The following is a 57,671-nucleotide window of genomic DNA, read 5'->3' on the forward strand; positions in this document are numbered from 1 at the left end:
GACATGATTCCCAGCCGTAAGGTTGAAGACGTCGTCCAGTGGCTCAAGACATATCCGAATTTAAAGTTTGTTGTTAGAGATGGGGCAAGCTTTTATCGCAAAGCAATCAAGATAAGCCATCCAGAAGCAATACAAGTATCTGATCGGTTTCATTATACTGTCACCGTAACCAAGTATTTTCACCAAGCAATTATTGACGCATTACCAAGCCGTATCAAATTAAATAATGAGGATCTAGATGCACTGAATATACAGAATTTTGGAATCCACCAAACTGAATCTAAGGCAAAACAGCAGCATACCAAGTTGCGTCAGACTGTTTGCCAGCTCGTGGCTAAGGGCATGACGCGAGCGGCTGTGGCTAAACATTTTTCAATCTCCAGACGAACTGTACAACACTATTTATCATCCGATTGGTCATGGCATACGCATCCTACACATAATGCGCTTAAGCCATATTTAAGCGAAATCGTGGAAATGTATCAGGCTGGCAAAAACAAGAAAGAAATATATAAGCACATCGTAGCGAAGGGTTATCAGCGTACTTACAGTACCTTCCTACAATACATCAAGGTAAGCAGGATAATCAAGTCACTGCGACTCAAATTGCAAGCCTAGTATATCGTCGTAAGGGCAATTGTAGCTATACACCTGTGGTTCGCCTTACGATGCTTCAATATCCGGAAATCAAGAAGCTTCTTTCATTACTCATGGACTTTATCGATATAACCACAGGTCGTTCTGAAGAATCACTCGATGATTGGATCAGAGGCGTTAAAGCGAATGGGAATGAGCATTTAAGCAAAGTTTGCGACGTAATTAAGCCTGATAAAGTAGCCATCAACAACTCAGTCAAGTATCCTCACTATAGCAATGGGCCAGTAGAAGGACTGAATAACCGCACGAAAACAATCAAACGCGCTGTTTATGGGCGCTGTAGTTTTTTATCATTAAAAGAGAGAATCCTACTTATCGAGAAATATGGTGCGGCATAAGCCTTAATCGCCAAACGTTAGAAAGAACCGAATAATCTCACCGCTGAGCCACACGTCCTGAGGCGGTTGCTAGGCAGCATTGAGCCGATCTGCAATCGAAGCGAAGGATTTGACGAAGTTTTTTTTGCGAGCTAGAGGTCAAAATAATCGTCCAAATCAGTTTGTGGTACGGCAATGTCAACTGATTTGGATCCGAAGGTCAGGACATTTTTCATCGGTTGAACATCTCTACTCGTCTCCTCAACAATCCTTGGGGGAAATCAACCAATTCAGCTGATCCATCAAGAACTTGCCTCAGTTCATCAAGCAGACTGTACTGATGTCGCCAATTTTAAAACTTGTACCCGCTCGCCAGACAATCTTTGAGTGGAGCGCGATCGATCTAGCTGATTCATCAAGAACTTGCCTCAGTTTATCAGACCGACTGTACTGGTGTCACCAATTCAAGGATTGTAACCACTAACCACGGTCGTCAATGGCGTGGTGCCCCATCAATTGACAATAGCTTGCCAGTCGGCGTGAGTGTTCAAACGGCTGTTAAAACGTTGAGCGGCTGGAGCGGAGAAATTCGGGGTGAGATCGCCGTGAAATTGGTCTTAGTGGCTTTGCCACTTAGACCAAGGCTCAGCTTTGAGATTCGCGGGTTTTGCGAAGCTCAAAGTGACGCCCACAGCGAGCTCACCCCGAATTTCGCAGCGCAAGCTGCGGCCAAGCTACTTTTGCCTGCACGTTACCGAAAATCAGAACAGCGAGAGTTGATTCTCATCTGGCAAGTCATTCAAGACACCATTGGCGCTCAGGTAATCGATCAATGTTTTGGAAACTTTCCCCCGGGTCGCTAAATCTTCTTTCGATAGGAAGGGACGTTCGGCGCGAGCGGCAACGATTTGCTTCGCCACGTTGCCGCCTAAACCAGGAATCGCTTTGAAAGGCGCCAAAATTGTTCGTTCATCAAGAATCAGGAAATTCTCCGAATCAGATTTTTCAATATCAACCATTTTGATCTCATAACCGCGTTCCAAACATTCATTGGCCAGCTCTAAAACAGTTAACAAATTGGCTTGCTTGACCGCGCGACTCTTGCCCTTCTCATTGATTTCATCGTTCAACTCTTTCATCCGCGCTTTAACGGCTTCTTTGCCATGACTCATGGCGACCAGATCATAATCATCAGCGCGCACTGAGAAATAAGTGGCGTAATAAATGATCGGGAAATAAACCTTGAAGTAAGCAATTCGTAGCGCCATCAAAATATAAGCCGTCGCATGTGCCTTCGGGAACATATATTTTATTTTCAGGCAAGAATCAATGTACCAGGCCGGCACGTGCTCATTTTCCCGCAACGTTTCTTGCCACTCTTCCTTCATCCCTTTCCCCTTCCGGACGCTTTCCATGATCTGGAAGCTTAACTGCGAGTCAACACCCCAGTGGATCAAGTCCATCATGATGTTGTCCCGGCAGCCGATCACATCCTTCAAGGTGACGACCCCCTGATTGATCAATTCTTCGGCATTGCCCAGCCAAACGTCGGTCCCGTGGGACAAGCCAGAAATTTGCAGCAGTTCCGCAAAGGTGCTGGGATGAGTTTCCTCCAACATCCCCCGGACAAAAGCGGTCCCGAATTCAGGGACACCCAGGGTGCCGGTTTTGGAATTGATTTGTTCTGGGGTCACACCCAGCGCCTGGGTTCCGGAGAACAGGGACAAAACTCCGGGATCATCGGTGGGAATCGTGACCGGATCAATCCCGGACAAGTCTTGCAACATCCGAATCATGGTCGGGTCATCATGACCAAGAATATCTAATTTCAAAATATTATCGTGGATCGAGTGGAAATCAAAGTGGGTCGTCCGCCAAGCGGCATCGGTTTTGTCGGCAGGGAATTGGATCGGTGTAAAATCATAAATATCCATATAATCGGGCACAACGATGATCCCAGCCGGATGTTGGCCAGTCGTGCGCTTAACGCCAGTGGCGCCAGCGGCCAAGCGATCCAACTCCGCCCCGCGTAAATGTAAATCATTGACCTCTTCATAATGTTTCACATAACCGTAAGCGGTTCGATCGGCGACCGTTCCAATCGTGCCCGCGCGGAAAACATATTTTTCACCGAAGAGGACCTTGGTATAATTATGGGCAATTGGCTGATAATCCCCAGAAAAGTTCAAATCGATATCCGGAACCTTGTCGCCACGGAAGCCCAAGAAGGTTTCAAAGGGAATATCGTGACCATCTTTGATCAGCGGTGTCCCACAGTTGGGGCAATCTTTGTCCGGCAAGTCAAAACCGGAGCCATATTCCCCCTTGGTAAAAAACTCGCTGTACTTGCACTTGGCACAACGGTAATGCGGCGGCAAAGGATTGACCTCGGTGATCCCGGTCATGGTCGCCACTAAACTGGATCCCACCGAACCCCGTGAACCAACCAAATAGCCATCTTTATTACTTTTGAACACTAATTTCTGGGAAATCAAGTAAATAACCGAGAAACCATTGCCGATGATCGACTTCAACTCTTTCTTGACCCGAGCGTCGACGATTTCTGGCAACGGGTCGCCGTAAAGTTGATGAGCCTTCGTCATCGCCAAGTCGCGAATTTCATCTTCCGCGCCAGGCATTTTCGGCGTGTACAGCTTGTCTTTGACCGGGGTGATCCCGTCATCAACGAGATCCGCCACTTTGTTAGTATTGGTAATGACGATTTCTTTGGCCTTTTCTGGTCCGAGGAAGTCAAACGCCGCCAACATTTCCGCCGTGGACAGGAAATGCACATCCGGCAAAAGTTGCCGACTTAGCGGGTTACTTTTATCCGCTCGAATTAGGATCTCCCGATAAATCGCGTCCCGCGGGTCCAGATAATGGACATCGCCGGTGGCCACGACTGGTTTACCTAAATCATCGCCTAGCTTGACAATGTTCTTCAGAATATCTTCCAGCGCCGTGTCATCATTGATCAACTCCCGCTGGATCAGCGGCTGATAAACGGCCTTAGGCATCACTTCTAAATAATCGTAGTACATCGCCTTTTGCCGCGCTTCTTCGTAACCTTTTTGCATCATGCTGGTGAAAACTTCGCCGGCATCGCAGGCCGAGCCCACCATGATTCCCTCACGATATCGATTCAGCAACGATCGGGGAACGCGGGCCACCCGGTAAAAGTAGTTGACCATGGCGCCGGAAATGATCTTGAACAAGTTCTTCAATCCGGCCTGGGTTTGGGCGATCAAAATAGCGTGGTGCGGCCGCGCCATCCGCCAACCGGTCCCATCGCCAATGTGCTCATTCAGCTGATTGAGATTGGTGGTGGCAAAGCGCTGATTCATTTCTTTCAGCAACGCGAAATACAACAATCCGGTAGCTTCAGCGTCAGAATCCGCTCGGTGATGGTGCTCCAGCACGATGTTGTACCGCTTCGACAAGGTATCCAATTTATGATTGGCGTTTTCCGGATGGAGCGTCCGCGACATTTCCAAGGTATCCACCACCGGATTATGAATCGAGGTCCGCTTCAGTCGATGCAAAGCCGCGTTCAAAAAGCCGATATCAAAGGTGACGTTATGCCCAACAACCACCGCGTCACCAATGAAATCCATGAACTCGCCGATAACCTCGGCTTCGGATCCACCAGCTTTGACCATTTCATCAGTGATGTTGGTCAAATTGATGGTCGTCGCCGATAACGGATGGCCCGGATCAATAAAGCGGTCATAGCGTTCCAAAACTTGGCCATTTTGCATTCGAACCGCGCCAATTTCGATGATCGTATCATAAACCGCCGATAAGCCGGTGGTTTCCACGTCAAAGATCACGTAGGTCGCATCGGCAGCGACTTCATCTCGCAAGTTGTACGCGACGGTATTACCATCATCGACTAAATTTATTTCCACCCCGTACATCAACTTTAGACCATATTTTTGACTGGCCGCATGGGCATCGGGAAAGGATTGGGCGCCGACATGATCGGTCAATGCCAACGCCGTTTGACCCCAAGCTTTGGCGCGTTTCGCGAAATCACCAATACTGTTGGTCGCGTCCATTTGACTCATATTCGTGTGCAAATGTAATTCGACCCGCTTCTGTTCACCGGTGTAGGCCTCTTGTGGTTCTGGATGTTGGAAGATCTCCATCTCATTGGCGTTGAGCACCAACTCATGGGTGAATTGATCGTTCTGGACACTCCCCTGGGCTCGGACCCAAACCCCTTTCTTGAACTGCTCGAAAATGGCCAAATCATTCCCACGTTTGCGGGAGAAACACTTGATCATGATCGAATCAGTATAGTCGGTAATTTCCAGTGTCAACAAAGAACGCCCCGAGTTAAAGGTGCGGATCTCACTGGCAAAAGCATACCCTTGGACATAAACATTGCGTTCTTCTTGTTCGATTTGATTTAGGGTGATCATTGGTGACTTGGGTTCCACCCCGCTCCCGATCACCGCCGGCACGTCGGAACTGGCAGCTGTTGGCGCTTGTTGGCGCTGCTGTTGCTGGGCGGCGGCTTTTTGCGCGGCCTGCTGGGCGAACTCGCGATCAGCCACCGCCTGTTTCGCCTTCAATTCTTCGATTTTAGCTTGAGCCTGGGAATCGTCTAATTGGATCTGAAAGCGCAACAAAGGAAAGCCCACTTGTTGATAGGCTGTTTGGATCGGGCCCAGGGCTTGCTTTTCCATGAAGCTCTTGACGATTTCGTTGTCAACTTGTAGATACAGACGTTGATCTTGCAATTCGGGTAATTGGTTTTGACAAACCTCGGTGATCATTGGCGAATCGATCCCCGTTTGGCCGATTACATATTGCCAGTAAGCGCCCAAGTTCGTCTGGGTCACCACGGGCGCGGTCGTTGTCACCGCTAACTCCACCTGGGCAATATCTTGAAACGCCGTCCGCAGTTGCGTTTGGAATTGCTGGAAAACCGCAAAGGGCAGAATATCGGGCAACTGCAACTTGAAGGTCCAGCGTCCTGAGATCTCATGAACCACCACTTCAGTAAGTTGTGCCGCCGTGAAGCTATCCTGCTGGTCCGCCGGCCAATTGATCTGTTCCAATAATTTGCCCATCAAATTTTCTTGCGTCAAATGATTTCTCCTTTTCTTGCTTGACTCAGTCGCCACGGTTCCTAACCTCGTTCAGCGAGAGCATCGGCGCGCTAAGACCCCAGTTTCACACCTGACAAAAATGAGACCAAGTGACCCAGCTGACCGCCGCCCCTTCGTCTCATTTTCAGATTACTAACAGTTTAGGAAGCCGAGCGGGTCAGGAAGATCTGCAAGACATTGATCAGATCGTCCTTCTTGACCTCCACGTTCTCACCGGTTTCGCGCAATTGCACTTCGACTACACCTTCACTGGCCTTCTTGCCCACCGTGATCCGGATCGGCAAACCGATCAATTCGGATTCCGCGAACTTCACGCCAGGACGTTCCTTGCGGTCATCAATTAAATAGGTCAGCCCCGCTTGACGCAAAATCCCTTCGATTTCACTGGTCAAGGCCGCCTGTTCTTCGTTCTTCAAATTGATCGGAATCAAATGAATATCAAAAGGCGCCACCGCCCGCGGCCAAACAATGCCCTGCTCGTCAGAGTGTTGTTCAACGATCGCGGACAACAACCGGGAAACACCGATTCCATAGCAGCCCATGATCAATGGTTGTTCGCGCCCATTTTCGTCTAAGAAATTGGCATGGAACGTCTCAGTATAACGGGTGCCCAGTTTGAAGATATGCGCGATTTCGATGCCGCGGGTGAAATGCAAGGTGCTAGTGCCATCCATCGCCGTATCCCCTTCACGCACAAAGCGCAGATCCGTGACACTCTCTGGTGTTAACGGGAAGTCGCGACCGGGATTAACGTTGGTCAAATGGTGGCCGGCCTCATTGGCGCCAACTACAGCGTTGATCATTTTCGTGACGGTTTCATCGGCCACGACCCGAATTTCTTCAGCGATTCCAACTGGTCCCACTGAACCGACCGGTGCTTGGAGCCACTGTTTGACCTCATCATCTGAAGCCATTTCTAAGAAATCGGCTTTCAAGAAGTTTTTCAATTTAACATCGTTGATGTCATAATCGCCCCGAATCAGAGCTAACACCGGTTGGCCGTCCGCCATGAACAAGACACTCTTGATCAATTTCTTGGCGTCGATCTGCAGGAACGCGGCTACTTCGGCAATCGTTCCAGCATCAGGAGTCGCCACTTTCGTCATGGCCAGCTCCGGTTCCTGGGTCGGAATATACTTGTCCACGTTGCGCGCCATTTCCAAGTTCGCCGCGTAGTCATTATTATCCGTATAAACGATGGTGTCTTCACCAATTTCAGCGATGGCGGAGAATTCCCGCGAATCACTGCCACCCATGGCGCCGGCGTCCCCGATAATGACCCGATAGTTCAAGCCCACGCGGTCAAAGATCGCGCGATATGCTTTCTCTGTGGCGTGAAAAACATCATCCAACTGCTTTTCGTTGGCTGAAAATGAATAGCCATCTTTCATGACGAATTCGCGACCGCGAAGTAAGCCATAACGCGGCCGATCTTCATCGCGGAATTTTGTCTTGATTTGATAGAGGGTCAATGGCAGTTTCTTGTATGAACGAATTTCGTTTCGAACGAGATCAGTCACCGTTTCCTCGTGGGTCGGTCCTAAGACGAAATCACGTTGATGACGGTCCTTCAGCTTGAACAAGTTGTCGCCATAAGTGTCATAGCGCCCGCTTTCATGCCACAGATCCGCGGGAATCAACTCCGGCATTGAGACCTCAACCGCGCCCGTTTCCTCGATTTCTTGGCGAATGATTGCCTCGATTTTGTGCAGGACTTTCACCGCCAAGGGCAAGTAAGTATAGACCCCAGCAGAAGTTTGGCGAATATACCCCGCCCGCAACATCAACTGATGACTACGCGCTTCTGCATCCGCCGGATTTTCCTTCAACGTCGGAATAAACATTTGTGACTGTTTCATGCCAAAACTCCTCCAAAAAACTTTTTTACTTAATGAAATAGCGGACGATATCATTCCAGGTCACCGCGACCATTAAAATCAACAAAAAGCCCGCGCCGATCAATGTGATGATGCCCTCTTTTTCCACAGGAATCGGTTTGCGGCGAATGGCCTCGATCAGGTTCAACAGGATCTTACCGCCATCCAGCCCAGGAATCGGAACCAAATTGACCAAACCTAAGTTGATCGATAACATCGCCAAGAAATAAACAATATTAACTAAACCGCCACTAACAACTTGGGCGGTACTGTTGTAAATGCCCACGGGACCAGACAATTTATTCAGACTGAACCCACCAGTGAAGAACGACCCCAGCACCTGCAAAATCCGGCCCGCTAGATCCCAAGTCGCGGTAAAGCCATACTTCAACTTCGCGCCCAGACTGCGATCAACCGCGTTCGTGATCCCGATTTGCCCATATTTGGTTTTACTGCTGGCATCGGTCACAGTTTTCGGTGTCAAGGTTGTGGTTGCCGTCGCCTTGTCCCGTTGATAAGTAATCTTGGTCTTTTGACCATAACGCTTCTGGATCGCGGTCACCAATTCAGTCCAATTCGCGGTCGCTTGACCATTGACTTGAGTGATCTGGTCGCCCGCTTTCAAGCCAGCTTGGGCGGCGACTGAATCACTGGTCACGGTGCCGATTGCATTACTGCTACTGACGACTCCACCTTGCAGGAAAGCCACGATCATGAAGCCGACGATCGCCAACAAGAAATTGTTGAACGGCCCGGCAAAATTCGTCAAGATCCGCCGACCAACCGTCGCTGATTGGAATTGCACATCGCGCGGGGCAATTTGGACCTCGGTACCATCTTTTTCAATGATCAAGGCGTCATGATCCACCTGATAAGTCCGCGGTTGATCGGGATCCGCGTTCTCGTTGCCACTGATCGTCAACGCATCCACCAAATCAGCTTTCCCGATTTGCAGCGGGATCCCGGACAAGTTGCCACTTTCCTCGCTAATGTCGATCACCGTGACCACGCCGGCGTCATTGAGTTGCACGGTGCCACTGGTGCCAGGTTCAATCGCCGAATCATCATCTTCAGCGCCTGCCATTCGCACGTAGCCGCCAATCGGCAACCAACGAATGGTGAAGGTCGTATGATTCCGGCGCCAACTGACCATTTTCGGGCCAAAACCAATAGAAAATTCCCGCACCAAAATACCCGAACGGCGCGCCACATAATAGTGACCGAATTCGTGGAAGACGACCAAAATACTGAAAATGATCAGGAAAATCAATATCGTTTTTAACACTATCTCAAACTCCCTTACGTTGCGGCCAAAAACGATCGCTTCTGAACGCTGACACTAGGTGATCAACAACTGCTGGGTAACGCTTAAGTCGCTTAAAACATGCCGAACCAATGTAACATTGGTAAGACAAACAACAAACTGTCAAAGCGGTCTAAGATCCCGCCGTGTCCCGGCAAAATCTTGCCTGAGTCTTTAACACCATAATACCGCTTGTAAGCCGACTCCACCAAGTCGCCCATCTGCCCGAAAATGGAGAAAATCAGGGTAAGCACCATCATGCCCCAGAAATTGTGATAACCAACGGGGAAGAAGTGCAAGTAAATCGCCCCAATGACCAACGCGCAGACCGTGCCGGCAATACTGCCTTCCCATGTTTTGTTGGGACTGATTGCGGGCCACAATTTGTGTTTGCCAATTTTACGACCGAAGGAATACGCGCCAATATCAGTAGACCAAATCACCACTAAAATAAAGCAAAGCATCGCTAAGCCATCGCCATGGACACCGCGGACAGCGACCAATGAATGGAAGCCATTCCCGATGTAAACAATGGCCAGGGTGTTGATGCCAATATCATCAATATTGGTGCGATTCTTCGTCAGCACCGTCACGATCAGCAGCAAAGCGATCGTGATCGCGAAAATATCGAAGCGCGACAAATATTTCGGCAAATTAACAAAGGCGCCATCTGGCAAGACCAAAGTGATGATCCCCAAGGCGGAAATAAAGAAATCCGGTGAGATGATGATCCGCTTACGCATAATAAACATCTCAGACAAGCCAATCAAGGCCAACGCGATCGCCGCCACGTCGATCCAAACACCACCTAAAATGATGATGGGAATGAAAATAATCAAGGCGACCACCGCCGTAATAACCCGTTGCTTCATATCAAATGAACTCCTGTCTTTTACAATCTCAATAAACTAAGCCAAACCGCCGTAACGACGCTGACGCTGTTGATAGGCGGCCACCGCCTGGGCCAAGTCTTGTTGACTGAAGTCCGGCCAATGAACGTCGACGAAATAAAACTCACTGTAAGCCAGTTGCCACAACAAAAAATTCGACAAACGCAACTCACCGCTAGTCCGAATCAACAGGTCTGGATCCGCGTAACGACCAAGATCGCTGGTCATCAAATGCTGACCGATCTGCTGCTCGTCGATCTGTTCCGGTGCCAACCGTCCAGCCGCGACTTCTTGAGCCAGCTCCTGGACCGCCACCGTGATCTCGGCACGACTGCCATAGTTTAACGCAAAATTCAAAATCATGCCAGTGTTGGCCGCTGTCTGTGCCATGGCGTCATAAGTGACCTGCCGTGTTTTCTCGGGCAGTTGATCAAGAAAGCCCATCACCTTAACTTGCACATTTTCCGCCATTAATTCCGGCAGAAATGTATTAAAGAAGTCGATCGGCAGCTGCATCAAATAATTGACTTCATCTGTCGGTCGCCGCCAATTTTCCGTTGAAAAAGCATAGAGGGTCAAGACTTTGACCCCCATCTGACTAGCCGCTTTGGTGATTGTTTTGACATTATCCATGCCGGCCTTATGACCGAAAGCGCGGGGACGGTGATGCGCCTTGGCCCAGCGCCCATTGCCATCCATAATGATCGCCACATGTTCCGGGATCTTTTCGATATCAGACACCTGCACTCGCCTCCTGGACAATTCGCCGCCGCTTAAACTTCAGTGATCTCGTCTTCCTTCAATTTAGCGATCGCGTCAACGCCTTTGACCGCCTCATCGGTAACCTTCTGCAAATCTTTCTCCAAGCCATGAAGATCATCTTCTGAAATTTCGCTATTTTTTTCTTGTTTCCGTAACGCTTCCAGGGCTTCCCGGCGGACATTACGAATCGCGATCTTGGCGTTTTCAGCGTCTTTGCCGACCTCTTTCGCCAATTCACGCCGCCGTTCCCCCGTTAATTGTGGGATCACCAAGCGGATCACGTCGCCATCATTGGCGGGATTCAAGCCCAAATCAGAGGCCAAAATCGCCTTTTCAATGTCATTCAAAGAAGTCTTGTCATAAGGCTTGATCATCAAAACCCGAGCTTCTGGCACATTGATCGCCGCCATTTGGTTCAACGGTGTCGGCGCGCCATAATAATCAACATTGATCCGGTTCAGCAAGCTAGCATTGGCCCGGCCGGCCCGGATGCTTTGGAGATCACGTTGCAGTGACTCTTGGGACTTCTTCATGTTTTCTTGCGCTTTGTCAATAATTGGATTCGCCATTATTTCTTACCTCCACTGATTTTCGTTCCGATCGTTTCACCTTCAACGACCCGTTTGATGTTGCCTGGCACAGTCATGTTGAAAACAACAAAAGGAATGTCATTGTCCATTGATAAACTGCTGGCCGTTGAATCCATGACCCGCAAGCCTTTATTAATAATATCCAATTGCGTCAACTCGTCAAATTTAACGGCTTTCGGATCAACATTCGGATCCGCGTTGTAGACCCCATCGACATTATTCTTCGCCATCAAAATCACATCGGCGTCGATTTCCGCCGCCCGTAAAGCCGCCGCGGAATCCGTTGAGAAATAAGGATTCCCCGTGCCGCCAGCGAAAATCACGATCCGACCTTTTTCCAAATTCCGAATCGCGCGCCGCCGAATATAAGGCTCAGCAACTTGGCGCATTTCAATCGCGGTTTGCACCCGAACTTCTTCGCCCAGATTCTCCAGCCCATCTTGCAACGCTAAGGCGTTCATGACTGTCGCTAGCATGCCCATGGAGTCGGCCTGCGCACGATCCATGCCCATCTCCGCGCCAGTTTCACCGCGCCAAATATTACCGCCACCAACAACGATCCCGATCTCAACACCCAAATCGTGGACTTCCTTGATTTCTTGAGCGATTTTTTTGATCACTGGTGGATGGATGCCAAAGCCTTTTTCACCGGCTAACGCTTCCCCACTTAATTTCAAGACGATTCGTTTATATTTGATTTTTGTCATCATTATGCCTCCGTTATCTGCTAAATAACATTCTACCATATGTTGCCAGAAGTCCGAATTCTTTTTACAAAAAAGTTAGCTTAATGGGGGTTTGGTTGTCGTTTGGCGGTGGTGGTGCACTTCGCTGATAAAAGTAGGTTGGCCGCGGCTTGCGCTGCGAAATTCGGGGTGAGCTCGCTGTGGGCATCACTTTGAGCTTTTCGGAAGGGCACCGAAAATCTCAAAGCTGAGCCTTATTCTAAGCGGCAAAGCCGCTAAGAATAACGACACGGCGATCTCACCCCGAATTTCTCCGCTCCAGCCGCTCAACGTTATAACAGCCGCTTGAGCACTCACGCCAGCCGGCAAGCTATGGGCAATCGATGGGGATCCACGCAATTGACGGCCGTGGTTAGTGGGTACCAGCCTTAAATTGGTGATACCAGTGCAGTCTGTCTGATGAACAAAGCTAGTTCTTAGCAAATCAACCAAATCGATCGGTGGCTACCCAAGAATTGTTAAGGGAACGAGCAGAGATGTTCAACCGACGCAAAATATACCGATCTCCTAATCCAAATCCGTTGGCATTGCCGTACCACCAAAAAGTGGGCAATTGTTTGACCTCTACCTTGCAAAACCACTTTTCCAGATACCCAACTCCGATTGCAGATGAGCTCAATTCTGCCTAGCAACCGGGTCGGGCCATGCGGCTCAGCGGTGAAATTATTCTTTGCGGCTTTGCCGCTTAGAATAAGGATCGATTTTGAGACAAGCCGCGGGTTTCGGATTGGCTCAAAACGACGCCCACTGCGTTCCAGCCGCACAAATGGCCCGACCCGGTTGCGTCACCACCAACCCCACCAAAACTTACAATCAAGCAAAAGGCTCAGGACCCAGGCCAGCAAGCTAATGAAAGAAATAGCGTAAGGTAAAGACTGAACCGACACCAACAGCTGAACGGACCGCAATATCGCCATGATCATGCTCGACGATTGCTTTGGCCAAGGCCAACCCGATCCCGACGCTATTTTGATCAGCGGGCTGGCCGTTTGCGCGTGGTGCGCGATAAAATCGTTCAAAAATGTGCGGGAGATCGACCGGCGCGATTCCGCCGCCTTGATCGGTGACCGTGATCGTGGTGAATAATTTATTGCTCGTTAACGCAATTGAAATCGTCGTTTCCGGATCTGAATGTTCAATACAGTTTTTGAGAATATTACTGAGTGCTTCGCTCTGCCACTTGGGATCACACATAATTGGTTGGCCGACGCCGGTGGATTCTAGGCTCACACCGCGCAAATCGGCCAAGACACTGACGCGATCACAAGCATCCTGGACAATGTTTTGCGGCGCGGTGGTCTGCGGGTGAAATTGGACGGTGGCCGCATCAAATTTGGATAATTTAAGTAAAGCGGCCACGAGGAAATTAATGCTGGTGGTCTCATGTTTGATTCGCTGGAGGAAATCGGTGCGGACCGCGGGCGCCATCTCGGGATCATCCAAAATGTTATCGACCATCACCAAAATCGAAGTTAGCGGCGTCTTGATTTGATGAGAAATATCGGAAAGCGCGTCCTTGAGCAGCCGCTTATCTCGCAGCGAATTGGCGGCAGCCTCCCGCAAAACGATGGTAGTTTTATGCAACTCATTGCGCAGGATCGACAACTCATCTTCACTATAATCCGCCAGATTCAATTGATATTCGCGCCGATTGATTGCCGCCACGTCAGCCACGATTTGTTGCAGGTCCGCATCTTTGCGGCGATTGTAGCGCAAGAAAATAACTAAAATCCCACCGACCAATAAACAAATCAACCCTAGATCCAAGCCCACGAAAACCCAGCGTTGCCGGTTCAAGCCGCCAATTACCTGATCAACTTGGAAATCGAGACCGTATGCCCGCAGACTAGGCGACGCGGAGGTTGGCGGTTGCGCCAAAATCGCGACCAACTCGCCTTGAGTCACTTGCGGATACTTGCTGGCCACCATAGCGATAATCGTTGCTAAAGCTTGATTGACACGAACGTTAACAAGATGATCCTGCCACCAAATCAAGCCCAACAATAAAACCAAGCCACCACAAGTCAGTCCGCTGACCTGGCGCAGCAGCCGTTTCAATTCCACTTTATTTTGCATCACGACCGGTCTCCTTGAGGCGTGCGGTCGATCCGATAGCCCTGCCCCTTCACCGTTTTGATCAAGTCAGCGCCGACTTTCTCGCGGATTCGTTTCAGATACACGGTGACCGCATTATCACTAATATCGTTGCCAGTCCATTCCCAAACCTTGTCAATAATCGTTGTCCGCCGCACGACCTGATTCAGATTTTCCAACAACAAGATCAAGATTTTCAACTCAAGACTGGTTAAACTGACCAGTTGGCCCGCTACCGTCACCGTCAACTTACTCTGGTCAAAAACCAACGCTCCCACCTCGATTTGCCGATTTTCCGGACGCAAATATTTAGCGACCCGCGCCAGCAACTCCTTGGTCGAAAAGGGCTTGGTCATGTAGTCCGCCGCCCCTAAATCCAACCCGTGGACCACATCATCTTCATCATCACGAGCCGTTAAGAAAATTGTGGGTAATTGCGTGGCCGCCACTTCTTCTTGATAAAAGGTAAAACCGTCACCATCTGGTAAGGCCACATCCAAAATCAGCAATCGCGGCCGCGTCTGGGTCAAAAAAGCCCGGGCTGCCGCTAAGGTTGTGCAAGTTTGTAAGTCGTAGCCTTTTTGTCGAAACGAATAAGTTAAGCCCAAGGCAATATTGGGATTGTCTTCCACTAATAACAATGTCATGCTGTCTTCCTCCTCTTTCATTATAACCGACTCCAGGCGGCTTCACTAGCCTGAACTGCCCTTGCTTGGTGCGCTTCGTCAAGCGCAGAAGCCAGTTGTGTGCAACACGTTTTAATGTTGGCCGCAGCTTGCGCTGCGAAATTCGGGGTGAGCTCGCTGTGGGCGCTGTTTTGAGCCAATCCGCAAAGTACGCGGCTTGTCTCAAAATCAGGCCTTGGTCTAAGTGGCATAGCCACTAAGACCAATTTCACGGCGATCTCACCCCGAATTTCTCCGCTCCAGCCGCTCAACGTTATAACAGCCGTCTGAGCACTCACGCCATTTTGCAAGCTATCGCCAATTGATGGGGAACCACGCAAATGACGACCGTGGTTAGTGGTCACCAGCTTTAAATTGGTGACACCAGTACAGTCTGCCTGATGAACTAGGGCAAGTTCTAGATGAATCAACTGAATCAGTCGATTGCGAACTCAAACTCGCTTAGGTAAGTGAGATAAAGTTGGTGGCACTACCCGAAATGTATCGACCTACAAATCCGAATCTGTTGGTGTTACCGTCCCATTCCCCAAAAAACGCGATTGTTTAACCTCTCGCTGGCAAAAGCACTTCATCAGATACCCAGCTTCAATTACAGATAGGCTCAATGCTGCCCAGCAACCGCCTCAGGACGTGTGGCTCTATTAAGAGTGAGAGCCGACCTGGGCAGCTTCTGAGCATTAGCCTAGCAAGGATTTTGGAAGCTGAACTTTGCTTCCAGAAGCCTTGCGTAGCTAAGCGGAAGAAGCTAGGTCGGCGAACACGTTTCAGCAGTGAGATTATTCTTAGCGATTTATCGCTTAGGATAAGGCTCGATTTGAAGACAAGCCGCGCACTTTGCGGATTGGCTTCAAACGATGCCCACTGCGTTCCAGCCACAACAAACGTCCTGAGGCGGTTGCGTCCACACCAAACCCACCAAACCTGCAATTGGATGAGAAACTCCGATCAGCGGTAACGCTTTTGGAATTAGTTTCAAACGATGCCCACCGCGTTCCAGTCCGCAACAGCAGTCCCAGCCGGTTGCGTCACCACACAAACCCACCCACTTCTGCAATCAAGCCAAAAATCAAGAATCGAAATCATCCTTTTTCAACTCGGTTCAAACTATCCCCAGCAACAGACAAAAAGAGCCGCACGAAGCGACTCCTTTTTGCGGACAAATGAACCAACGTCATCACAACTCTGATAACCTAAACGTTCTCTTTGCGGATCGTCTCGATGATATTCTGCCGGTTGAACTTACGGAGTGAATAGCGCATGATCCAAAAGACCAGCAAGAAGACGAAGACGATGGCGAGGCCGATCGCCAGCCAAGGGAGTTGGTAATGGACCTGTTCGGCTTGACCACGATTGAAGCCCCAGTAGATTAGCAGCGCGACCCCGATCCCACTGACAATACCGATCAGCAATGACTTCAAGGAATAGAACAAGGTTTCTAGATTGACCATATGATCAAATTCTTTCTTCGTCATCCCGACAGATTTCAAAACGGCGAATTCCCGCTGCCGCAGGGCCATATTGGCGGTGATCGTGTTAAAGATGTTGGTGACGCCAATCAAGGTGATCACGATAATGAAGCCGTACAAGAAAATGCTGATCAATAAACGCATCGTTTTCTCTTCGCGGATCTGGGCGTCAAGGTTCCAACTGCTTAACTGCAAAGTAATCTTGCGGACCTCGCGAATGGTGTCTTCTGGTTTACTCGCGTCCATGACGATCGATTGCAGCACCAGCGGCAATTGCTGCTGGGCCACTTGTTGATCGGCGATCAGGATACTCGGCATGGTCCAATAGAAGCTGACCATCTCTGGCAGTTTCCGCGTCACCCCACTAAGGCGGAATTTGGCCTGATACTTCTTATGAGGACTACTCGAATTATCCCGATAGCTTCCACTAATCAAATCGCCGGCTTGATACCGATAATTATGCACATTGATTTGCTTGCCATCGACGGTCTGGGTGTCATTGTCGAACAGAATCAGTCCCGAAGCCAATTGTTGCTCGGTCAACCCATTGGCCCGACCGTACTTGCGAAAAGCAGTCCGATCCAAGGCAAGCAACTGGAGCTCCTGATGATCTCTGGCCGCAAGACCCGGTGCCAAGTGGTTTTCAACCCCAGCCAATTTCAAGTTGCCGTTTTCCGCTAAGGCGGTCATCACTTGAACGTGCTTAGTGTCAGGCAGCTTGGTGATGGCTTGGATCTGGGCCTGAGTTTTATCCGATTTAAGCGCCATTCCCTCATAATTCGGCGAGAAAGACAAGTTGAAATCAAGACTATGAAACCGCTGATAGGAAAAATTAAACGCCGCGGTCACAAACGCGCTCATTGCGATAAAAGTAAAGACACTGACCGCTAACGAAATCACGGTGGTCCGATATTTCTTCCGACTGCGCCGCAGATTTTTATACGCCAGGACGCCGCCGGACTTGAAGACATGCTGGATCCACTTCGGAACGCGCAAATTCTTGCTGGTCAGTTTTACATCTTGCTCATTGCGGATCTGGGCGATCGGACTGACCTTGCTGGCACGCCGGGCTGAACTTGAGGCGGAAAAATAAATCGTTGCCCAGCCTAAGACCACGGCGATCAGTAACCCGATCCATGAGAATTTCAGTTGAAAACTGTTGGCGCGGCCAAATAAAAATTGACTGCCGATGTGATTGACCGCAAAGCCCAGAATGTAAGACGCCAAGACACCCAATCCCAACCCTAGCGGAATCCCGATCAGCCCCAACTGACCACTTTGCAGTAAAACGATCCGTTTGATCTGCTTTTTAGTGGCGCCAACACTGGCCAGCATCCCATAGGTTTTCGTTTTCTCAGTGATCGAGATGGCAAAGGAATTACGAATGCAGAAAATACTCGTCAACATGATCACCGCGATCACAATGGTCGCAACGGTAACCAACATCAACAGGGTCTGATCAGAAAATTGTAAAACTTCCCAGTGCAACAAACCATCATTGAGATTATATCGATAACGTGCTTTTTTACCCTCACGCATTTGTTGATAATTGCTGAGACCTAGCAATTCCGGAAGATCGCGGCGAAAATGTTGCGGATGTTTCAAGGCAAGATAGACCGTATAATCTTTAACTTTCGCTGCGCTTGTTAGCCCTTGATAGCCATAATTATCAGCGTTTAAAACCCCTGTGATCCGAAAATCCTGATTCTTGCCCTTGACGACCGTCGCTTGCTCGATCAGCGCATCGCTATCTGGTAATTTTCTTTTCTTGACCGTAGATTTACCGATTTTCAACTGGAGCTGATCACCGATCTTCAAACCACTGGCCAGCAAAGTCGATTCGGAAACCACGATTTCCCGATCCGTTTGGGGCCAAGTTCCCGAGCTGAGATGATAGCCTAAAGTCGTCGGTTTAGTCTGGTTCAGTGATGCCACCGTCATCAACGGGAATTGTTCAATCGCGGCATCCGCATGATCGAAGGCGGCCACGCCTAAATCACTGGTTGTCTTGATTTGCTTAAAATCGCGGTTCTGGCGAATTTTCTTGAGTTGTTGCGGCGTCACATCATACAGTTTGATATGATAATAACCACTCGTGTCAATCTCACGTTGAATCAACGTTTGCCGCAGACTGGTCAGCATCGTTGCCACCGCCATGATCAAGGCCACCGACAGGGTGATCCCAACGATCGTGCCGATACTGCGCTTGCGATTGAGTTTAAAATCCCGCCGAGCGATTTTATGAAGGATCGTCATTTTACATCACCTACCAAATGCCCGTCTTCGATCTCGATCACCCGATCAGCTTGGGCGGCGATCTCCAAATCATGGGTGATCATCACGATCGTTTGTTGGTAATCGCGATTGGCTTGGCGCAATAAGGCCAAGATTTCCGCGCTGGCCGCAGAGTCCAGATTGCCAGTGGGTTCATCGGCCAACAACAACGCTGGTTCGGTGATCAACGCTCGCCCGATCGAGACCCGCTGTTGCTGGCCTCCCGATAATTCGTTGGGCAGATGATCCTGACGCTGTGTCAAACCCAAGCGCGCCAACAACTGTTTCAGTTTTTCCGGATCCGCCGAGCGATTATCCAGATCCAGTGGCAAGGTAATATTCTCGGTCACGTTTAAAATCGGAATCAGATTATAGAATTGATAAATCAAACCAACCTGACGCCGGCGAAAAATCGCCAATTGGTCATCATTGAAGGAATAAATGTTCTGACCATCGAGAAAAACGGTGCCTTCCGTCGGCCGATCCACGCCGCCGATCAAATGAAGCAAGGTCGACTTGCCACTGCCAGAAGCGCCAACGATCGCCACAAATTCGCCCCGGGCCACCGTAAAACTGACATTGTCTAGCGCTACCACTTTCGTACTGTCTTGTCCGTAAATCTTGCTTAGATTCGCTACTCGCAATAATTCCATCGCTACTGGTCCCCTTTTCTTGGCTCCTTGATTATCTTTAGTTTACCAAGCCAAAGTGACAACCAAGTGACTAAGAGCGTGCGAGTCAACGGTTTGACTTCGAAAATAGCCTAGCCAAAAGTAGGTTGGCCGCAGCTTGCGCTGCGAAATTCGGGGTGAGCTCGCTGTGGGCGTCACTTTGAGCTTTTCGGAAGGGCGCCGAAAATCTCAAAGCTGAGCCTTGGTCTAAGTGGCAAAGCCACTAAGACCAATTTCACGGCGATCTCACCCCGAATTTCTCCGCTCCAGCCGCTCAACGTTTTAACAGCCGGTTGAGCACTCACGTCATTTGGCAAGCTATCGTCAATTGATGGGGATCCACGCCATTGACGACCGTGGTTGGTGATCACAATCCTTGAATTGGTGACACCAGAATAGTTTGACAGATAAGCCGAGACAAGTTCTGGATGAATCAACCAAATCAGTCAACCTTCGCCCAATTGGAGTCCTCCGGAAGTGGGTTTCGCTTCCGGAGGTCTGGTGTAGCTAAACGCGGGAGCTGGGCGGCGAACAGGTTTCAAAAAAGAGTGTGAACCGATCCGGGTAGCTCCGGAGCATTAGCCTAACCAAAATAGGTTGGCCGCAGCTTGCGCTGCGAAATTCGGGGTGAGCTCGCTGTGGGCGCTGTTTTGAGCCAATCCGCAAAGACCGCGGTTTGTCTCAAAATCAGGCCTTGTCCTAAGCGGCAAAGCCGCCAAGGACAATTTCACGGCGATCTCACCCCGAATTTCTCCGCTCCAGCCGCTCAACGTTTTAACAGCCGTTTGAGCACTCACGCCATCTGGCAAGCTATGGTCAATTGATGAGGGGCCACGCAACTGACGGCCGTGGTTAGTAATCAACGGCGTGATATTGGTAACACCAGAATAGTTTGTCAGATAAACCAAGACAGGTTCTAGATGAATCAACTAAATCAGGCGGCCTTCACCAAATGATTGTCTTAAGAAAGTGGGTTTCGCTTGCGGAACAATTGCGTAGCTAAGCGCAGGGAGCTGGGTCGGCGAACACGTTTCCAAAAAGAGTGCGAACCGACCCGGGTAGCTCCTGAGCATTAGCCTAGCAATTGTTTTGGAAGCCGCATTTTGCTTCCGGAACAATCGCGTAGCTAAGCGCAGGGAGCTGGGTCGGTGAACACGTTTCAATCGCTGACCACAAAAAATCCGCCGGCAGCAGACGCTGTCGACGGATTTTTTTCAGTTCAATTTCAAGAGTAACAATTTCAGAAATTAGTCCTTGATTTGGCTCATAACTTCTTCCGCGAAATTGTCGACTTTCTTTTCGATACCTTCGCCAACTTCGAAACGAACGAAGCTAACCAACTTGCCGCCTTTGCTTTCAACAAACTTAGCGACGGTCAAATCAGGATCCTTCACGAATTCTTGGTCAGCCAAGCTGATCTCAGATAAGAATTTGTTCAAACGGCCTTCAACGATCTTGCCGATGATTTTCTCTGGTTTGCCTTCGTTACGAGTTTCTTCAGTCAAGACTTCGCGTTCGTGCGCCAATACTTCCGCAGGCACATCATCGCGGGAAACATATTTTGGATTGATCGCCGCCACATGCATGGCAACGTCGCGAGCAGTTTCTTCGTCCGCGCCTTCCACAACGACTAAAGCAGCGATTTGGCCACCGTTGTGCAAGTATGAACCGAAGTTTTGGGAAGCGGTTTTCTCAACTAAAGCGAAACGACGGAAGCTGATTTTCTCGCCAATAACCGCGGTCAAAGCCGTGATCTTGTCGGAAATCTTCTCGCCAGCAATCGTCAAGTTTAAGGCAGCTTCATTGTCAGCTGGCTTGCCAGCAGCGATTGCTTCGGCGATTTGGTCAACCAAGCCAGTAAACTTGTCGTTTGAAGCCACGAAGTCAGTTTCTGAGTTAACTTCAATGACCGCGGCAGCGTCACCCGCAACAGCGATTTGCGCCAGCCCTTCAGCAGCGACCCGATCACTCTTCTTAGCGGCTTTAGCCATTCCTTTTTCACGTAAAAGATCGACAGCCTTTTCCATGTCGCCATCAGCTTCAACTAAAGCTTTCTTGGCGTCCATCATCCCAACACTGGTTTTTTCACGCAATTCTTTAACTTGAGCTGCAGTAATTTTTGCCATTTCAATAGGCCCCCTATTAAGAATTTGATTTAAAAGTACCTTAATTTACAAAGAAAGAGTTTGGTGACAAAACCAGGTTTTGCGGCAAACTCTCCTTTTTTGTCAATAAGTGCTTGACGAAAAACTATTCAGCGTCATCAGAAGTCGATTCTTCAACTTGATTAGCAATATCTTCGATCGATTCTTCGCCTTCAGCTGCTGCAGGAGCTTGTTGTTCTTCTTCAGCAACTTCATCTTGGCCTTGACGACCTTCGATAACAGCGTCAGCCATCTTAGCAGTGATCAAACGAACGGCACGAATGGCATCATCGTTTGAAGGAATGATGACATCGATATCGTCAGGATCAGTGTTGGTATCAACCATCGCTACGATCGGAATATTCAACTTTTGCGCTTCTTTAACGGCGATCCGTTCCTTGCGAGGATCAACGATGAACATTACATCAGGGATCCGAGGCATATCTTCGATACCGCCCAGGAATTTCTCTAATTTTTCTTGTTCTTTCTTAAGTAAGGAAACTTCCTTCTTAGGTAAGACATCAAAAGTGCCATCAATGGCCATCTTCTTGATGTTCTTTAAGCGTTGGATCCGGCTTTGGATCGTGTTCCAGTTAGTCAAAGTCCCACCTAACCAACGATGGTTAACGTAGAATTGACCCGCACGAGTTGCTTCTTCAGCGATCGCGTCTTGAGCTTGCTTCTTAGTCCCTACGAATAAGAAAACGCCACCGTCAGCGGCAACAGCCTTCACGTAGTTATAAGCATCGTCAACCATTTTAACGGTCTTTTGCAAGTCGATGATGTAGATCCCGTTACGTTCTGTAAAGATGTATGGTTTCATCTTTGGATTCCAACGACGAGTCTGGTGACCAAAGTGAACCCCTGCTTCAAGCAATTGTTTCATTGATAATACTGCCATGATAAAGCCTCCTATGTTTTTTCCCGCCACATTGCTCTCCTCACGTCTGCACCTCGCGGCAACACAAGCGTAATCACAATGTGTGTGAATTTGGTGATAACACCGTTTAAAATTATACCAGAACTCATGCAAGTTGCAAGTCCTAACGCCAATTTATCAGATGTTTTTCTTCAGTAAAAATAATTCTCGTTGACGATATGCTGTGGATGAGATTTGTTGGCAAAAATCGCTTGGCCGTGGCTTGCGCTGCGAAATTCGGGGTGAGCTCGCTGTGGGCGCTGTTTTGAGCCAATCCGCAAAGTGCGCGGCTTGTCTCAAAATCAGGCCTTGGTCTAAGTGGCAAAGCCACTAAGACCAATTTCACGGCGATCTCACCCCGAATTTCTCCGCTCCAGCCGCTCAACGTTTTAGCAGCCGTTTGAGCGCTCACGCCGACTGGCAAGATATCGCCAATTGATAGGGAGCCACGTGAATAACAACCGTGGTTAGTGGTCACAATTTTTAAATTGGCGACCCCAGTACAATTTTTCTGATGAACTCGGCAGTTTCTTGATGAATCAGCCAAATCGATCGATTTCAAACCAAGAAATATGTAGATGACCGAGTCCAGTTGTACGGAGCACGTTTCCAGTTCGCGATAGCTAGTTGTGACTAGTGCCTAATTCTGATTGCCAACTTATCTGATGTGCTCTCAGGAAAGCTTCTTTTTCTTGACGACGATGGCGCTTGAATTTGGCCTCGAAGCTCAAGGCCAATGACTTGCTGGCGAATTCTTGTTGATAGAGCAAGCGAACTGGGCGGCGATTGCGAGTGTACTTGGCGCCTTTGCCTGCATTGTGCGTGGCGACGCGTTTGGCCACGTCATTAGTTGACCCCGTATAAAAGGTCCCATCGGCGCATAATAAAATATAGCAATAGTAAATAATCGTGCGCCTCCCTTTCGTTTAGTCAAAATCACGACCAATGTGATATTGGGCTCCAAATCGGATTGAGAGCCACACAACTGCCAACATAGGCTGACAGTCTCAATTTCTCTTGTGGGCGACAACAGAATAATCCTCTCGATGAACTCGAGTAGAATCCTGTTGAATCAACCAAATCATTCTATTTTCAGAAAAAATTCTGTTCAAACGAGCGAGATCCACTGTCGGTACCACCCAAAATCTGCTGGCCTATTACTCAGTATTCGTTAGCATTGCTGTACCACCCAAAAAAGGTGAACGATTATTTTGACATCTCGCTTGCAAAAGCACCTCGTCAAATCCTTCACTTCGACTGCAGATAGGCTCAATTCTGTTCAGCAACCGGCTGGGACTGCGCGGCTCAGTGGTGAAATTGTCCTTGGCGGCTTTGCCGCTTAGGACAAGGCTCGATTTGAAGACAAGCCGCGCACTTTGCGGATTGGCTTCAAACGATGCCCACCACGTTCCAGTCCGCAACAGCAGTCCCAGCCGGTTGCGCTTACGCACAATACCCACCAAAACCTGCAATCAAGCGAAGAACAAAAAGCAGAACGCCAAATTTCACCAATCCACTCAACCAATTGCCCACCAAAAATTTATTTCGTTAAATCATCGCCATGCAAAATGGTTTTGACTTGGGGCGTATATTCGTCCTGTTCGGTATAAGCAACGATCGGCGGCAGGATCCGCACCCCATTAGGTCGCCCGTCCTTGATGGCGTCCACCAAAACCATGTTGGCTTCGCGATCTGCCTTGGGATAAACGAATTGCAAGCGCTTAACGGCCAACCGCGCCGCGTCGCATTTAGCCATGATTTCGTCCAAGCGTTCCGGCCGATGAACCATGTAAAAATGCCCATTGGTTTTCAGCAAGCGGGCGCTGGTTGTCAAGACCGCCGCCAAATTGGTTTTCAATTCATGCCGCGCGATCGCGTAATAGGGATTTGGATTCTTCGTGCTTTGCGGTTGATCAACGAAATACGGCGGATTACAAGTCACCGCGTCCGCAAAGTCCGTGCCCAAGAATTCCGGCGCGTCCGCCAAATCAATCGGTAAAACATTGATCTGATTTTCTAAGTGATTCAGTCGAACTGACCGGTGAGCCATTTCCGCCAGTTTCTCTTGAAGCTCGATCATCGTGATCGTCTCGTTGGTTTTCTGGCTCAAAAACAGACCAACGGCGCCATTGCCGGCGCAAAGATCGACCACTTGATCGGCTTTTTTGACTTGGGCGAAATCCGCCAGCAAAACCGCATCCAGTGAAAACGAGAACACCTCGTCGCTTTGAATGATTTTGATACCGCCGTTGACCAATTGATCGACCCGTTCTGTCATTTGAAGACCTCCACATTGACCGGCCAAGAATATCATTGCGAAAAATATCCTTTGACCGCTTTTTCTGCTATAATTTTCTATGAACTCAATTTTAGCATAAAAGGTGACGTCATGTTCTACAAAATCATCCGACCGATTGCCCGCTTCATCGTGTGGCTACTCAACGGTCACACCAAAACCGTTAATAAGCAAAACTTACCTGAAGGCAGCTACATTCTCGTCGCGCCTCACCGAACTTGGTGGGAACCGATTATTTTCGCGCTGGCGGCCAGTCCGAAAGAATTCAGCTTCATGGCCAAGAAGGAACTCTTCCGCAATCCGATCCTGCGCTGGATTTTGGTTCATGCCCATGCTTTTCCGGTAGATCGGTTCAACCCCGGCCCCTCAGTTATCAAAATTCCGGTGCGCACGTTAAAGGCTGGTAAACTGGCCTTGATCATGTTCCCGTCTGGCACCCGCTATTCCAGTGAGCTCAAAGGCGGCGCCGCTTTGATCGCCAAGTTGGCCAATGTGCCGCTGTTGCCCGCCGTCTACCAAGGCCCGGTCACGTTCAAGGACTTTCTCAAACACAAGCGGGTCACCGTGGGCTTTGGCGAGCCGATCCCCATCGACCGCCGTTTGAAGTTGGACGAAGCCGGGTCAGAAATGATCAATCAACAGATGACCGCTGCCTGGGCCGCGCTGGATCAAGAAATCAACCCCGATTTCCATTACGTGCCCGATGAGAAACATTTAGCCGCCGAGAAAGCAAAAAATCAATTAAAATAGCCCATTGCCAACCAGCACCGCGTTAGGAGCGCTCCTCAGAGCCAGCTCGCACGCGGTGTTTTTTTAATTTTAGCTTGGTCAGCTCGGATTGAAGGTCAGATGGAATTATTTGGAAAAAATATCTGCCGCGAGTTTTAGCCGGGATTATTTGGAGTGCTATGGAGTGCTATTTGGAGCAATTTATTTAACCAAATCATCTGAGAAGATCATTTCCCAGAATTATTTGCGAAAATCAGTTGCGAGAATCATTTGCGAGAAACCTGGGAGAAACGATTTAGGAAAAAGTTGAAATTTTCGCCATCTTTTTAAAATAAAATCGGCCATCTTAGCGTATTTACTTCTAGTGGCGTTCATCAGTTCCCCCCCACCAAAAGCAATCAGTGGCCGCCGCGGACCAAAAAAAGTCGAGCCCCAGTTGGACTCGACTCTCCTTAACTTGTTAATGTGTCTCCTTTGATTGACGCTAGATCTCACCGGCTACAGCTGACCTCATGACTTGATTTTGTCAGCCGGACTCTTGAGCGGCGGGCAAGCTTAAGATTCAGCCAAACGACCTAACCCCCCCAAAAAGTACGAGGCTAGATAGGTGAACCCGCAAAAAAGCACGGTGGTGGCACATGGCTGTTAAGCAGTTGGTTCCGCGGTCGCGTCGACCCCATGTTGCAATTGGTACAACTGATAGTAACGCCCTTTTTGCGCCAATAATTGGTCGTGGGTCCCGTGCTCAACAATGCGGCCGGCGTCAAGGACAATGATTTGTTCAGCGTCTTTGATAGTCGACAAACGGTGGGCAATGGCGATCGTGGTCCGACCACGGCGGAGGCGCCGCAGCCCTTCTTGGATCATGCTTTCCGTTTCCGTGTCAATATTGGCGGTGGCTTCATCCAGCACCAAGATCTTCGGATCAGTAACCACTGTGCGCGCGAAGGAAATCAATTGCCGCTCACCACTGGAGAACTGCGCACCCCCTTCAATCACGCGAGCGTGGTAGCCCCGGGATAGTTTATTAATGAAGCGATCCGCCTGAACGAATTCAGCGGCTTCTTCGATTTGTCGATCAGTGATGTCTTGATTGAACAGGCGAATATTGGAGGCCACATCACCATAGAACATGAAGGAATCCTGCAAGACCAAGCCCATTTTCCGCCGTAATTCGGTCATCGGATAGTCTTTGATATCCTTGCCATCGATCAAGATCTGACCTTCGTAAAACTCATAAAAGCGCATCATGATATTAATGATCGAGCTTTTACCGGAACCGGTATGACCAACGATGCCAATGGTCTGCCCGGGCTCAGCGATAAAGGAAATGTCATTCAGGACTTTGTGTTCGCCATCGTAAGCAAAGGAAACATGGCGGAACTCGATTTTGCCAGCGGTGATCTCCCCAGACGCGTCCGGATGTTGTTGCGGCGCGATCGTCGGGTCATCTAAGATTCGGAAGATCCGTTTCCCAGCTACCACCCCATCTTGCATAAAGGACAGCGAATCCATCATGTCGGAGATTGGATTGAAGAAATTCTGGACGTAGGTCGTAAAGGCGTAAATAACCCCAGCTTCCACGAAAACATGTTCCGAAAGTAGTCCGAAATAAGCCAAAACAGCGGTCAGCGCCAAAGCGTAGAGCAAATTGATCAACGAGGACAACAGCAGCGAGTTGGTGTGGATCATCGCCTTGCGCGTGGCCAAATACTCGCCGTTGGTCTGCTCGAATTCTTGACCGATCCGGTGTTCCTGTCGAAATTCCTGAATGACGGCAATTCCTTCGATGGATTCATTCAACTTAACATTCAGTTCGCTCAAACGTTCCCGCATCCGGCGGTAAACGCGCGAGCTGTAACGGGCATAATACCAAATCGCCACCAGCAAAATTGGCAAAAAGGCCAAAACAACCAATGCGCCGGTGCCATTCAAGGCCGCCATCGCGAAATAAGCGGTGATGATTCCCAGCAACCCGGTCAAAATTGACGCGAAGAATTGCAAGAAGTCCATCAAGGACATGGTATCATTGGTCACCCGCGAGACGATCGAACCTGCCGGCGTCAAGTCAAAGTAGCGCATCCCTAAAGTGTGCAACTTACTGAATAGCGCGCGCCGGACACTTTCTAGCGCCTTCTCGGACCCAACGGAGTACAGATAATTACTGACAAACTGAAGCACCGCTTTCAATAAAACACCAAGAAAGTACAAAGCGGCAAAGCCTAAAATCACCCGAGTGGTCCCCCGGGCTGGCGTGAGATATTTATCCATGAATTCCTGCAAGATCCGCGGCAAGAAAACATTCATTAAGGACAAGGCGGTGGCGCTTAAGATGGCAATAATAAACAGCCACTTGAACGGCAAGGTAAACTTCAGCATTCGCTTGATGATCCGGCCTTGTTCCTTCATGGGAATACTTTGCGCCCAAACGGATTGATTCTCGCTGGTCGCGGTCGTTGCGTCGGTTGGATCTTGGTGATCAGACCGCTGCTTGGATTTCTTTTCTTTATTCTGCGCCATTTTGCTCACCCCCTAATTTTGATTCGACTTGTTGTTTGGCCCACATGTCCGCATACCAACCAGCGTGATTCAGTAATTCTTGATGATTGCCCCGTTCCATGATCTGACCGTTGTCGATTACCAAGATCTCATCGGCGTTCATCACACTACTCAAGCGATGGGCTGCGATGATCGTGGTTTTGTTCTGGCGATCATGCTTCAAATTCTCCAGAATCGTTTCTTCTGTTTTGGCATCCACCGCCGATAATGCGTCGTCTAAAATCAGAATCTCAGGCAAGACCATCAACGCCCGGGAGATTGCCAGCCGTTGCTTTTGCCCACCGGACAAGGAGACCCCTTTCTCACCGACGAGGGTTTCATATTGTTGACTGAAGTGCAAAATATCGTCATGGATTGCGCTTTGGGCTGCCGCGTGCTCAACCGCGTCTTGATCTTGATCCATCGCCGCGAAGCGAATATTATCGCGCACGGTGGTGGAGAACAAGAAATTATCTTGGGGAACGTAGCCGATCGCGCCTAAAACACTGGCGGCGGGCACATCACGGATATCCTGGCCGCCAATCGTGATCTGGCCTTGATAATGATCGAATTCCCGGAGCAATAATTTCATGATCGTTGTTTTCCCAGCGCCAACACGGCCGACTAAGCCCAGGGTTTGACCTTGGCGTAATTTGAAGTGGATCTGCTGCAATGCTGGGCGTGGATCATCAGGATAGCTGAACCGCTCGATTTGATAATCCAAATCGCCGCTGACAACTGGCGCGGTGTCCACTTTTGGCGCCACCGCTTGGCTCTTTTCAGAAAGAAGTTCGTTGACCCGATCGTAACTGGCGTTGCCCCGTTCGATGACGTTGAATAACCGACCGATGGCGAACATCGGCCAAACCAACGCGCCAATATAGGCAATGAAGGAAATCAATTGCCCGACAGTGATCGTCTGGTTGACCACCAAGGTGCCCCCATAAATAATCGTGATCACGTAGGTCAGCCCAATAATGATTGAGATTGCCGGATCAAAGAGCGAATCGATCCGGTAAACTTTCTTATTGATCGTAATCGTTTTGTCAACGATTTTGTCGAAATCGGCCACGTCTTCATCTTCTTGGCCGAATGTTTTGATGACTTTGATGCCACTGATTGATTCCTGAGTTTTGTCATTCAAGCGGGAGAAAGCCGCTTGCGACTCGCCAAACGCCGTGTGCAAATGGCGCCCTAACACCCGGGCCATGATCGCCAACAGCGGCATGGGCAAGATTGCCATCAAAGTCAAACGCCAGTCGACAAAGATCAACATGGCAATGATCGTGGTGCTCCCGGTCAAAATCGAATCGGCCAAGGTCAAGATTCCCGCGCCGGCCACGTTCTGGATCGCGTTCAAGTCATTGGTGGCGTGGGCCATCAGGTCACCGGTCCGATGTTTCTGGAAAAAGGTGGCGTCCATTTTCAGGAAGAACGCGAATAAACGCGAACGCATTTCTCGTTCCAAGGTGGCCGCGCCGCCCCAGATCATCGTCCGCCAGCCAAAGCGGCTCAAATACTGAATAATCGCCGCCATCGCTAACAACACTAACCATTCCGCCAGAAGTGACAGTGTCAATTGCTTATTACCCATTTTGTCGGCCAAGATCCCGATCACCCGTGGTGGGATCAGTCCGACCAAATCGGCCAAAAGTAGGAAAATCAATCCCCAAATGTAGCGTTTCTTTTCGGCTTTGAAGAACCAGCCGAGCTTCTTAAATATTCCCATTTCTTTACCTCACCTTAAAAAATTCCACAAAAAAAACAGGTGCAAGCACCTGCGATCGTTACCTGGTATGGCCTAAAGTGAGTTGACTATTTCTTTTCCTTCTCAGCTTTAGCTTGTTGAGCCTTCATGGCACTCATCATTTGGTTCAGCTTCTTTTCAGAAGGCTTCTGCCCCATTTGTACCATCATTGCTCTCATCATATCAGTATTGATCGGCGGATTGTCGCGAAAATACTTCTTCATATAGGCCCGCGCGCCAAAGAAGCCCGCCACTGCACCTAATAGTACACCTAATACAATAAATAAGATCCATAGTCCTGTATTCATGCTCGCCCTACTCCTTAATCAAAAATGCTAATTTCATTTTACCCAGATTACCCTGTCACTTGCAAGGGTATTTTACAAATTAGTAATGTATTTTTTAAAAATTTCTCGCGAATCTCATCAGACTCTCATTCCAGATGACTTGGTCGACAGTGGCTAACCGCCACTTGTTCCGGCCTGACCACTAACTTGCGCCGCAATCGAATCAATCATCGCGTAAATTTTTATCCCGTTGGATCTGGCGCACTTTCTCAGGGGTCACTTCTTGACCTTGCTGATCAAACAAGCGCAGATTCTCAACTTGCGTGCGGAAACCCGCCCGAAATTGTTCTAAATAGGCATGACGCAACTCTTGGCGTTCCGCGGTTTCTTCAGCGGTCAATTGATTACGTTTGGCTTTGGCGGCTAATTCGTTGATCCGAGCGATCAACTTAGGATCGATTTCACTCATCGACAACAACTCCTTCAACCAGCCCGCAAATGGGGAACATCCGTTTGCTATGGCTGGGCTTTTATGCTAATATTTAATTATACTACATTTGAGGTGCCTTATGACAAAAGGAATCAGCAACAAACAACTTGAAATTTTACGCTTTATTTATGATACCGTCAACGATTGTGGCTATCCCCCAACCGTCCGGGAAATTTGCGCTGCTGTTGACCTGTCATCCTCTTCGACCGTTCATGGTCACCTAGCGCGCTTGACCGAGCGCGGCTACCTAGATCGTGACAAAACCAAACCTCGTGCCATGGAGTTGACTGAAATGGGCCGCGACGCGATTGGTGTTAAAGAACAGCTGATTCCCCTGTTGGGTGTGGTCACCGCCGGCGAACCAATTTTGGCGGTGGAAGAGGCCACCGATTATTTCCCCTTGCCACCAAACTTGAATTTGGACGATAACGATCTTTTCATGTTGACCATTCGCGGCGAAAGTATGATCAACGCTGGCATTTTTGACGGTGACCAAGTCATTGTTCGCCAACAACGCGCCGCCAACAACGGGGATATCGTCATCGCCATGAATGACGAGAACGAGGCGACCTGTAAACGTTTCTACCGCGAAAAGGGGCACATTCGCCTGCAACCGGAAAATGACACGATGGATCCCATCATTATGCCTAACGCCACGATTCTGGGTAAAGTGATCAGTTTATATCGAGCTCATATTTTCTAAAGCGGTTTAAGTCACACCGCCTGATTCCCATCAAACATGACCAAATCAAAAGCACGGCCTCAATGTTGGTGCCTATTCAGCTAGATTCGTAGCTGAGCCAGGCGCGACAAGGAGGTCGTGCTTTTTCTTGAATTGTGACGAATTTTAGCCGTGCTTACAGTTAAGACCGACAGAAAAGTTCGGGTCGGAATCGTTTGTTTAACGCATGCGCTGATTCTAACCAGCCTAGCTCGCTTCAAGTCAGGTCCGGTTGATCAAGTCCGGTAACCCATGGCTTAAAACCGGCCACGGCGCGTTGAGTTTTTTCACCTATTTGATTTGATTCTTCGGCGGTGTATGGGTGCCATGATGGCGAAACTTGTCAAACCAACTCCCCAAAGTCACCAGTCCTAACATCAAACCGCCGATGATCACCGGCCAAATGTGCCGTTGCTCGTTTGCTTGCGGTAATTTGTGCTCGTTCAGCGCCCCCTGGTTGAGGGATGGCTGATTTTCTGGATTGTTTGTTGGCCGATTGGTCGTGCCAGTTGGTTGACCACCACCTGGTTGTTGTGGCGTCGTCGGCTGACTAGGCTTGGTCGGTTTGCTAGGCACTGTTGGTTTACTTGGCTGCGATGGTTTGGTCGGTTTGGTCGGTTTGGTTGGTTTCTCTGGATTTTCAGGTTTAGTCGGTTTCTCTGGATTTTCCGGCTTCTCTGGGTTGTCCGGATTCACCGGTTTTTCAGGGTTTTCGGGATTCTCCGGATTATCGGGTTCCTCAGGTTGATGATATTTGGCAATGACCGTTAATTTCACGACAACTTGTTCACCCGATGCGGTCGTTAACGTGACCGGATACTTGCCCGGCATTGTCAAATCAGCTTCTCGCAAGTCCAGATAGACGGTTTCTGGTTGGCCGTCCCGATCTGTCGCCACTGCCTGGAAATTGGCCACGGTTGGTGTCGGGTCGCCGATAAACATGGCGAAGTTTTTGGCAGTTAGGCTGGCTAGATCTGGTTTGACCGTCAGATAGACGGTCTTCTTCTGACCATCCACCGCCGTCAAAAGGACCGGATACTTGCCGGGAACTTGATCGTTTACTTGACTCAAATCGGCGTCGACACCAATTTCTTGGCCGCTTTTATCCGTGGCCTGCGCCGCAAAGTTTGTGACGGTTGGCAAAGGATCACCCACATACATACTCGCATCGTTGCCAGTCAAACTTTGTTGGTTCGCTAAAAGCGTCAGCGTCACCGCTAAAGTCTGACCATCACTAGCAGTCAGCTTAACCGGATATTCCCCAGGTTTTTGGAAATCGACTTGATCCAGAACGGCAGTTACTGACAGCCCGTTGCCGGCGTCATCTTGGGCGACGGCCTGAAAATCCTTGGCCGTTGGTTGCGCATCACCGACATACATGGTGAAGTTCTGACCGTGAATCCCCTTTTTGCTGGCTAAAAGATGTAACGTCACGACTTTACTCAAGTTGGCGCCTGCGTGGAGTGTCACAGCGTAATCCCCGGGTGTTTGCCAAGCAACCTGACTGAAATCGGCGGTGACGGCCAAGTTCGCGCCGCTATCGTCTTGGGCCGCGCCCTTGAAATCGGCGACCGTTGGTTCAGTTTGGCCCACGTACATGGTGAAATCATTCCCGCTGATCTGGGCCTGACTGGCCACGACATGGACGACAACTGTTTTCTCGAGACCAGCCGCCGTTGACAAGACAACATTGTAGTCGCCAATTTGATCCATTTTAACTTGACTGAAATCGGCGCTGACCGGTTGCTCCTGGCCTTTTTTGTCAGTGGCCTTGGCTTGCAGATCAGCTAATGTTGGCAAGGGGTGATTGAGATAGGTGGTGAAGTCGGCGCCGGTCAAGGTCGCTAAGTTCGGCAAAATTGTCAAAGTTACTTCTTTGCTCTGGCCGTCAGCGCTGTGCAGGGTCACTTGATAATTGCCCGGGGTCTTCAGATCGCTGTTGCCCAGATCCAGGCTCAAGGTGCTGGCGTCACCATTTTTGTCGGTGGCTTTGGCTTGAAAATCATCAACTGTTGGCGCGGGATCGCCTGCGGTCATGGTAAACGGCAAGGCCGAGATACTTTGCTGGCTTACTTTGATCGTCAGTGTGCCTGGCGTGGTGCTAATGGTGTAATTGGGATTAGCGCTGGCGGTAGCGGTCACGGTGATCGGATAACTGCCAGCCGTTTCACCCGCTGTCCGCGCCAATTGATAGGCGATCGCCGCGCCGCCAGTGGCCGCGGCCGGGTTATTGACCGTGGCCGTTAATTCTGGGTCCTGATCACCCGTATATTTCATCGCGTCATTGGCGGTGATGGTGACCGGCGCAGGGGTCACGGTTAAATCAGCTTGACTATTGGCCGCTTGGGTCCAGTCGTAGTAGGCGTTTTCCGTATTGAAACTCTGGATATTTGTTAAGCCTTGTTTGCTCAGCGTGACTGAATATTGGCCCACATTTGTTGCTGTGGTTCCCGCTGCTAGTTCCAGGTCCCCAGACTTTAACGTATACTTCGTGCCATTGGAAAGGATAACTTGGTAAGGATCCGTCGCACCGACTGCTTGATTTTGGCCGGTGTAAGGTGCGTGGCTGCTGCCGGTCAAGGTGTAACTGCCTGGTCGTTTCGCCACGGTCACGGTCACCGTCGTCGCGTAATTGCCATAAGAATAAGTAACTTTGTAGGCGCCGCCTTTAGTAGAATCAACGGTGGGAACCGAATTGCCTTGCGGGTCTTGGACACTAACTGTTAAATCGGACAAGGTCAAAACATGCCCGTCATCCAAGACCGCGCTTAAGAAATTGTCGTCTGCATTCCAGAACGTTCCCATTAGCACCGTCGAATCAACGGCTTTGATTTCAGGATTACTCAAGACCACATGATAATGACCACTATAAATCGTGGCACCATTTTGCGGCAGATCCCAGTCAAAATAGAAATCAGTCGTGCCCGTCGGTACTATGAACTGGCCATTGTGATAGGTGACCCCGTTGGTCAAATCGCTGATGCTCAGATCCTGTTCAATGCCAGAGCGCCCATCGTAAGCCAGACTGAAGAAATCACCAATGCTGACATGAGCCGGGTCGGTGAAAATCGTCGCCATATTTTGCCGGCCGATGACATCCTCATTAACAATCGTTTGCCCATGGATCGTGGTGATCCGGTTATAGGTGAACACATCATTACCTAAATCGACCTGCGATCCATCAAGCACAACGGCCTCCAATTGATTGCCCAAGAATCCGTCTGCGCCGATCGTCGTCACTGATGCGGGGATCCGCAAAGTCCCAGGAATGACATTGTAGGCGAAGGCGCTCGCGCCGATCGTCTTCAGCGCCGTCGGGAAACCAATCGCGGTAATGTGATTGCCAGCAAAAGCCCCATCAGCGATCGTGATCAAATTTTGCGGCAGATTCAACGCGCCGGTCAAGCCACAATACTCGAAGGCTTGAGCGCCAATCGTGGTCAAAGCGGTGGCCCGATTGAAATCAGCGCTAATCAAGCCTTGGTCATAGAGAAAAGCCTGTTCCCCGATCGTGGTTAAATTCGGGCCAAAACTAACGTGTGGAATACTGCTAGCTCCTAGAAAAGCCTGTTCCCCAATCGTGGTCAACGTATCGGGAAAAGTGAAGGCCAGCAAATGATCGTCATACATAAAAGCGCCAGCGCTGATCGTGGTCAGTTGCGATGTGGCCGGAATTGTAAAGCTCTCCAAGCCAGACCCAGCAAAGGCCTGGGCGCCAATTTCTTTCACCGCTTCAGGCAGGTCAAAACCTGTCAAAGCCGAGGTATAAGCGAAGGCACTGGCGCCAATCGTCTGCAATTGCGCGTCCGGTGCAAAAGTTACCTGCGCCAACTTGGTGCAGCTTGTAAAGGTTTCAGCTGCCAAACTAGTTAAACTTGCGGGCACATTGACATTGGTCACCCCGCTATACTCAAACGCGCCATCACCTAGTTCAGTCAAATTTTGCGGCAAATCGACATTGGTCAAACTTCCATCCGATTGAAAAGCGTTGGCACCGATGGTAGTCAATTGCGTCGCCTGGCTAAAGTCAACCTTGGCCAGTTGGGCATCATAAACAAAGGCATTCGCGCCAATGGTTTGCAAGTTCGCGCCAAAGGAAATCGATGTTAACGATTCTTGACTTTGAAACGCCCCAACGCCGATAGCGGTCACCGGATACGTTTCGCCATTCAGTGTGACCGTGTCCGGTACGACCACCGCCCCTAGCTGAAGATTGCCATTAACGCCAGTCAAGGTCGCGCCGCCCGTCCCTTCATTAACCGACCATTGGAAATCACTTTGCGCCGTTGTGGCAGTGACACCAGTGGTAGGCGCCGCTACGCTTGCCGGGCCATTACCCAATTCCGCCAGTTGTTGCTGTTGCGCTTGAATCTGTGCCAGCGCCGTTGGAGCCGCCGGTGCGGCCGCCGGTTGCGCTAATTGCGCGATTAATTGGCTGGTTCCTCCAGCCACGGCCGGCGCTGAGATTGCCGTCGTGGCAGCGGCTATTGCCGCATCCGCCACGGTCGCCGTTTCTGCTTGCGCCGCATGTGGCGGCTCACCTAGTACGATCAAGGTTGCCATTCCTACCAAAGACACCGCGAACCCCCGCTCGCGTCGGTGCAAACACGTCTTTTTTGTTGTCACTGTGACCACATCCTCCCCCGAATTGGGACCCAGAAGCAAATAAAGCTGTTTAAACATATTTTCAAATGCATTATATAAACTTTACTGGCAAAAGTCCGTCCCAACGCTTCCGCTTCCCCATCAAAAAACGCCTTTCAGTCCTCGAAAAAATCGGACGGAAAGGCGATAAAGCGCGATAGATCAAGCAAAGAAACGACTTCATTCGAAAAAAGAACGAAAAAAAAGCCCCAAATTTCTCGTCTAGACAAGGGCCGAATCCTCTGATTTTGTGAGATGCGCCCTGCTTGATGTGCTAGCATCGAGCAAAAAAACTTACGCCAAAGTTATCACCCGATTGCAAGTGAGGTGGGTTTAGTGGTGACGCAACCGCCTCAGGACGTTTGTCGTGGCTGGAACGCGGTGGGCACTGTTTTGAGCCAATCCGCAAAGACCGCGGCTTGTCTCAAAATCAGGCCTTATTCTAAGCGATAAATCGCTAAGAATAATCTCACCGCTGAGCCACACGTCCTGAGGCGGTTGCTGAACAGAATTGAGCCTATCCGCAATCGAAGTTGGGCATCTAACGAAGTGCTTTTGCAAGTGTGGCGGTCAAACAATTACCCACTTTTTTGATGGTACGGCAACATCAACGAATTCGGGGACGTAAGGTTGGTACATTTCGGATAGTGCCAACAGCTTTATCTCACTTGCTTAAACGGATTCTGGTTGGAAACCGACCAATTCAGTTAGTTCACTGAGAACTAGCTTTGTTTATCAGACAGACTCTAATGGTGTCACCAATTCAAGGATTGTGACCACTAACCACGGTCGTTGATTCCGTGGCTCCCCATCAATTGGCGATAGCTTGCAAAATGGCGTGAGTGCTCAAACGGCTGTTAAAACGTTGAGCGGCTGGAGCGGAGAAATTCGGGGTGAGATCGCCGTGAAATTGGTCTTAGTGGCTCTGCCACTTAGACCAAGGCTCAGCTTTGAGATTCGCGGGTTTTGCGAAGCTCAAAGTGACGCCCACAGCGAGCTCACCCCGAATTTCGCAGTGCAAGCCGTGGACAAACAAATGCCCTTTTGGGGTGGTACGGCAATGCCAACTGATTTAGATCAGGAGGTCGGGCTATTTTGCGTAGACTGAACAGCTCTGCTTGTTTCCGTAACCAATCATTGGAGGAAACTCGACCGATTCAACTTACTGATAAAGAACTTGCTTAAGTTTATCAGGCAGACTGTAATGGTGTCACCAACTTAAAGCTCGTGACCACTAACCACGGTCGTCAATTACGTGGTTCCTCATCAATTGACGATAGCTTGCCCGTTGGCGCGAGTGCTCAAACGGCTGTTAAAACGTTGAGCGGCTGGAGCGGAGCTTGGCGTTGAAACGTGTTCACCGACCTAGCTTCTTCCGCTTAGCTACGCAACTATTCCGGAGGCATAGACCGGCCTCCAAAATAGTTGCTAGGCTAATGCTCAGAAGCTGACCAGGTCGGTTCACGCTCTGGCGTTGGTGGGCTGTTCGTTCGCTTGGCGGAAGGTCGGGCTGGGGGTGAGTCAGCCGCGATATTATTCTTGGCGGCTTTGCCGCCTAGAATAAGGCCGAGCTTGAAGATTTTCGGTGGTTTTCCGAAAAGCTTCAAGTCGTGCCCGCAGCGTTCCACCACCCCCAGCCCGACCTGGAGCCCACCACATCTGCCCACCACCAACACCAAGCGCAGCGCAAGCCGCGGACAAACTATTTTTTCAAGCCCAGCGTATGCTGCAGTTTCAAGCACATCGGCATTAATGACTGCCCACGACGTCAACTCATTGTCCTTGTCGCGCGTAAGCCGCCTCCACTGCAGCTTTTTGTCCGCGCCACCAATCTTGATGGTCCCGATACCAAGCAATCGTGGTCCGCAAATTGCTGGCAAAATCACCAGCAAGCGGCTGCCAGCCCAACTCTCGCTGGAGCTTGGAAGCATCGATTGCGTATCGGCGATCATGACCCGGCCGATCTTCAACCCAGTCAAAGGCGTCCGCCGGCTGCCCCATTTCTCGCAAAATCATTTGGAGAACTGTTAAATTATCCAATTGTTGATCCGCGCCGATCAAATAGACTTCACCTAGCCGCCCTTGGGTCAAAATCGTCCAAACTGCCCGCGAATGATCGGAAGTGGTGATCCAATCGCGAACATTAAGCCCAGAACCATATAATTTTGGCCGCCGTCCGACTAAAATATTGGTAATTTGGCGGGGGATGAATTTTTCAATATGTTGATAGCGACCGAAATTATTGGAACAATTGGAAATGGTCGCGGGTAATCCGAAAGAATGGACCCAGGACTGGACCAGCAAGTCGGCGCTGGCCTTGGAGGCGGCGTAGGGACTGCTGGGTCGGTATGGGGAATCCGGTGTAAACTTTGGTGCTAGCGCCCGCTCTGCCGCGGTCACCAGGGGCAAATCGCCATAGACTTCATCCGTGGAAATTTGATGGAAACGCACCTGATATTTGCGGCAGGCCTCCAAAAGAGTATAAGTGCCCTCAATGTTCGTTTTGATGAAGGGCGCTGGCGCCAACAGCGACCGATCATTGTGGCTCTCCGCGGCATAATTGACCACCGCATCAGCCCCAGCCACCAATTGATCAACTAAGGTGGCGTCACAAATATCGCCGACAACTAGGCGCACACGATTGGCCGGCAAAGCGGCCAAATTTGCCAGATTGCCAGCGTAAGTCAACTTATCCAAAACAGTCACATGAACCTGCGGCTGCATGGCAACAACATCATGAACAAAGTTGGCGCCGATAAAACCAGCGCCCCCCGTCACCAAAACTTCCTTGAACTGCGTTGTCCCCATGAGTTAATCCTCCTCGATCAACCGTGCTTTATCGTACCAATACAGGCGAAAAATAAGTTTCATCGCCATCGTAAATATTATAGATGACGGCCAAAATCGCGCGTATCTTCATCCTTGGTTCATTCAATCGATTCGCGGTAAATCAGGATTGATCTGATGAAGTCGTTGGACCAATTCCGCAGACTCCTCTGGCCCGTTGCTCTCAGGCGCTTGATCCAGCTCCGCGATCGTCGCCATTTCCGCTGACGTCAGGCGAAAGTCGAAAATCGCCAAGTTTTCCTGCATTCGTTCTAGATGAACCGATTTGGGAATCGTGATCAGCCCTTGTTGCGTTTGCCAGCGCAAAATAACTTGAGCCACTGTTTTCTGATGAGCGGCGGCGATTTTATGCAAAACTAAATCTTGGAAAATCCCATCGCGGCCCTGATGGAAGGGACTCCACGCCTCGGTGACCACATCCGCAAGTTCCCCAGCTTGCCGCTGTAAGTTAGCCTGCCGGTATGGATGCAGTTCGATTTGATTGATTGCTGGGGGGATTTTAGCGGCGAGAATCAAGTCGGTCAAGCGCCCGGCGGAAAAATTTGACACACCGATCGCCTTGACCTGACCGGTTTGGTAAAGCTCCTCCATCGCCCGCCACGCACCGAAATAATCGCCATAAGGTTGATGAATCAAAAACACATCCAAATAATCCGTGCCCAAGCGCTCCGTTGACCGCGAAAAAGCTTGCTTTGCCCCTTCGTAACTGGCATCAGTCAACCACAGCTTACTGGTCAAAGTGATTTCTTTACGAGGGACACCACTGGTCCGCAACGCTTGACCCACCGCGGCTTCATTGTAATACACCGCCGCCGTATCGATCGCGCGATAACCACAAGCCAACGCCTGCTCAACGATTTCCTGGCATTCTTGCGGGTTCCAAATTTGGAAAACTCCTAATCCCAATTTGGGGATTTGTAACCCATTATTCAGCGTTTGATATTCCATGATTCGTCCCTACTTTCTCAACCCATTCAGCACTGGTTTGAAACGCGCTGTGCGCAACTGACTTCTGTGCTGAGCTACGCAATGCTCGAAGTCAATCCGTTGTGCTCAGCACTCTATTTCCTTAGCATAGCCGTTATTGGCGAATGAAACAAACCTTTTTATGTGAAAAGCTTCGGAAGATTAAGTGAAGATGACCATTTCAAACAAGCAAATCCCCACAAAAACAGAGTGCGGAGCGAGGATGGGTGGCTGTGAGCACGTTTCAATGTTGGCCGCAGCTTGCGCTGCGAAATTCGGGGTGAGCTCGCTGTGGGCGTCACTTTGAGCTTTTCGGAAGGGCGCCGAAAATCTCAAAGCTGAGCCTTGGTCTAAGTGGCATAGCCACTAAGACCAATTTCACGGCGATCTCACCCCGAATTTCTCCGCTCCAGCCGCTCAACGTTTTAATAGCCGTTTGAGCACTCACGCCAGCTGGCAAGCTATGGCTAATTGATGGAGAGCCACGCAATTGACGACCGTGGTTAGTGATTGCAAGCTTTAAATTGGTGACCCCAGAATAGTTTGCCAGATAAACCGGGACACGTTCAGGATGAATCAACCCAAGCAGTCCACCCTCACTCACTGAGTGTCTTAGGAGAGCGGGTTTAACTTCCAAAAGCCTTGCGTAACTAAGCGGAACAGCCAATCCTCGCGTAGCACGTTTAAAAAAAGACCTGCGTCTCATGACAACAGGTCTAGCAGCCACTACCTCAACCCGCCGAAAACGCGTTGGCTGAGAGGGACTGCTTATTTAAGATCGTCTTTGATTTTAGTGGTGGAGATGCCTTCCGTTCGGGGTAAGTAGACCACTTCGCAGTAATCCTTAAGGAAGTCAAATTTCCCCCGCCAATCATCGCCCATCACGAAAACATCGATATCACGCTCTTGCACATCTTGTACCTTCTGATTCCAACCGGATTCCGGAATCACTTCGTCGACGTAGCGAATCGCTTCCAGCACCATTTTTCGGTGTTCATAACTGGTGTAAGCCTCTTTATGCTTCTGAAACTCGTTGAATTCGTCGGTGGATAACCCGACAATCAGATAATCCCCCAATTCCTTGGCCCGCTTCAATAGACGCACATGGCCCCAATGAAGCAGGTCGAAAGTTCCATAAGTAATGACACGTTTCATGATAAATTCCCCGTCCTTGACTGGATTTTTCAGCCACATGCAACCAGCGCTGACTGCCAACTTACGCGACAGCCGCAGACGCCGGCGCGGCCAAAGCAACATTTGTATTATAGCATAGTCTACCCGTTCAAAACCCGCGAATTCCAAAACATGCCAGCTTCTGCCCGGCAATCCTAGCGGCCATGACCAAGCAGGTTAGCAACAAACCTATTTTTTAGCCACATAGGCGTGGATTGCCTGGGCGAACCGCTCAAGGCCATCTTGCAACCGGGCCCGAGGACACGCATAATTCCATCGCAAAAACCGCTGACCATTGCCACCATAAACATCGCCGGCTGTTAAGAACAGTCCGGTTTCTTGCCGAATAAAACTGGCTAAATCGGTGGAATCAGCACAGACATCCTGACAATCCAACCAAGCCAAATAAGTTGCTTCACTGGCGATCAGGCGCACTTGGGGCAGCTCCCGTTGTAAGAAGTCGGCCAGCAATTGCCGATTTTCCGCTAAATATTGATTCAACGCATCCAACCAAGGCCCCCCTTGATTAAATGCGGCCTCCAGGGCTTGGATCGCAAACGTATTGGGTTCCGCCACTTCATCCGTATTGATTTGGCGTTCAACTAATTGGCGCAAGCGCGGATCAGGAATCACGATCGCTGACGTTTGAATCCCCGCGATATTGAAAGCTTTCGTCGCCGAAACACACATGATCGTATTGGCCGCAATTTCCGGGCTCAGGCTCAGCATTGGGACATAGTCATATCCAGGGTGGGTCAAGTCACAATGGATCTCATCACTTAAGAGCACAACTTGATAGCGCAGACACAATTCGCCAACGCGGGTCAAGGTCGCGCGGTCCCACACCTTGCCGATCGGATTATGCGGGTTGCAGAAAATCAACATTGACGTATTAGCCTGGGCTAGTTTTGCTTCCAGATCCGCAAAATCAATTTCATAGTCGCCAGCTTGATAACGCAATTCGCTGGTCAAGATCGTCCGCTGATTGTTGCGGATCGAGTTGTAGAAAATGTTGTAGACCGGGGACAGCACCACCACATTGTCACCGGGATGGGTCAACTTTCGTACGGTTGAAGAAATACTCGGAATCACTCCGGTAGAAAACAGAACCCACTTGGGATCTAGCCTCAATTGATGCCGTTGTTGCCACCAGCGCGCAATTGTTTCACCGAAGCTTGCTGGAATCTCATTATAGCCAAAAGTATCCTGATCCAACCGCTGTTGTAACGCTTGTTTGATGACCGGCGCCACCGCGAAATCCATATCAGCGACCCACATTGGCAGTTCGCCTGGGGTCACGTCCCATTTGACCGAGTTCGTGCCTTGTCGTTGTGGTGCTTGATCGAAGTTAAATGGCATCAGATAATCCCTCCTTGGTTTGATTCGTGATAATGCGCGTTTTGCTTGAATCAACTTGAGGATCATCGAAAATGATCTGCTCAATGGCTTGCGCCTGGATCCGGCCACTAAGCGGATTTTTGACGCTATTGATCTTGCTGGTGATCGTCGCATTGACCGTCGAATATTCAAAAGCTAAATCCGTGTTGCGCAGCCGACAATTCTCTAAGGTCAGATTTTCCATGTAACAGAACCCCTGATGACTTTCAATGGTGCAGTCGATCAACGTCACATTGCGGGAATTCCAGCCGAAGTACTCACCAACAATGGTCGAATTCTTGATCACCACATTGTCGCAATTCCAAAAAGCGTCCTTGGCAATCAAGCGCGCGTGGTCCACCACCACATCGTGAGCCCCATCAAAAAGATAGTTCCCCGTGACCGCTAAATGGTCGGCGCGAATCTGTTGACTATCCATCCCGAAATAATCGCCATTGACCGTCACGTGATCCAACGTGACATCCTGACAATGCCACAACGTTTCATCAGCGTGCGTTAAATCCACCCGCGCCAATTTGATCGCCGAACTTCGACGGAAATTCTTGGGCGCCTGAAACAGGCTATCGCGCAAGCTGATATCCTTGGTGTACCAAATACCCGAGCGAGCCATCTCCAGAAAGGTCAGATCATGACCCTCAACATGCTGGCTATACCAAAGCGGATATTTCCATTCAAAAGTATCATCGGCCAGGACCAGATCATGGCTTTCCTTCAAGGGCGATTCCCCATCCACGAAAACAGAATCGGTGATGGTCAAATCATGTCCCTGAAAAAGCGCCCGTTCCCCAGTTAAATATTGTTGTTTGATTGTTTGCATCTTTGATCCTTTCTAAATCACACCATAGTAGCCGCACCAATGCTATTTCGCTTAGCCAGGTGGTGACTAACTAATAATAAACAAGTCCAGCATACCACAAATCAACCTGACCTAGTCTATACTTCTTTTCTCGGTGGGCCATGCCTCATAAGCATAGTTACCTGTGATCATGTTTCGAGGAAAATAAAGTTGTCAATAAGGCGGCGCTTGATGGCAGGTATGACTTGATTGCAGGTTCGGGTGGGTTTTGGGCTGAGCGCAACCGACCGGTGCTGCTGATACGGACTGGAGCGTGGCGTTGAAACGTGCTCACCACCAACGGCCACGCGCAGCGCAAGCCGCGGATTACCTACGTTTGTCCACGGAGCGCCACGCCCGACCACCACCAACCCCGAAAAAATGTATTTAATTCATACGAAATTCATAAAATTGCATTGGCTTATTCGTAAAGATTGTCTATACTAGTTTTAGACTCAAGAAATATTTAAATTAAAGTTCCATAAGGAGCAATTTACTTGAAACATCAACGGACCATTCTGCTAACCATTTTAGGCGGTGCCCTAATTGCCATCGGCATCGGCATCAGCGCCAATCTATCGCAAGCTACCACAGAACAGACCGCCAATTCCACCGCTGTCTCTGCAGTCGATTCAGCTACCAAAAGCAACACGACCGCCAGCAAAACTCAAAAACAGGTCATCGCTCAAGCCAAGGAAACTGCTGAACAAGCCAGCACCAAGGCGACCGGCACCGCTGCCACAATCACTGAAGAACTCACCGCAAAATGGCAAGCAACCCTGGCGGACCAAGATAGTCGCGTGGACATTGCCGTATATCTGCCTACGACCAAACAAACCATTCATTTGACCAATGATCAAAGCCAAGGTACCTTCGCCACTGCCAGTATTGTTAAGGTGTCAATTTTGGCCCAAGTCTTGCATGAACTGGCCCAAAAAGGGGCAACGTTAAGTTCAACCCAGCAGAATCAGGCGGTCGCAATGATCGAAAATAGTTCCAACGATGCGGCCACCTATTTTCTATTGAATGTCTTAGGGAGTTATAGTGCCCTAAATCGGATTTTCGCCGACTTGAGCATGACCAGCTCCCAGGTGAATCAAACCGCTTGGGGGATCACCCAAACAACCGCCACCGATCAACTCAAGTTATTGAATGCGATTTTCTACGAAGGCACATACTTAACAAGCGCGTCACAAGCTTATCTACAAAAGCTAATGGGGCAAGTCAGCGAAGAGCAAGACTGGGGTGTCTCCAGCGGCAGCGCCAGTTGGCAACTGAAGAACGGCTGGCTCACCGATGAAGGCAATACCATGATCAATAGTATCGGCCACGTGACCACGGATTCCGGCTTCGACTACACGATCGCGATCCTCACCGACCAAAACGTCTCAGAGGCAAGTGGCGAAGCGCTTGTCAGCCAATTGGCCGCGGTCACCAGCGAAGTCCTCGATCAACAATAGCTCAAGCAACAGAGTTTATTACGTAGTCAGTTAGTGATGAATTCTGAATAGTTCAAGAATAGGATTAGGCAAAAGAGGTTTCAACAATCGGTGCACATCACAAAAAGCGACACAACCAGGGATAATCCTGGCTGTGTCGCTTTTTCAAACGTGTCCCCCCCCCACAGCTTCCGCCGCATAGCTACGCACGTGCTCAGAAGCCAACCCATTGTGCGATGTCCTGTTCACTAACCTCGGTCGTCAATTGCGTGACGCCTCATCACTTGAACATAGCAAGCTCGCCCCGATTCTCGCAGTGCAAGCCGCGGACAACATTGAAACGTGCGGAGCGAGGATTGGCTGTTCCGCTTAGCTACAATCAAGGCAAGGGTTTGACGAAGTGGTTTTGCAAGCTAGAGGTCAAAACAATTCCCCGCTTTTGTAATTGGTACAGCAATATTAACAGATTTGGATTGGGAGATTGGTCTACTTTACGTAGATTGAACATCTCTACCCGTTTTCTTAACAGTCCACGGGTGGGAACCGACCGATTCAGCTGATGCATCAAGAACTTGATTTGTTCCACAGCCAGACTGCGCTGGTGTCACCAATTCCAAGCTTGTAACCACTAACCACGGTCGTCAATTGCGTGGCGCTCCATCAATTGGCAATAGCTTGCCAGCTGGCGTGAGGGCTCAAACGTCTGTTAAAACGTTGAGCGGCTGAAGCGGAGAAATTCGGGGTGAGATCGCCGTGAAATTGGTCTTAGTGGCTCTGCCACTTAGACCAAGGCTCAGCTTTGAGATTTTCGGCGCACTTCCAAAAAGCTCAAAGTGACGCCCACAGCGAGCTCACCCCGAATTTCGCAGCGCAAGCTGCGGACAACATTGAAACGAGTTCACCGACCCAGCCGGTTGCTAAGCGGAATTGAGCCTATCAGCAAAATGGGCGAAAGATTTGACGAAGTGGTTTGGCAAGCTAGAGGTCAAAACAATTCCATCTTTTAGGGTGGTACGGCAACGCCAACGGATTTGGATTAGCTGGTCGGTACAGTTTTCCTTGGTTGAACATCATTACCTGTTCCCTAGACAATCCTTAAGTAAAAACCGACCGATTCAGCTGATTCTTCAAACTTGATTTGTTCCACAGACAGACTGCGCTGGTGTCACCAATTTAAAGCTTGTAACCACTAACCACGGTCGTCAATTGCGCGGCTCCCCATCAATTGACGATAGCTTGCCAAATGGCGTGAGCGCTCAAGCGGCTGTTAAAACGTTGAGCGGCTGGAGCGGAGAAATTCGGGGTGAGATCGCCGTGAAATTGGTCTTAGTGGCTTTGCCACTTAGACCAAGGCCTGATTTTGAGACAAGCCGCGTACTTTGCGGATTGGCTCAAAACAGCGCCCACAGCGAGCTCACCCCGAATTTCGCAGCGCAAGCTGCGGCCAAATTACTTTTGCTAGGCTAATGCTCGCAGTCAACCCGTTGCGCTCCGCACTCTGTTTGATCAACCCACGGTCAGAATGCCGCGCAGTTGTCGTTCGAGTTCCTTTTGTTCATTCAACGATAAGGTGGTCGCCCGCACCGCCGCCGTAACCGCGGTGAATTGCGCGTCATCGGTGATCACGCAAGAACGGACCATGGTCGCCAGACGCTGCTGGACCGCCGGTAATAAATCGGTGCTAAAGGGCGGTTTCAGCAACAAAACCTTTTCCTGATCAGCGCTGGGAAGTTTCACCGTGCTAATGATCAGGTCATAGCTTTGCAATTTGCTTTCCGTCACCTCATAAACCGCCGCCAAGTCGATTTGATCGCTAGGCATCAAGCGAGATAACTGATTGCGCAAAATATGGGCCAAGGCTGGTCCTTCAACACAAACCACCAAGATCCGCGGTGGTTGCCAACTTTGCGGCTTTTGCTTTTCTAGTTCGCTGGCGTAAAAAGCGGTAACCAAGTCGATATCCGTCGAGCTGAAACAAGGAATATCGAATTTCGTGATCCCGGCCGCGACGATCTGCCGCAAATGTTTCTGGTCCCCAGGCATGAACTCGCTGGGCGGTACCACAGGTGGCAATTCATTTTCTTCCCGGAACAGCACCCGCCGCAAATGGTGACTCAAAACATTGCTAAAAGCCGCCGTAAACGGTTCCTCTAAGCCCAAGGCATCTTCAACATGGTGATTCAACTGCTCCGTCAATGTCCGCTCCATGGCAAGATCCCCTTGGCGGCCGTTGGCAAAGATCTGCTCTGCCAATTCCGCTAAAGGCAAGACCTCCTGCTGATCAGCCAGGCGTGAGGTGCCGGACATTTCCGCCAGCTTGTAGTTCAAGATCGTCAACAAGAAGAAGTCGGTGTCATCGATGCCGGTGGTATCTTTGGTATACACCATGGTTTTCTGCAACGCTGTCAAAAGCTGGTCCAATTCGAAAACATTGAACAGCACCAACTCACCCATTTTCGAATAAATATTATCCCGATAGTAGAAACTATAGATTTCCCGAATATTGATGGTGCTCATCAACAGCCGCAAGAAGACCACCAATTTCTTGAATTTGGGACCATTGACCAAATACCCTGAGCGTTTAACATGTTCCATCTCCAAACCCAATCCGGCGCAGATCGCCCGCACCTCGGTCAAAGTTTTGACCACAGTCGTCCGCGAACGATACAAAGCCGTCATGAAATAATTGGTGCTCAACGGCTGCTCGCTTAGCAGCAACTTTAGCAGAATAAAGCGTTGCATCTGCGTTTGCGAATAACGAAACTGCGCTGGCGTGGTGTGCGAAACGAAATACGCCAAAGCCTTCTGCGTTTCTTGCGGTTGCGGCAAAGTCAAGCGATCTCGGTCCAAAATGACCCAGCCCAGACTATGTTGCGACAGGAAATGATTGATTTTCGAAAGGGCGTAACGGATCTGATGCTCGGATAAGGACATTTCCGCGCCGATTTGAACAAACGTCACCGGTGTTTCCTGATGCAGTAACTGATTTAACAGATCAATCTCACGTTGGGTCAACTTCGGTTGTGCCGCCAGCGTCATTTTACTCATGTCGTTCCCCCCAAATTCTATTCGATCCGCCGAGCCAAACGCCTGAAGCAGCGCTGTTGCCAAGTAAAGACTAAACCAACGACAACAAGCGCGGTCGCGGGCCACAGGCAGATCGTGATCACACCACAAATATCGACGAACAAAATCCCCGTTAACACGAAACCTAAGCGCAACATTTCTTGAAAAGTCGTCTGGGTCCACCGCCGCCAAGTTAGCGCTAATTGCCCATCAAGACGAAAACCGGACCACAGCAACCAGAGTCCCCCGACCCAGGTCAACGCTAAGGTCGCGCCTAAATGCACGGCGCCGCCTAATCCGATTAAACGCGGCCATAACAGCCAATTCAGGCCACAAATCGATAGCCACAGCCAACTCACAGCGGTCCAGGCGCCAACCCGTTTGAGCACGGGACGCCGCCAAACACTGCTCCACCAATCGGAGCGTGCTTGCGCGTAGTTTCGTGCCAATATCAGGCCTAGACCACTGCCTACTATTGTAACAAATCCACCCATAATGAGTAAAGCGGTGAATAAAATTTTTCCAAATTGATCGAGGGATCGATCAATTAATTGTTTGGCTAATGCTACCATTAAGCATACCTCTATTCCTTTACGGCGCCATCGGTAATTCCGGAAATCAATTGCTTACTGAAAAAGATGAATAAAACTAATAGTGGCAAGGTGGCCAACAAAGTCCCGGTGATCACCAAAGGATAATTGACGCTGTAAATGCCTTTCAATTGAGTCAGCGCCAACATCAAGGTGTATTTGGCCTCATCGTTCAAGATAATCAAGGGCCACATGTAGTCATTCCACGACCCCATGAAGGAAAACAGCGCTAGAAACGCCAACGCTGGCCGCATGATCGGTAAGGCAATCGACCAATAGATGCGAAAAGTCGAACACCCATCCAATTTAGCGGCTTCCAACAGACTGTCGGGAATCGTATCCGTACAATACTGTTTGATCCAGAAAATCCCGAAGGCATTGGCCATCCCAGGAATGATCAGCGCTTTGTATGAGCCGACCCAACCTAGTTTATCCATCAAATAGAATGAGGGGATAATGTTCAATTGCCCTGGAATCATCATGGTTCCCAAGAGAAAGGCGAAGAGAAAGGCCTGCCCGCGGAAATGAAGTTTAGCGAACGCGAAGCCCGCCAAAGAATCGAAGAACAGCACCAACACCGTTGAAGTGATTGCGATGAACAAGGTGTTGAATAACGCGTGAAAGAAGCTGGTTTGCGCGATCACCGCTTGAATATTGTGCCAAAGCTGATTGCCAATGGTTAGACTCGGCGGCGTGCGATAGATCTCGCTATTTTGCTTACTGGCCATCACCAGCATCCAATAGAATGGAAAGAGTGACAGTAAAACCGCGATCCCGACAAAGAGCCGGATACTACCATGCATGATTCGTGTCATTTTTCTACTTGACCCCCTGGATCCGTTTAGTCGTAATGTACCAGTTCAGGGCCGAGAAAAGGACGATCAAGGCCACCAAGCCCCAAGCAATCGTGGAGCCATAGCCGAACTGATGGTTGGTGAAGGCAGTGTTGTACAGATAATAAACGATCGTCATCGCCCCACCCTGCGGCGTCGCGCCGGACGGAACCAGCACTTGAGCTTCAGAGAAAACTTGTAGCCCGCCAATGGTCGACATCATCACCGTGAACAGAATGATCGGTTTCAATTGGGGCACTGTGATCTTCCAGAATATCTGGCGATTATTGGCGCCATCCATTTGCGCGGCCTCGTTGTAATCCTTGGAGATCCGCGCGATCCCCGTCAGATAAATGATCATATTGTAGCCGGTGTATTGCCAAATATTGACCGACGATATTACCACCCGGACCCAATTGGGACTGGTCAACCAATTGATCGACTTCAAGCCAACCAAATGGAGCAACCCATTAGCCAAACCGTCCAAGTTAGAGAAAATCAACCCGAACAGAATCGTGATGGCCACCACCGAGGTAATATTCGGTAGAAATAACAAGGCTTTCAGCGCTTCTTTGTGCTTAAACATTTTCAAACTCAACATAAACGCCAGCACCAGTGCCAAGAACAACATGGGAAAGGTCCCCAAAGCCCAGATCAGTACCGTGTTCTTCAACGACAGCCAAAAATCCGTATCTTGGGCCAACCGTTGCAGATTGGTCCAGCCAGTAAATTGAATCTGACCGATCCCATCCCACTTACTTAAGGCCAAATAGCCAGAGAATAAAATGGGAAAGAGGCCAAACACGAGAAATAGTAGGTAGAACGGCGCGATCGCCAGATAAGGGGTCGCCTTTTCCAGACTGAAACGCGCCCGGCGCCGCTGTTTCGGGGCAGCCGTTGGTAAATCAGTTTTGTGATCACTGACTTCCATTTCTTCACTTCCTTCGTCATACTTGAGTCAGTGTTACGAGTGGGTTCGCGGGCGAACAAATAGCGGCGCTAACTTGATCACAAGAATGCCGCTATCCGGGAAACGGGCCACCGTCTTCGACTTCAGTCTGTCAGAACAACTGAACGAAGGCGACCCATGACCATTGAATCAAAATCTAAAACGCTACCGATCCTGCTTGCCGCAACTAGCTGGTCAGCTGTTGTGCCTGTTAGTCGATGGTTTTTGCTTTCTTGATCGCGTCCGCCCAGGCTTGGTCAGGATTTTTGTTCTGATCTTGGATCAGTTGCATTTGATCTTCGAAGATCCGTTGCACGGTGCCACTGCGAGGATCACTCTTCTTGTACTTCATCGCATTCGCCGCGTCGACGAAGTATGGGTTATATTGCTCGTCGCCGAAAAGTTTATTGGTTGTTTTCATGAACGCATCATCATAAACAGCTTTATGGGTTGGGAACAAGCTCAATTCCTTGAAGTTGGCCCGCTGATTCTTCTCATTGGTCAAGTAACGAACCACTTCCGCCGCTTCTTTTGGATGGCTAGTTGTTTTCAAAACCGCCAAGTAAGAACCACCGGTGTTTGATGGTTGACCTGGCGCTTTGGCAATCAACCAAGTGCCTGGCTTCGTGCCATTTTCTTCCAAATCGGCGATTGCCCATGAAGCCTTATTCATTGCTGAGTAGAGACCCTTTTGTTGGGCATTGGCGTTGTCGGCGCCGCCAAGTTTGACGTTTAAGGTATAGCCATTCTTCTGCGCCTTGACCGCGAAATCCCAAGCTTCTTTCAATTGGCCATCACCTAAAGTTAATTTGCCGCCTTCGAAAATTCCCTTGGTCATTTTCTGTTCCCGATCTTCAAACAAAGCGACCGCGGATAAGAACATTGGCAAGTTGGCCTTCTCTTTCATTTGCGCCGCGGCCTTCATGTAGTCCTCTTCGGTCTTGATCGATTCACTGACCGCTTTCGGATCGGTTGGCAAACCAGCCTTCTCAAAGTTAGCCACGTTGAACATCAAGGCCTTAGGACCAATATCAATGGGCATAGCGATTTGATAATCAGCGTCTGCGAAAGTGGAATCCCATTTCCAAGTCACATAATTCTTACCCAACGCCTTGGTGCCGTACTTGGTCAAGTTGACGAATTTCGTCTTGTAGGGTAAGTAGTCTTCAATATTGTTATTGATCGCGGTAATGTCGGGCGCCGCCTTGGATCCGAAGCTCGCCTTCAGCTTGGTATCAAAATCTTCGTTCGATGGTACTTGTTTGAATTGCAATTGATAATTCGAGAAATGTTCCTTCGTATTGGCCATCGCTGCTTTACTGATCGCGCCATTGTAGTAGTTGATCGATAATTTGACCTTGCCTTGGCTAGCCTGCGCGTTCTTCTTGCCACAAGCCCCCAACACTAGGATCGCGCTCAGAGCCAATCCCAGTAACAAACCGTATTTCTTAAGTTTCATTTGCAAATCTCCTCAAAAGTTGAATTCCTGGCTTACGCCTTTGGTTGCGCCAGCGACCGCGCCGCACTCGAGTCAATGCATACGACCGACCACCGACCACAACATGTTGTGTTTGTGATACAAAATGGAGTTTAGCATCTCGCCGCGGTTTATCGCAATTCTTTTGACGACTTTCTTTCGGCTGATTCATGCAGAAAAAGTCATCAAGTCAACTTGTCAGATCCCCCCAAAAATCGTACTTTGAAGTTATGGTTTTTTTCACGGGGGCCTGTCTAAATAAGGACGGCCAAATCTCGGTAAAGCTTAATTTCAAATCAGACTGACCCGCGCTAACTGAACCCAAAACTCGCGAACCAAGTCTGAAACTCAAGGAGGACCAACCATGCAATTGATTGCGAAAAACGGGTTGCGGATCATGCAACTGACCGACATCCATATTGGCTCATATCCCTTCGAACCCAAGGACCTGCAAACCTTCGCCGCGCTTCGGGCAACGATCCCGGCCGTCGATCCCGATTTGATCATGATCACCGGGGATTTGATTTGGTCGGAAGGCGTGGACCAGCCCCAACGCGGCTACCAGGCCTTGGTGGACCTGTTTAATGAATTCGATTACCCGATTGCGATGACTTATGGCAATCATGATTCCGAAGAAACAATTGACCGTTCTGATTTGCGCCAGTTAGAAAAGGGCTTCAAAAACTTGATCGCCAAGCAAAATGTTTTCGTCGATTCCCGCAACAAGGAGTGTTACACCTTTGAATTGGGAAACGACACCGGTGTGACCAACGTTTGTTACGTATTCGATTCAGGCAATCATGGCGATTTGCCGGGAACGGACTATGATTGGATTTCGCTGGAACAAATCGCCTGGTATGAGCGAACTCACGCCGCTTACCTGCAAAATGTCGGCGTGACTCAAGATCTGGTTTTTCTCCACATTCCGCTACCTGAATACTTGCAGGCCGGTGAACATGTTTTGGCCGGTCATTTCTGGGAAGATGATCGCCGCGTTTCTGGCGCGGTGCTTAATACCGGATTGTTCGCGCATTTACGGGCGAACAATCATGTGGCCGGTGTTTTCTGCGGGCACGATCACGACAATAATTTCGACGGCGAATTTCTGGGGATCCATCTGATCTATGGCAATGTTTCCGGCTATAATTGCTATGGGCAATTGCCGCGGGGTTATCGCATGATCACAGTCAATCCGACGGGGCTGACTACGGCGCTTCATCATTATGAACTGCCGGGGGTGGCGGCCAAGGCGCCCTTTTCTCATGAGCATTTGGCGGAGCTGGCGCGATTTGCCACCCGCGATCTGGATCTGGACCAACGGCATGACTTCTGGAAACAGTAGCGCTCACTAGGCGAACGTAACTTGACTTAAGGAGATTGGCCGCAGCTTGCGCTGCGCTTGGCGTTGGTGGATTGCAGGTGTGGTGGGGCTCCAGGTCGGGCTGGGGGTGGTGGAACGCTGCGGGCACGATTTTGAGCTTTTCGGAAACCCGCCGAAAATCTCAAAACTCGGCCTTATTGTAGGCGATAAATCGCCAACAATAATATCGCGGCTGACTCACCCCCAGCCCGACCTTCCGCCTAACGAACGAACAGTCCACCAACGCCACGCTCCGCTCCAGCCGCTCAACGTTATCTTATTCATTTGAGCACTCACGTCGACTGGCAAGCTATGGCCATTTGAGGGGGAGCCACGCAGCTGACGACCGTGGTTGGTGAGGACAATTGAGTTTGTTGGTGACACCGGCGCAATTTGACTGATGTTCTTGGCTCAGCCTTGCTGTGAGATCGGGATTTGGGCTAACAAACTTGCGACCGGTCAAGGCCAAGCTGCCTGACATTAGTTCAAATCAACGTTAGCTATCGCTCAACGGTTTGTCCCTTAACCCATTCACTCTGATCAACTCTGTCGTGGACGAAAATTTAAGAATAGCTGGCGTCCTTTTCTGATGGTGCCTCCTGGTTACGGGCATCAAAAAATCCCACTAACAATGAACGATTTCCGTTCTTGTGTTAGTGGGATTTTCATATTCTATTTGATTGGACTTTTTTAAATAAGTTTATTGCGGGTTGGAATGGTTACTGGCGTTCGTCGCGTAAAATGCAAAACTTGACCGAGTCATAATAGGTTCCCTGCCAATAGCGAACTTTTCTGATCACGCCCTCTTGCTTCAGTCCTGCTTTCGCGCTGACGCGGATCATGCCGGGGTTGCCGGACCACGTCGTCAACCCGATGTGCGCGAGATCAGGGTGCAAGCGGAATAAATAAGTCAGCCATTGTTGTAACGCTTGCGTCGCGATGCCCTGACCCCAGAAATGCTGGTCGTAAATCGCGATTCCGACCTCCAGCCATCTGTGCAGGTCCCCATCCTCCCAGTGAGCAGTCACTTCACCAAGCACCCGCTGATCAACGACGATAAGTTGGCGATGGGGATTCGCGGCAAAAGTTCGGGCCAATTTCTGAAAGTCTGGCCAGGTCAGGATGGGATCACGAAAGTAAGGGCCATTGTATTTCATCCAGACCAAATCAGCTTTTGCGCCATACTTGATGGCAAAAAGCGGCTGAATGTCTGCTGGAGTGGCGGAGCGAAGTTCAATTTTCAATTTAGCACCTCATGATTGTTGGATTAATTGGTTCAATTATACTACTTGCTTCTCCATAAAACAGTCTGAAGTTATCTCCAATTCTGGGTGGACGTTTGTTATGATGGCCGCGGCTTGCGCTGCGAAATTCGGGGTGAGCTCGCTGTGGGCATCACTTTGAGCTTTTCGGAAGGACACCGAAAATCTCAAAGCTGAGCCTTATTCTAAGCGGCAAAGCCGCTAAGAATAACGACACGGCGATCTCATCCCGAATTTCTCCGCTCCAGCCGCTCAACGTTATAACAGCCGTTTGAGCACTCACGCCGACTGGCAGGCTATCGCCAATTGATGGGAACCCACGCAATTGACGACCATGGTTAGTGGTCACAAGCTTGGAATTGGCGACACCAGTGCAGTCTATTTGATGAACTAGGATAAGATTTTGATGAATCAGTTGAATCGGTTGGCATTGCCGTACCACCCCAAAAAGGGCGATTGTTTGACCGCTTACTTGCAAATGCACTTCGTCAAATACCCAACTTCGATTGCAGATAGGCTCAATTCTGCCTAGCAACCGGCTGGGACTGCGCGGCTCAGTGGTGAAATTGTCCTTGGCGGCTTTGCCGCTTAGGACAAGGCTCGATTTGAAGACAAGCCGCCGGGCTTGCGGATTGGCTTCAAACGACGCCCACCACGTTCCAGTCCGCAACAGCAGTCCCAGCCGGTTGCGCTTACGCGCAACACCCACCCACACCTGCAATCAGACAAGAAAGCCAAAAACAGAAACGTTGCTTTTTGCCAACCAACGTCATTTGACGGCGTGCCGCCGACGCACCAACGCTTTCCGCAGTTCTTCGATGAGAATCAAGGGAATGGGAATCGTGATCAAAAAGGCCCAGTCTTGCCACTGCAGACCTGTCGTGTTGAACGCTTGTTGCAAAAACGGCACGTAAATCAAGCAGCTGAGTAAACAGACTTCGCAGATCACACCGAAGATCACGTGGGTATTGCTGAAGATCCCGGTTTTGAATAGAGCAACGTCTTTGGTGCGGCAATTGAAGACGGTGCCGATTTGGCTAAAGACGATTGCCGCCAGGGTCATGGTGGTGGCTAATCGATAGACCGCGCCGCCACTCGCAAGGGCTTGGGTCGGCCAGCCAGCGCGCCAATTGACGAAGAAGTAGGCGGCGGTGGCGATCAGTGACTCCCACAGGCCATACCAAGCGAAGGCTTTGAAGGCCACCGATTTATTCAGTAAATGTTCAGAACGTTTTCTCGGCGGGCGCGCCATCGTGCCTGGTTCGGTCGGTTCTGAGGCGAGTCCCAGCGCGGGTAACATATCGGTGCCCAGGTCGATCGATAGGATCTGCATCACGGTTAGCGGCAAAGGAATCAAACCATTAGAAAACAGGAAGAGGACTGATGGCACGGCTTCGGGCACGTTACTGTTTAGGATGTACAGCAAAAACTTGCGAATATTGGCGTAAACCGTGCGGCCTTCTTCAATCGCATTGACGATCGAGGCGAAATTATCATCGGTCAAGATCATATCCGCGGCCTCTTTCGCCACATCGGTCCCGGTCACGCCCATGGCCACGCCAATATCGGCTTTTTTCAACGCCGGGGCGTCATTGACGCCATCGCCTGTGGCCGCCACGATCTCGCCCATGGCCTGAAGATTGGTGACGATGCGATATTTCTGTTCTGGCGCCATCCGGGCGAAAATAATCTGGTGACCCAGATTCTCCCGCAACTCGGCGTCACTCATCGCCGTCAACTGCTCCCCGGTGACCACCCGAACATCAGTGCCTTGCACCACCCCGATTTTGTGGGCGATACTTTCGGCGGTCAAGCCGTAGTCTCCGGTCACCATGATGATCCGAATGCTGGCGTCATGACACTTCTGGATCGCCTCGATCACATTCTCCCGGGGCGGATCCTGGCTGGCGGTCAGACCAACAAAAGTCAGATTCTGCTCGGTGGTCGCGACACTATAAGTCCGCTCATCCGGCGCCAGTTGCCGGTAAGCGTAAGCCAAGATCCGCAGACCAGCCCGGGCGAAGGCGTCATTTTGGGTGAGGAATTGTTGGCGCAAAATCGGCGTCAGGGGCAAAACCTTCCCGTGCACCAAATAAGTTTGACAACAGGCCAACACTTCAGCGATACCGCCCCGGGTATACGCCCAAGACTGCCCCGCTTGCTGGCGGATCGTGGTCATCCGTTTCCGCTCCGAATCAAAGGGCAGTTCAGCCAATTTCTGGTAGTTCTTTTGCTCGCCGGGGAGATCGTAATCCGCCTTTCCGGCCAGCACCAAAATACTCCCCTCATCTGGACTGCCAACGACTTGGTGCTGGCCGCGAACGACTTGCAGGAACGAATCATTATTCAAAACGCCGATCCGCAACAATTGTTGCAGATCCGGCTCTTGGCTCAAATCGATCCGGGCGCCATTTTTTGTGACGACACCTACGGGTTCATAGCCGGTACCGCTGACTTGATATTGACCCCCAGGAAGCCAAACTTGCTCGATGGTCATTTCGTTCTTGGTCAAGGTGCCGGTTTTGTCGGAACAGATCACGGTGGTGGCCCCCAGCGTTTCCACACTGTTCAAATGCTTGACCAACGCGTTGCGGTGGGCCATTTTCTGGACGGCCATCGCCAAAGACAGGGTCACCGTAGGCAGCAACCCTTCCGGAATAAAGGCCACGATCATCCCCAAGGCGAAAATAAAAGACTCCGCCACTGGATAATGGACCAGAAAAACCGCGGCCACGAAGAAAAGCGCCCCGATCACGAAGGCAATGATCGAAATCTGCCGGGTCAACAAATCCAGTTCTCGTTCCAGAGGACTTTTGGCGGCGACCACCTTACCGGTCAAGGCCGCGATCTGGCCGAATTCGGTGGCCATGCCGGTGCCAGTAACCAGCATCGTGCCACTCCCCTTGACCACGCTGGTGCCTTCATAGACCAAGTCCCACTCGGCGAAACGACCGGCGGCTTGGACCTCAGCGGCGCTCATCACAGTGGCTTCTTTAGTGACCGTCAACGATTCGCCAGTCAGCGCCGATTGATTGACCTCCAGATCATCCGCCTGCAACAAACGACCGTCCGCCGGCACATTGTCGCCACTGATCAAGTTGACCAGATCACCTGGCACTAATTCCTCGACCAGCACCTTCAGCGATTGCCCATTGCGCAACACTTTCGCGTAGCTGGGCAGCATCTTCTGCAACGCCGAAGTGGCCGCGTTGGCCCGATACTGTTGCCAAAAGCTAAATAGACCGTTGATCAAATTCACGGCCCAAATCGCCAACCCCAGTTCGGTCATTCCCGCAATGATCGCGATGATCCCGGCGCCCCAAAGCAACAACGCCATCAAACTACTGAAATTTTTGAAAAACACCTTGACCATCGAAGTTTCCTTGGTCTTTTGGATCAGATTAGGCCCAGTTTGCTTTAATCGCTGAGCCGCCACCGCTGACGTCAGCCCCGTCGGCGTCGAGTCCGCCGCCTGTAAGCTGGCGGTTGCCGACAACGTCGCCCACGCTGG

General features: G+C 50.0%; 58 protein-coding genes (1 of these 58 running past the window's edge). 13 read left to right on the top strand and 45 right to left on the bottom strand.

Features of this window, described 5'->3' with window-relative positions:
* The 3 genes from ACYVSB_RS11660 to ACYVSB_RS11670 form a co-directional block, all read left to right on the top strand.
* A partial coding sequence (locus tag ACYVSB_RS11660; RefSeq protein WP_461219524.1) for a helix-turn-helix domain-containing protein occupies positions 1–618 on the top strand: 618 nt, incomplete at its 5' end.
* A 35-nt stretch (positions 619–653) separates the two neighbouring features.
* Positions 654–995, top strand: coding sequence for a transposase (locus tag ACYVSB_RS11665; protein ID WP_461219525.1), 342 nt, complete (start codon positions 654–656; stop codon positions 993–995).
* A gap of 518 nt (positions 996–1,513) precedes the next feature.
* Entirely contained in the window at positions 1,514–1,837 is a 324-nt protein-coding gene (locus tag ACYVSB_RS11670) for a hypothetical protein (protein ID WP_461219526.1), read from the top strand.
* On the opposite strand, the gene ACYVSB_RS11675 is transcribed toward ACYVSB_RS11670, so the two are convergent.
* From ACYVSB_RS11675 to ACYVSB_RS11715, 9 genes are all read right to left on the bottom strand, one after another.
* On the bottom strand, positions 1,736–6,052 hold the full coding sequence (locus tag ACYVSB_RS11675; RefSeq protein ID WP_461219573.1) for a PolC-type DNA polymerase III: 4,317 nt from the start codon (positions 6,050–6,052) through the stop codon (positions 1,736–1,738). The two genes, ACYVSB_RS11670 and ACYVSB_RS11675, sit on opposite strands and share 102 nt — an antisense overlap.
* A 179-nt stretch (positions 6,053–6,231) precedes the next feature.
* The gene (locus ACYVSB_RS11680) at positions 6,232–7,950 is read right to left on the bottom strand and encodes a proline--tRNA ligase (RefSeq protein WP_461219527.1); all 1,719 of its coding nucleotides are present in this window, start codon (positions 7,948–7,950) and stop codon (positions 6,232–6,234) included.
* Between the two features lie 25 nt (positions 7,951–7,975).
* Positions 7,976–9,253, bottom strand: a complete 1,278-nt coding sequence (gene rseP / locus ACYVSB_RS11685; RefSeq protein ID WP_461219528.1) for an RIP metalloprotease RseP — start codon at positions 9,251–9,253, stop codon at positions 7,976–7,978.
* Positions 9,254–9,345: 92 nt separating this feature from the next.
* Positions 9,346–10,143: a phosphatidate cytidylyltransferase gene (locus ACYVSB_RS11690; RefSeq protein WP_461219529.1), complete on the bottom strand. Its 798-nt coding sequence runs from the start codon at positions 10,141–10,143 to the stop codon at positions 9,346–9,348.
* Between the two features lie 36 nt (positions 10,144–10,179).
* The gene (locus ACYVSB_RS11695; RefSeq protein ID WP_461219574.1) at positions 10,180–10,860 is read right to left on the bottom strand and encodes an isoprenyl transferase; all 681 of its coding nucleotides are present in this window, start codon (positions 10,858–10,860) and stop codon (positions 10,180–10,182) included.
* 74 nt (positions 10,861–10,934) lie between these two features.
* Positions 10,935–11,492, bottom strand: a complete 558-nt coding sequence (frr, locus tag ACYVSB_RS11700; RefSeq protein WP_125596228.1) for a ribosome recycling factor — start codon at positions 11,490–11,492, stop codon at positions 10,935–10,937.
* Positions 11,492–12,220: a UMP kinase gene (gene pyrH, locus ACYVSB_RS11705; RefSeq protein ID WP_461219530.1), complete on the bottom strand. Its 729-nt coding sequence runs from the start codon at positions 12,218–12,220 to the stop codon at positions 11,492–11,494. The genes frr and pyrH overlap by 1 nt, the downstream gene beginning before the upstream one ends.
* Positions 12,221–12,300: 80 nt before the next feature.
* Positions 12,301–12,432 (bottom strand): hypothetical protein, encoded by a 132-nt coding sequence (locus ACYVSB_RS11710; RefSeq protein WP_461219531.1) that lies wholly within the window; start codon positions 12,430–12,432, stop codon positions 12,301–12,303.
* On the bottom strand, positions 12,407–12,682 hold the full coding sequence (locus ACYVSB_RS11715; RefSeq protein WP_461219532.1) for a hypothetical protein: 276 nt from the start codon (positions 12,680–12,682) through the stop codon (positions 12,407–12,409). Before ACYVSB_RS11715 ends, ACYVSB_RS11710 begins: the two co-directional genes overlap by 26 nt.
* Positions 12,683–12,916: 234 nt before the next feature.
* Here ACYVSB_RS11715 and ACYVSB_RS11720 point away from each other — a divergent pair, with 234 nt between their 5' ends.
* Positions 12,917–13,126, top strand: a complete 210-nt coding sequence (locus ACYVSB_RS11720; RefSeq protein ID WP_461219533.1) for a hypothetical protein — start codon at positions 12,917–12,919, stop codon at positions 13,124–13,126.
* Here ACYVSB_RS11720 and ACYVSB_RS11725 read toward each other — a convergent pair.
* The 3 genes from ACYVSB_RS11725 to ACYVSB_RS11735 are packed head-to-tail and all read right to left on the bottom strand — an operon-like array spanning position 13,106 to position 15,449.
* Positions 13,106–14,335 (bottom strand): sensor histidine kinase, encoded by a 1,230-nt coding sequence (locus ACYVSB_RS11725; protein WP_461219534.1) that lies wholly within the window; start codon positions 14,333–14,335, stop codon positions 13,106–13,108. The two genes, ACYVSB_RS11720 and ACYVSB_RS11725, sit on opposite strands and share 21 nt — an antisense overlap.
* Positions 14,335–15,000 carry a response regulator transcription factor gene (locus ACYVSB_RS11730; RefSeq protein ID WP_461219535.1) on the bottom strand — a complete coding sequence of 222 codons (666 nt, stop codon included), beginning with the start codon at positions 14,998–15,000 and terminating at the stop codon, positions 14,335–14,337. The genes ACYVSB_RS11725 and ACYVSB_RS11730 overlap by 1 nt, the downstream gene beginning before the upstream one ends.
* Before the next feature lie 20 nt (positions 15,001–15,020).
* Positions 15,021–15,449: a hypothetical protein gene (locus tag ACYVSB_RS11735; RefSeq protein ID WP_461219536.1), complete on the bottom strand. Its 429-nt coding sequence runs from the start codon at positions 15,447–15,449 to the stop codon at positions 15,021–15,023.
* A 284-nt stretch (positions 15,450–15,733) separates the two neighbouring features.
* Between ACYVSB_RS11735 and ACYVSB_RS11740 the strand changes: the two genes are divergently transcribed.
* Positions 15,734–15,994 carry a hypothetical protein gene (locus ACYVSB_RS11740; protein WP_461219537.1) on the top strand — a complete coding sequence of 87 codons (261 nt, stop codon included), beginning with the start codon at positions 15,734–15,736 and terminating at the stop codon, positions 15,992–15,994.
* Positions 15,995–16,229: 235 nt separating this feature from the next.
* Here the strand turns inward: ACYVSB_RS11740 and ACYVSB_RS11745 are convergent, their stop codons facing one another.
* The 10 genes from ACYVSB_RS11745 to ACYVSB_RS11790 form a co-directional block, all read right to left on the bottom strand.
* On the bottom strand, positions 16,230–18,761 hold the full coding sequence (locus tag ACYVSB_RS11745; protein ID WP_461219538.1) for an FtsX-like permease family protein: 2,532 nt from the start codon (positions 18,759–18,761) through the stop codon (positions 16,230–16,232).
* The gene (locus ACYVSB_RS11750; protein ID WP_461219539.1) at positions 18,758–19,432 is read right to left on the bottom strand and encodes an ABC transporter ATP-binding protein; all 675 of its coding nucleotides are present in this window, start codon (positions 19,430–19,432) and stop codon (positions 18,758–18,760) included. Before ACYVSB_RS11750 ends, ACYVSB_RS11745 begins: the two co-directional genes overlap by 4 nt.
* A gap of 173 nt (positions 19,433–19,605) precedes the next feature.
* Positions 19,606–19,887, bottom strand: a complete 282-nt coding sequence (locus ACYVSB_RS11755) for a hypothetical protein (RefSeq protein WP_461219540.1) — start codon at positions 19,885–19,887, stop codon at positions 19,606–19,608.
* A 141-nt stretch (positions 19,888–20,028) separates the two neighbouring features.
* The gene (locus ACYVSB_RS11760) at positions 20,029–20,379 is read right to left on the bottom strand and encodes a hypothetical protein (RefSeq protein ID WP_461219541.1); all 351 of its coding nucleotides are present in this window, start codon (positions 20,377–20,379) and stop codon (positions 20,029–20,031) included.
* A gap of 318 nt (positions 20,380–20,697) precedes the next feature.
* Positions 20,698–21,576: a translation elongation factor Ts gene (gene tsf, locus ACYVSB_RS11765; RefSeq protein WP_461219542.1), complete on the bottom strand. Its 879-nt coding sequence runs from the start codon at positions 21,574–21,576 to the stop codon at positions 20,698–20,700.
* Between the two features lie 124 nt (positions 21,577–21,700).
* Positions 21,701–22,495, bottom strand: coding sequence for a 30S ribosomal protein S2 (gene rpsB, locus ACYVSB_RS11770; RefSeq protein WP_125596263.1), 795 nt, complete (start codon positions 22,493–22,495; stop codon positions 21,701–21,703).
* A 142-nt stretch (positions 22,496–22,637) separates the two neighbouring features.
* Positions 22,638–23,060, bottom strand: coding sequence for a hypothetical protein (locus tag ACYVSB_RS11775; RefSeq protein ID WP_461219543.1), 423 nt, complete (start codon positions 23,058–23,060; stop codon positions 22,638–22,640).
* Between the two features lie 76 nt (positions 23,061–23,136).
* Positions 23,137–23,421: a GIY-YIG nuclease family protein gene (locus tag ACYVSB_RS11780; RefSeq protein ID WP_461219575.1), complete on the bottom strand. Its 285-nt coding sequence runs from the start codon at positions 23,419–23,421 to the stop codon at positions 23,137–23,139.
* A 249-nt stretch (positions 23,422–23,670) separates the two neighbouring features.
* Positions 23,671–23,964, bottom strand: coding sequence for a hypothetical protein (locus ACYVSB_RS11785; protein WP_461219544.1), 294 nt, complete (start codon positions 23,962–23,964; stop codon positions 23,671–23,673).
* 89 nt (positions 23,965–24,053) lie between these two features.
* Positions 24,054–24,791: a tRNA1(Val) (adenine(37)-N6)-methyltransferase gene (locus tag ACYVSB_RS11790; protein ID WP_461219545.1), complete on the bottom strand. Its 738-nt coding sequence runs from the start codon at positions 24,789–24,791 to the stop codon at positions 24,054–24,056.
* 111 nt (positions 24,792–24,902) lie between these two features.
* On the opposite strand from ACYVSB_RS11790, the gene ACYVSB_RS11795 reads away from it, so the two are divergent.
* Positions 24,903–25,559, top strand: coding sequence for a lysophospholipid acyltransferase family protein (locus ACYVSB_RS11795; protein WP_461219546.1), 657 nt, complete (start codon positions 24,903–24,905; stop codon positions 25,557–25,559).
* A gap of 624 nt (positions 25,560–26,183) precedes the next feature.
* Here the strand turns inward: ACYVSB_RS11795 and ACYVSB_RS11800 are convergent.
* The 4 genes from ACYVSB_RS11800 to ACYVSB_RS11815 form a co-directional block, all read right to left on the bottom strand.
* Positions 26,184–27,947, bottom strand: a complete 1,764-nt coding sequence (locus ACYVSB_RS11800) for an ABC transporter ATP-binding protein (RefSeq protein WP_461219576.1) — start codon at positions 27,945–27,947, stop codon at positions 26,184–26,186.
* 97 nt (positions 27,948–28,044) lie between these two features.
* The gene (locus tag ACYVSB_RS11805) at positions 28,045–29,805 is read right to left on the bottom strand and encodes an ABC transporter ATP-binding protein (protein WP_461219547.1); all 1,761 of its coding nucleotides are present in this window, start codon (positions 29,803–29,805) and stop codon (positions 28,045–28,047) included.
* Positions 29,806–29,891: 86 nt separating this feature from the next.
* On the bottom strand, positions 29,892–30,131 hold the full coding sequence (locus tag ACYVSB_RS11810) for a YneF family protein (RefSeq protein WP_125596281.1): 240 nt from the start codon (positions 30,129–30,131) through the stop codon (positions 29,892–29,894).
* A 202-nt stretch (positions 30,132–30,333) separates the two neighbouring features.
* A complete protein-coding gene (locus ACYVSB_RS11815; protein WP_461219548.1) occupies positions 30,334–30,579 on the bottom strand; it encodes a DUF896 domain-containing protein in 246 nt (81 codons plus the stop codon).
* 100 nt (positions 30,580–30,679) lie between these two features.
* Here ACYVSB_RS11815 and lexA point away from each other — a divergent pair, with 100 nt between their 5' ends.
* The gene (gene lexA / locus ACYVSB_RS11820; protein WP_461219549.1) at positions 30,680–31,303 is read left to right on the top strand and encodes a transcriptional repressor LexA; all 624 of its coding nucleotides are present in this window, start codon (positions 30,680–30,682) and stop codon (positions 31,301–31,303) included.
* Positions 31,304–31,612: 309 nt separating this feature from the next.
* On the opposite strand, the gene ACYVSB_RS11825 is transcribed toward lexA, so the two are convergent.
* Both ACYVSB_RS11825 and ACYVSB_RS11830 read right to left on the bottom strand, forming a co-directional pair.
* A complete protein-coding gene (locus ACYVSB_RS11825; protein WP_461219550.1) occupies positions 31,613–35,947 on the bottom strand; it encodes a leucine-rich repeat protein in 4,335 nt (1,444 codons plus the stop codon).
* 351 nt (positions 35,948–36,298) lie between these two features.
* Positions 36,299–36,451, bottom strand: a complete 153-nt coding sequence (locus ACYVSB_RS11830; protein ID WP_461219551.1) for a hypothetical protein — start codon at positions 36,449–36,451, stop codon at positions 36,299–36,301.
* A 340-nt stretch (positions 36,452–36,791) separates the two neighbouring features.
* Between ACYVSB_RS11830 and ACYVSB_RS11835 the strand changes: the two genes are divergently transcribed.
* Both ACYVSB_RS11835 and ACYVSB_RS11840 read left to right on the top strand, forming a co-directional pair.
* On the top strand, positions 36,792–37,073 hold the full coding sequence (locus ACYVSB_RS11835; RefSeq protein WP_461219552.1) for a hypothetical protein: 282 nt from the start codon (positions 36,792–36,794) through the stop codon (positions 37,071–37,073).
* A 119-nt stretch (positions 37,074–37,192) separates the two neighbouring features.
* Complete coding sequence (locus ACYVSB_RS11840) at positions 37,193–37,315, top strand: hypothetical protein (RefSeq protein WP_461219553.1); 123 nt, start codon at positions 37,193–37,195, stop codon at positions 37,313–37,315.
* A 423-nt stretch (positions 37,316–37,738) separates the two neighbouring features.
* Here ACYVSB_RS11840 and rfbB read toward each other — a convergent pair whose 3' ends face one another.
* The 7 genes from rfbB to ACYVSB_RS11875 all read right to left on the bottom strand — a co-directional run bounded on the left by rfbB (position 37,739) and on the right by ACYVSB_RS11875 (position 43,166).
* Positions 37,739–38,773: a dTDP-glucose 4,6-dehydratase gene (gene rfbB, locus ACYVSB_RS11845; RefSeq protein WP_461219554.1), complete on the bottom strand. Its 1,035-nt coding sequence runs from the start codon at positions 38,771–38,773 to the stop codon at positions 37,739–37,741.
* A gap of 123 nt (positions 38,774–38,896) precedes the next feature.
* Complete coding sequence (locus ACYVSB_RS11850; protein WP_461219555.1) at positions 38,897–39,760, bottom strand: aldo/keto reductase; 864 nt, start codon at positions 39,758–39,760, stop codon at positions 38,897–38,899.
* A 180-nt stretch (positions 39,761–39,940) separates the two neighbouring features.
* On the bottom strand, positions 39,941–40,114 hold the full coding sequence (locus ACYVSB_RS11855; protein WP_461219556.1) for a hypothetical protein: 174 nt from the start codon (positions 40,112–40,114) through the stop codon (positions 39,941–39,943).
* Positions 40,077–40,358, bottom strand: coding sequence for a hypothetical protein (locus ACYVSB_RS11860; RefSeq protein ID WP_461219557.1), 282 nt, complete (start codon positions 40,356–40,358; stop codon positions 40,077–40,079). The genes ACYVSB_RS11855 and ACYVSB_RS11860 overlap by 38 nt, the downstream gene beginning before the upstream one ends.
* Before the next feature lie 188 nt (positions 40,359–40,546).
* A complete protein-coding gene (gene tagD / locus ACYVSB_RS11865; RefSeq protein ID WP_461219558.1) occupies positions 40,547–40,933 on the bottom strand; it encodes a glycerol-3-phosphate cytidylyltransferase in 387 nt (128 codons plus the stop codon).
* Positions 40,934–41,140: 207 nt separating this feature from the next.
* Positions 41,141–42,310, bottom strand: a complete 1,170-nt coding sequence (locus tag ACYVSB_RS11870; RefSeq protein ID WP_461219559.1) for a MalY/PatB family protein — start codon at positions 42,308–42,310, stop codon at positions 41,141–41,143.
* Positions 42,300–43,166 (bottom strand): DUF3737 family protein, encoded by an 867-nt coding sequence (locus ACYVSB_RS11875; protein WP_461219560.1) that lies wholly within the window; start codon positions 43,164–43,166, stop codon positions 42,300–42,302. The genes ACYVSB_RS11870 and ACYVSB_RS11875 overlap by 11 nt, the downstream gene beginning before the upstream one ends.
* Before the next feature lie 515 nt (positions 43,167–43,681).
* Between ACYVSB_RS11875 and ACYVSB_RS11880 the strand changes: the two genes are divergently transcribed.
* The 3 genes from ACYVSB_RS11880 to ACYVSB_RS11890 all read left to right on the top strand — a co-directional run bounded on the left by ACYVSB_RS11880 (position 43,682) and on the right by ACYVSB_RS11890 (position 46,090).
* A complete protein-coding gene (locus tag ACYVSB_RS11880; RefSeq protein ID WP_461219561.1) occupies positions 43,682–44,644 on the top strand; it encodes a serine hydrolase in 963 nt (320 codons plus the stop codon).
* A gap of 778 nt (positions 44,645–45,422) precedes the next feature.
* Positions 45,423–45,554: a hypothetical protein gene (locus tag ACYVSB_RS11885; RefSeq protein ID WP_461219562.1), complete on the top strand. Its 132-nt coding sequence runs from the start codon at positions 45,423–45,425 to the stop codon at positions 45,552–45,554.
* 275 nt (positions 45,555–45,829) lie between these two features.
* Positions 45,830–46,090, top strand: a complete 261-nt coding sequence (locus ACYVSB_RS11890; RefSeq protein WP_461219563.1) for a hypothetical protein — start codon at positions 45,830–45,832, stop codon at positions 46,088–46,090.
* A 39-nt stretch (positions 46,091–46,129) separates the two neighbouring features.
* On the opposite strand, the gene ACYVSB_RS11895 is transcribed toward ACYVSB_RS11890, so the two are convergent.
* The 5 genes from ACYVSB_RS11895 to ACYVSB_RS11915 form a co-directional block, all read right to left on the bottom strand.
* The gene (locus tag ACYVSB_RS11895; RefSeq protein WP_461219564.1) at positions 46,130–47,671 is read right to left on the bottom strand and encodes a BglG family transcription antiterminator; all 1,542 of its coding nucleotides are present in this window, start codon (positions 47,669–47,671) and stop codon (positions 46,130–46,132) included.
* Between the two features lie 17 nt (positions 47,672–47,688).
* A complete protein-coding gene (locus ACYVSB_RS11900) occupies positions 47,689–48,078 on the bottom strand; it encodes a hypothetical protein (RefSeq protein ID WP_461219565.1) in 390 nt (129 codons plus the stop codon).
* A gap of 194 nt (positions 48,079–48,272) precedes the next feature.
* Positions 48,273–49,094 carry a carbohydrate ABC transporter permease gene (locus ACYVSB_RS11905; protein ID WP_461219566.1) on the bottom strand — a complete coding sequence of 274 codons (822 nt, stop codon included), beginning with the start codon at positions 49,092–49,094 and terminating at the stop codon, positions 48,273–48,275.
* Between the two features lie 4 nt (positions 49,095–49,098).
* Positions 49,099–50,043 (bottom strand): carbohydrate ABC transporter permease, encoded by a 945-nt coding sequence (locus tag ACYVSB_RS11910; RefSeq protein WP_461219567.1) that lies wholly within the window; start codon positions 50,041–50,043, stop codon positions 49,099–49,101.
* Positions 50,044–50,272: 229 nt separating this feature from the next.
* Positions 50,273–51,520 carry an ABC transporter substrate-binding protein gene (locus tag ACYVSB_RS11915; RefSeq protein WP_461219568.1) on the bottom strand — a complete coding sequence of 416 codons (1,248 nt, stop codon included), beginning with the start codon at positions 51,518–51,520 and terminating at the stop codon, positions 50,273–50,275.
* A 382-nt stretch (positions 51,521–51,902) separates the two neighbouring features.
* Between ACYVSB_RS11915 and ACYVSB_RS11920 the strand changes: the two genes are divergently transcribed.
* Complete coding sequence (locus ACYVSB_RS11920; RefSeq protein ID WP_125596331.1) at positions 51,903–52,880, top strand: metallophosphoesterase; 978 nt, start codon at positions 51,903–51,905, stop codon at positions 52,878–52,880.
* A 216-nt stretch (positions 52,881–53,096) separates the two neighbouring features.
* Here the strand turns inward: ACYVSB_RS11920 and ACYVSB_RS11925 are convergent, their stop codons facing one another.
* From ACYVSB_RS11925 to ACYVSB_RS11945, 5 genes are all read right to left on the bottom strand, one after another.
* A complete protein-coding gene (locus ACYVSB_RS11925; RefSeq protein ID WP_125596333.1) occupies positions 53,097–53,282 on the bottom strand; it encodes a hypothetical protein in 186 nt (61 codons plus the stop codon).
* 335 nt (positions 53,283–53,617) lie between these two features.
* Positions 53,618–54,142, bottom strand: coding sequence for a GNAT family N-acetyltransferase (locus ACYVSB_RS11930; protein WP_461219569.1), 525 nt, complete (start codon positions 54,140–54,142; stop codon positions 53,618–53,620).
* 36 nt (positions 54,143–54,178) lie between these two features.
* Positions 54,179–54,319: a hypothetical protein gene (locus tag ACYVSB_RS11935; protein WP_461219570.1), complete on the bottom strand. Its 141-nt coding sequence runs from the start codon at positions 54,317–54,319 to the stop codon at positions 54,179–54,181.
* Positions 54,294–54,869, bottom strand: coding sequence for a hypothetical protein (locus tag ACYVSB_RS11940; RefSeq protein ID WP_125596339.1), 576 nt, complete (start codon positions 54,867–54,869; stop codon positions 54,294–54,296). The genes ACYVSB_RS11935 and ACYVSB_RS11940 overlap by 26 nt, the downstream gene beginning before the upstream one ends.
* Before the next feature lie 60 nt (positions 54,870–54,929).
* On the bottom strand, positions 54,930–57,671 hold the 3' portion of the coding sequence (locus ACYVSB_RS11945) for a cation-translocating P-type ATPase (RefSeq protein WP_461219571.1). Its footprint extends 207 nt past the window's final position; 2,742 of the gene's 2,949 nt are visible here — the last part of the coding sequence; its start codon lies off the right edge, out of view; it ends in the stop codon at positions 54,930–54,932.

The sequence above is a fragment of the Lapidilactobacillus salsurivasis genome, assembly GCF_054785215.1.

Excerpts from the sequence above, each read along its gene's own strand:
- ACYVSB_RS11910 (WP_461219567.1), bottom strand. The coding sequence starts at position 50,043 with ATGGAAGTCAGTGATCACAAAACTGATTTACCAACGGCTGCCCCGAAA.
- tsf (WP_461219542.1), bottom strand. The coding sequence starts at position 21,576 with ATGGCAAAAATTACTGCAGCTCAAGTTAAAGAATTGCGTGAAAAAACC.
- ACYVSB_RS11745 (WP_461219538.1), bottom strand. The coding sequence starts at position 18,761 with ATGACGATCCTTCATAAAATCGCTCGGCGGGATTTTAAACTCAATCGC.
- ACYVSB_RS11875 (WP_461219560.1), bottom strand. The coding sequence starts at position 43,166 with ATGCAAACAATCAAACAACAATATTTAACTGGGGAACGGGCGCTTTTT.
- ACYVSB_RS11905 (WP_461219566.1), bottom strand. The coding sequence starts at position 49,094 with ATGACACGAATCATGCATGGTAGTATCCGGCTCTTTGTCGGGATCGCG.
- ACYVSB_RS11675 (WP_461219573.1), bottom strand. The coding sequence starts at position 6,052 with ATGGGCAAATTATTGGAACAGATCAATTGGCCGGCGGACCAGCAGGAT.
- ACYVSB_RS11680 (WP_461219527.1), bottom strand. The coding sequence starts at position 7,950 with ATGAAACAGTCACAAATGTTTATTCCGACGTTGAAGGAAAATCCGGCG.
- ACYVSB_RS11690 (WP_461219529.1), bottom strand. The coding sequence starts at position 10,143 with ATGAAGCAACGGGTTATTACGGCGGTGGTCGCCTTGATTATTTTCATT.
- ACYVSB_RS11815 (WP_461219548.1), bottom strand. The coding sequence starts at position 30,579 with ATGAGTGAAATCGATCCTAAGTTGATCGCTCGGATCAACGAATTAGCC.
- ACYVSB_RS11915 (WP_461219568.1), bottom strand. The coding sequence starts at position 51,520 with ATGAAACTTAAGAAATACGGTTTGTTACTGGGATTGGCTCTGAGCGCG.
- rfbB (WP_461219554.1), bottom strand. The coding sequence starts at position 38,773 with ATGGGGACAACGCAGTTCAAGGAAGTTTTGGTGACGGGGGGCGCTGGT.
- ACYVSB_RS11730 (WP_461219535.1), bottom strand. The coding sequence starts at position 15,000 with ATGACATTGTTATTAGTGGAAGACAATCCCAATATTGCCTTGGGCTTA.
- ACYVSB_RS11695 (WP_461219574.1), bottom strand. The coding sequence starts at position 10,860 with ATGGATGGCAATGGGCGCTGGGCCAAGGCGCATCACCGTCCCCGCGCT.
- lexA (WP_461219549.1), top strand. The coding sequence starts at position 30,680 with ATGACAAAAGGAATCAGCAACAAACAACTTGAAATTTTACGCTTTATT.
- tagD (WP_461219558.1), bottom strand. The coding sequence starts at position 40,933 with ATGAAACGTGTCATTACTTATGGAACTTTCGACCTGCTTCATTGGGGC.
- pyrH (WP_461219530.1), bottom strand. The coding sequence starts at position 12,220 with ATGACAAAAATCAAATATAAACGAATCGTCTTGAAATTAAGTGGGGAA.
- ACYVSB_RS11750 (WP_461219539.1), bottom strand. The coding sequence starts at position 19,432 with ATGGAATTATTGCGAGTAGCGAATCTAAGCAAGATTTACGGACAAGAC.
- ACYVSB_RS11805 (WP_461219547.1), bottom strand. The coding sequence starts at position 29,805 with ATGGGAATATTTAAGAAGCTCGGCTGGTTCTTCAAAGCCGAAAAGAAA.
- ACYVSB_RS11790 (WP_461219545.1), bottom strand. The coding sequence starts at position 24,791 with ATGACAGAACGGGTCGATCAATTGGTCAACGGCGGTATCAAAATCATT.
- ACYVSB_RS11870 (WP_461219559.1), bottom strand. The coding sequence starts at position 42,310 with ATGCCATTTAACTTCGATCAAGCACCACAACGACAAGGCACGAACTCG.
- ACYVSB_RS11895 (WP_461219564.1), bottom strand. The coding sequence starts at position 47,671 with ATGAGTAAAATGACGCTGGCGGCACAACCGAAGTTGACCCAACGTGAG.
- ACYVSB_RS11725 (WP_461219534.1), bottom strand. The coding sequence starts at position 14,335 with ATGCAAAATAAAGTGGAATTGAAACGGCTGCTGCGCCAGGTCAGCGGA.
- ACYVSB_RS11795 (WP_461219546.1), top strand. The coding sequence starts at position 24,903 with ATGTTCTACAAAATCATCCGACCGATTGCCCGCTTCATCGTGTGGCTA.
- ACYVSB_RS11800 (WP_461219576.1), bottom strand. The coding sequence starts at position 27,947 with ATGAAGGAACAAGGCCGGATCATCAAGCGAATGCTGAAGTTTACCTTG.
- ACYVSB_RS11810 (WP_125596281.1), bottom strand. The coding sequence starts at position 30,131 with ATGAATACAGGACTATGGATCTTATTTATTGTATTAGGTGTACTATTA.
- ACYVSB_RS11850 (WP_461219555.1), bottom strand. The coding sequence starts at position 39,760 with ATGGAATATCAAACGCTGAATAATGGGTTACAAATCCCCAAATTGGGA.
- ACYVSB_RS11920 (WP_125596331.1), top strand. The coding sequence starts at position 51,903 with ATGCAATTGATTGCGAAAAACGGGTTGCGGATCATGCAACTGACCGAC.
- frr (WP_125596228.1), bottom strand. The coding sequence starts at position 11,492 with ATGGCGAATCCAATTATTGACAAAGCGCAAGAAAACATGAAGAAGTCC.
- rpsB (WP_125596263.1), bottom strand. The coding sequence starts at position 22,495 with ATGGCAGTATTATCAATGAAACAATTGCTTGAAGCAGGGGTTCACTTT.